At 73.1% G+C, this 54,326-nt stretch carries 59 protein-coding genes (2 of these 59 only partly in view); 29 read left to right on the forward strand and 30 right to left on the reverse strand.

Features of this window, described 5'->3' with window-relative positions:
* From ABD230_RS14550 to ABD230_RS14560, 3 genes are all read left to right on the forward strand, one after another.
* Positions 1-557, forward strand: partial view of an ROK family protein gene (locus tag ABD230_RS14550; RefSeq protein WP_344375900.1) — the end only. It extends 685 nt beyond the left edge of the window; the window shows 557 of its 1,242 coding nt (coding positions 686-1,242); the start codon falls outside the window, past its left edge; the stop codon is at positions 555-557.
* Positions 558-598: 41 nt separating this feature from the next.
* The gene (locus tag ABD230_RS14555) at positions 599-1,345 is read left to right on the forward strand and encodes a maleylpyruvate isomerase N-terminal domain-containing protein (protein ID WP_344375903.1); all 747 of its coding nucleotides are present in this window, start codon (positions 599-601) and stop codon (positions 1,343-1,345) included.
* Positions 1,346-1,447: 102 nt separating this feature from the next.
* Positions 1,448-2,719, forward strand: a complete 1,272-nt coding sequence (locus tag ABD230_RS14560; RefSeq protein WP_344375906.1) for an endonuclease/exonuclease/phosphatase family protein — start codon at positions 1,448-1,450, stop codon at positions 2,717-2,719.
* A 58-nt stretch (positions 2,720-2,777) separates the two neighbouring features.
* On the opposite strand, the gene ABD230_RS14565 is transcribed toward ABD230_RS14560, so the two are convergent.
* Entirely contained in the window at positions 2,778-3,395 is a 618-nt protein-coding gene (locus tag ABD230_RS14565) for a TetR/AcrR family transcriptional regulator (protein WP_344375908.1), read from the reverse strand.
* Between the two features lie 134 nt (positions 3,396-3,529).
* On the opposite strand from ABD230_RS14565, the gene ABD230_RS14570 reads away from it, so the two are divergent.
* Positions 3,530-4,369 (forward strand): alpha/beta hydrolase, encoded by an 840-nt coding sequence (locus tag ABD230_RS14570; protein WP_344375912.1) that lies wholly within the window; start codon positions 3,530-3,532, stop codon positions 4,367-4,369.
* 55 nt (positions 4,370-4,424) lie between these two features.
* On the opposite strand, the gene ABD230_RS14575 is transcribed toward ABD230_RS14570, so the two are convergent.
* The 6 genes from ABD230_RS14575 to ABD230_RS14600 form a co-directional block, all read right to left on the reverse strand.
* Positions 4,425-4,976 carry a hypothetical protein gene (locus tag ABD230_RS14575; RefSeq protein WP_344375915.1) on the reverse strand — a complete coding sequence of 184 codons (552 nt, stop codon included), beginning with the start codon at positions 4,974-4,976 and terminating at the stop codon, positions 4,425-4,427.
* Positions 4,977-5,090: 114 nt separating this feature from the next.
* Positions 5,091-5,714, reverse strand: a complete 624-nt coding sequence (locus ABD230_RS14580) for a histidine phosphatase family protein (RefSeq protein ID WP_344375918.1) — start codon at positions 5,712-5,714, stop codon at positions 5,091-5,093.
* Positions 5,715-5,803: 89 nt separating this feature from the next.
* Positions 5,804-7,570 carry a glycoside hydrolase family 35 protein gene (locus ABD230_RS14585; protein ID WP_344375921.1) on the reverse strand — a complete coding sequence of 589 codons (1,767 nt, stop codon included), beginning with the start codon at positions 7,568-7,570 and terminating at the stop codon, positions 5,804-5,806.
* Positions 7,571-7,670: 100 nt separating this feature from the next.
* A complete protein-coding gene (locus tag ABD230_RS14590; protein WP_344375923.1) occupies positions 7,671-9,008 on the reverse strand; it encodes an ABC transporter substrate-binding protein in 1,338 nt (445 codons plus the stop codon).
* A 95-nt stretch (positions 9,009-9,103) separates the two neighbouring features.
* Positions 9,104-10,039: a carbohydrate ABC transporter permease gene (locus ABD230_RS14595; RefSeq protein ID WP_425546245.1), complete on the reverse strand. Its 936-nt coding sequence runs from the start codon at positions 10,037-10,039 to the stop codon at positions 9,104-9,106.
* Positions 10,036-10,986 (reverse strand): carbohydrate ABC transporter permease, encoded by a 951-nt coding sequence (locus ABD230_RS14600; protein ID WP_344375925.1) that lies wholly within the window; start codon positions 10,984-10,986, stop codon positions 10,036-10,038. The genes ABD230_RS14595 and ABD230_RS14600 overlap by 4 nt, the downstream gene beginning before the upstream one ends.
* Positions 10,987-11,100: 114 nt before the next feature.
* On the opposite strand from ABD230_RS14600, the gene ABD230_RS14605 reads away from it, so the two are divergent.
* The gene (locus ABD230_RS14605; RefSeq protein ID WP_344375928.1) at positions 11,101-12,144 is read left to right on the forward strand and encodes a LacI family DNA-binding transcriptional regulator; all 1,044 of its coding nucleotides are present in this window, start codon (positions 11,101-11,103) and stop codon (positions 12,142-12,144) included.
* A gap of 55 nt (positions 12,145-12,199) precedes the next feature.
* Here ABD230_RS14605 and ABD230_RS14610 read toward each other — a convergent pair whose 3' ends face one another.
* The 5 genes from ABD230_RS14610 to ABD230_RS14630 all read right to left on the reverse strand — a co-directional run bounded on the left by ABD230_RS14610 (position 12,200) and on the right by ABD230_RS14630 (position 19,650).
* On the reverse strand, positions 12,200-15,847 hold the full coding sequence (locus ABD230_RS14610; RefSeq protein WP_344375931.1) for an RICIN domain-containing protein: 3,648 nt from the start codon (positions 15,845-15,847) through the stop codon (positions 12,200-12,202).
* Positions 15,848-16,250: 403 nt separating this feature from the next.
* Positions 16,251-16,679, reverse strand: coding sequence for a VOC family protein (locus ABD230_RS14615; protein ID WP_344375934.1), 429 nt, complete (start codon positions 16,677-16,679; stop codon positions 16,251-16,253).
* On the reverse strand, positions 16,676-18,220 hold the full coding sequence (locus ABD230_RS14620; protein WP_344375935.1) for an ATP-dependent DNA ligase: 1,545 nt from the start codon (positions 18,218-18,220) through the stop codon (positions 16,676-16,678). Before ABD230_RS14620 ends, ABD230_RS14615 begins: the two co-directional genes overlap by 4 nt.
* 91 nt (positions 18,221-18,311) lie before the next feature.
* On the reverse strand, positions 18,312-18,599 hold the full coding sequence (locus tag ABD230_RS14625) for a hypothetical protein (RefSeq protein ID WP_344375938.1): 288 nt from the start codon (positions 18,597-18,599) through the stop codon (positions 18,312-18,314).
* A gap of 112 nt (positions 18,600-18,711) precedes the next feature.
* On the reverse strand, positions 18,712-19,650 hold the full coding sequence (locus ABD230_RS14630; protein ID WP_344375940.1) for a dioxygenase family protein: 939 nt from the start codon (positions 19,648-19,650) through the stop codon (positions 18,712-18,714).
* A gap of 179 nt (positions 19,651-19,829) precedes the next feature.
* On the opposite strand from ABD230_RS14630, the gene ABD230_RS14635 reads away from it, so the two are divergent.
* From ABD230_RS14635 to ABD230_RS14670, 8 genes are all read left to right on the forward strand, one after another.
* Complete coding sequence (locus ABD230_RS14635; protein WP_344375942.1) at positions 19,830-20,309, forward strand: DUF3806 domain-containing protein; 480 nt, start codon at positions 19,830-19,832, stop codon at positions 20,307-20,309.
* A 129-nt stretch (positions 20,310-20,438) separates the two neighbouring features.
* Positions 20,439-21,461: a 1-aminocyclopropane-1-carboxylate deaminase gene (locus tag ABD230_RS14640; RefSeq protein ID WP_344375945.1), complete on the forward strand. Its 1,023-nt coding sequence runs from the start codon at positions 20,439-20,441 to the stop codon at positions 21,459-21,461.
* Between the two features lie 139 nt (positions 21,462-21,600).
* On the forward strand, positions 21,601-22,038 hold the full coding sequence (locus ABD230_RS14645) for a GNAT family N-acetyltransferase (RefSeq protein ID WP_344375947.1): 438 nt from the start codon (positions 21,601-21,603) through the stop codon (positions 22,036-22,038).
* Positions 22,035-22,175 (forward strand): hypothetical protein, encoded by a 141-nt coding sequence (locus ABD230_RS14650; protein WP_344375949.1) that lies wholly within the window; start codon positions 22,035-22,037, stop codon positions 22,173-22,175. The genes ABD230_RS14645 and ABD230_RS14650 overlap by 4 nt, the downstream gene beginning before the upstream one ends.
* Before the next feature lie 54 nt (positions 22,176-22,229).
* On the forward strand, positions 22,230-22,547 hold the full coding sequence (locus tag ABD230_RS14655; protein ID WP_344375952.1) for a hypothetical protein: 318 nt from the start codon (positions 22,230-22,232) through the stop codon (positions 22,545-22,547).
* A gap of 43 nt (positions 22,548-22,590) precedes the next feature.
* Entirely contained in the window at positions 22,591-23,511 is a 921-nt protein-coding gene (locus ABD230_RS14660) for a 3-methyladenine DNA glycosylase (RefSeq protein WP_344375954.1), read from the forward strand.
* Between the two features lie 107 nt (positions 23,512-23,618).
* Positions 23,619-24,401, forward strand: coding sequence for a VOC family protein (locus ABD230_RS14665; protein WP_344375957.1), 783 nt, complete (start codon positions 23,619-23,621; stop codon positions 24,399-24,401).
* Between the two features lie 6 nt (positions 24,402-24,407).
* Positions 24,408-25,361 carry an NAD(P)/FAD-dependent oxidoreductase gene (locus ABD230_RS14670; RefSeq protein ID WP_344375959.1) on the forward strand — a complete coding sequence of 318 codons (954 nt, stop codon included), beginning with the start codon at positions 24,408-24,410 and terminating at the stop codon, positions 25,359-25,361.
* Between the two features lie 39 nt (positions 25,362-25,400).
* Here the strand turns inward: ABD230_RS14670 and ABD230_RS14675 are convergent, their stop codons facing one another.
* The gene (locus ABD230_RS14675) at positions 25,401-26,171 is read right to left on the reverse strand and encodes an SDR family oxidoreductase (RefSeq protein ID WP_344375962.1); all 771 of its coding nucleotides are present in this window, start codon (positions 26,169-26,171) and stop codon (positions 25,401-25,403) included.
* Positions 26,168-26,629, reverse strand: a complete 462-nt coding sequence (locus ABD230_RS14680; RefSeq protein ID WP_344375964.1) for a hypothetical protein — start codon at positions 26,627-26,629, stop codon at positions 26,168-26,170. Before ABD230_RS14680 ends, ABD230_RS14675 begins: the two co-directional genes overlap by 4 nt.
* 131 nt (positions 26,630-26,760) lie before the next feature.
* On the opposite strand from ABD230_RS14680, the gene sigJ reads away from it, so the two are divergent.
* Positions 26,761-27,696 (forward strand): RNA polymerase sigma factor SigJ, encoded by a 936-nt coding sequence (gene sigJ / locus ABD230_RS14685; RefSeq protein ID WP_344375966.1) that lies wholly within the window; start codon positions 26,761-26,763, stop codon positions 27,694-27,696.
* 89 nt (positions 27,697-27,785) lie between these two features.
* On the forward strand, positions 27,786-28,757 hold the full coding sequence (locus ABD230_RS14690) for a Dyp-type peroxidase (RefSeq protein WP_344375969.1): 972 nt from the start codon (positions 27,786-27,788) through the stop codon (positions 28,755-28,757).
* A 12-nt stretch (positions 28,758-28,769) separates the two neighbouring features.
* On the opposite strand, the gene ABD230_RS14695 is transcribed toward ABD230_RS14690, so the two are convergent.
* Positions 28,770-28,940, reverse strand: coding sequence for a hypothetical protein (locus ABD230_RS14695; RefSeq protein WP_344375972.1), 171 nt, complete (start codon positions 28,938-28,940; stop codon positions 28,770-28,772).
* A gap of 159 nt (positions 28,941-29,099) precedes the next feature.
* On the opposite strand from ABD230_RS14695, the gene ABD230_RS14700 reads away from it, so the two are divergent.
* Positions 29,100-29,867: a DUF2306 domain-containing protein gene (locus ABD230_RS14700; protein ID WP_344375974.1), complete on the forward strand. Its 768-nt coding sequence runs from the start codon at positions 29,100-29,102 to the stop codon at positions 29,865-29,867.
* On the opposite strand, the gene ABD230_RS14705 is transcribed toward ABD230_RS14700, so the two are convergent.
* Positions 29,852-30,787: an aldo/keto reductase gene (locus ABD230_RS14705; protein ID WP_344375976.1), complete on the reverse strand. Its 936-nt coding sequence runs from the start codon at positions 30,785-30,787 to the stop codon at positions 29,852-29,854. The genes ABD230_RS14700 and ABD230_RS14705 overlap by 16 nt on opposite strands.
* A gap of 102 nt (positions 30,788-30,889) precedes the next feature.
* On the opposite strand from ABD230_RS14705, the gene ABD230_RS14710 reads away from it, so the two are divergent.
* Positions 30,890-31,774, forward strand: a complete 885-nt coding sequence (locus tag ABD230_RS14710; RefSeq protein ID WP_344375979.1) for a LysR family transcriptional regulator — start codon at positions 30,890-30,892, stop codon at positions 31,772-31,774.
* Between the two features lie 27 nt (positions 31,775-31,801).
* Here ABD230_RS14710 and ABD230_RS14715 read toward each other — a convergent pair whose 3' ends face one another.
* The 4 genes from ABD230_RS14715 to ABD230_RS14730 form a co-directional block, all read right to left on the reverse strand.
* Positions 31,802-32,593, reverse strand: coding sequence for a bestrophin-like domain (locus ABD230_RS14715; protein WP_344375981.1), 792 nt, complete (start codon positions 32,591-32,593; stop codon positions 31,802-31,804).
* A gap of 120 nt (positions 32,594-32,713) precedes the next feature.
* Positions 32,714-33,202 carry a GNAT family N-acetyltransferase gene (locus ABD230_RS14720; RefSeq protein WP_344375984.1) on the reverse strand — a complete coding sequence of 163 codons (489 nt, stop codon included), beginning with the start codon at positions 33,200-33,202 and terminating at the stop codon, positions 32,714-32,716.
* Positions 33,203-33,305: 103 nt separating this feature from the next.
* Positions 33,306-35,657 (reverse strand): hypothetical protein, encoded by a 2,352-nt coding sequence (locus ABD230_RS14725; RefSeq protein ID WP_344375986.1) that lies wholly within the window; start codon positions 35,655-35,657, stop codon positions 33,306-33,308.
* Between the two features lie 70 nt (positions 35,658-35,727).
* Positions 35,728-36,297, reverse strand: coding sequence for a TetR/AcrR family transcriptional regulator (locus tag ABD230_RS14730; RefSeq protein ID WP_344375989.1), 570 nt, complete (start codon positions 36,295-36,297; stop codon positions 35,728-35,730).
* Between the two features lie 116 nt (positions 36,298-36,413).
* On the opposite strand from ABD230_RS14730, the gene ABD230_RS14735 reads away from it, so the two are divergent.
* The 6 genes from ABD230_RS14735 to ABD230_RS14760 all read left to right on the forward strand — a co-directional run bounded on the left by ABD230_RS14735 (position 36,414) and on the right by ABD230_RS14760 (position 41,942).
* Positions 36,414-37,841, forward strand: a complete 1,428-nt coding sequence (locus ABD230_RS14735; RefSeq protein ID WP_344375991.1) for an MFS transporter — start codon at positions 36,414-36,416, stop codon at positions 37,839-37,841.
* 121 nt (positions 37,842-37,962) lie between these two features.
* The gene (locus tag ABD230_RS14740; protein WP_344375992.1) at positions 37,963-38,700 is read left to right on the forward strand and encodes a DUF2306 domain-containing protein; all 738 of its coding nucleotides are present in this window, start codon (positions 37,963-37,965) and stop codon (positions 38,698-38,700) included.
* A gap of 5 nt (positions 38,701-38,705) precedes the next feature.
* Complete coding sequence (locus tag ABD230_RS14745) at positions 38,706-39,836, forward strand: sensor histidine kinase (protein ID WP_344375994.1); 1,131 nt, start codon at positions 38,706-38,708, stop codon at positions 39,834-39,836.
* Positions 39,824-40,498 (forward strand): response regulator, encoded by a 675-nt coding sequence (locus ABD230_RS14750; protein WP_425546246.1) that lies wholly within the window; start codon positions 39,824-39,826, stop codon positions 40,496-40,498. Before ABD230_RS14745 ends, ABD230_RS14750 begins: the two co-directional genes overlap by 13 nt.
* Positions 40,499-40,537: 39 nt before the next feature.
* The gene (locus ABD230_RS14755; RefSeq protein ID WP_344375996.1) at positions 40,538-40,933 is read left to right on the forward strand and encodes a nuclear transport factor 2 family protein; all 396 of its coding nucleotides are present in this window, start codon (positions 40,538-40,540) and stop codon (positions 40,931-40,933) included.
* Positions 40,934-41,096: 163 nt separating this feature from the next.
* Positions 41,097-41,942, forward strand: a complete 846-nt coding sequence (locus ABD230_RS14760; RefSeq protein ID WP_344375998.1) for a DUF2188 domain-containing protein — start codon at positions 41,097-41,099, stop codon at positions 41,940-41,942.
* A gap of 7 nt (positions 41,943-41,949) precedes the next feature.
* Here the strand turns inward: ABD230_RS14760 and ABD230_RS14765 are convergent, their stop codons facing one another.
* Entirely contained in the window at positions 41,950-43,290 is a 1,341-nt protein-coding gene (locus ABD230_RS14765; RefSeq protein ID WP_344376001.1) for a serine hydrolase domain-containing protein, read from the reverse strand.
* Between the two features lie 217 nt (positions 43,291-43,507).
* On the opposite strand from ABD230_RS14765, the gene ABD230_RS14770 reads away from it, so the two are divergent.
* The 5 genes from ABD230_RS14770 to ABD230_RS14790 are packed head-to-tail and all read left to right on the forward strand — an operon-like array spanning position 43,508 to position 47,219.
* Positions 43,508-43,816: a hypothetical protein gene (locus ABD230_RS14770; RefSeq protein ID WP_344376003.1), complete on the forward strand. Its 309-nt coding sequence runs from the start codon at positions 43,508-43,510 to the stop codon at positions 43,814-43,816.
* 29 nt (positions 43,817-43,845) lie between these two features.
* Positions 43,846-46,407, forward strand: a complete 2,562-nt coding sequence (locus ABD230_RS14775) for a beta propeller repeat protein (RefSeq protein WP_344376006.1) — start codon at positions 43,846-43,848, stop codon at positions 46,405-46,407.
* Positions 46,408-46,425: 18 nt separating this feature from the next.
* Positions 46,426-46,680 (forward strand): hypothetical protein, encoded by a 255-nt coding sequence (locus tag ABD230_RS14780; RefSeq protein WP_344376008.1) that lies wholly within the window; start codon positions 46,426-46,428, stop codon positions 46,678-46,680.
* An 18-nt stretch (positions 46,681-46,698) separates the two neighbouring features.
* Positions 46,699-46,950: a hypothetical protein gene (locus ABD230_RS14785; protein ID WP_344376010.1), complete on the forward strand. Its 252-nt coding sequence runs from the start codon at positions 46,699-46,701 to the stop codon at positions 46,948-46,950.
* A complete protein-coding gene (locus ABD230_RS14790) occupies positions 46,950-47,219 on the forward strand; it encodes a hypothetical protein (protein ID WP_344376011.1) in 270 nt (89 codons plus the stop codon). Before ABD230_RS14785 ends, ABD230_RS14790 begins: the two co-directional genes overlap by 1 nt.
* Before the next feature lie 22 nt (positions 47,220-47,241).
* Here the strand turns inward: ABD230_RS14790 and ABD230_RS14795 are convergent, their stop codons facing one another.
* From ABD230_RS14795 to ABD230_RS14815, 5 genes are all read right to left on the reverse strand, one after another.
* Complete coding sequence (locus ABD230_RS14795; RefSeq protein ID WP_344376014.1) at positions 47,242-47,715, reverse strand: hypothetical protein; 474 nt, start codon at positions 47,713-47,715, stop codon at positions 47,242-47,244.
* A gap of 25 nt (positions 47,716-47,740) precedes the next feature.
* Positions 47,741-48,652 (reverse strand): hypothetical protein, encoded by a 912-nt coding sequence (locus ABD230_RS14800; protein ID WP_344376016.1) that lies wholly within the window; start codon positions 48,650-48,652, stop codon positions 47,741-47,743.
* 98 nt (positions 48,653-48,750) lie between these two features.
* The gene (locus ABD230_RS14805) at positions 48,751-49,644 is read right to left on the reverse strand and encodes a DNA-formamidopyrimidine glycosylase family protein (RefSeq protein ID WP_344376019.1); all 894 of its coding nucleotides are present in this window, start codon (positions 49,642-49,644) and stop codon (positions 48,751-48,753) included.
* A 137-nt stretch (positions 49,645-49,781) separates the two neighbouring features.
* Positions 49,782-50,417: a VOC family protein gene (locus ABD230_RS14810; protein ID WP_344376022.1), complete on the reverse strand. Its 636-nt coding sequence runs from the start codon at positions 50,415-50,417 to the stop codon at positions 49,782-49,784.
* A gap of 132 nt (positions 50,418-50,549) precedes the next feature.
* Positions 50,550-51,281: a hypothetical protein gene (locus ABD230_RS14815; RefSeq protein WP_344376025.1), complete on the reverse strand. Its 732-nt coding sequence runs from the start codon at positions 51,279-51,281 to the stop codon at positions 50,550-50,552.
* A 362-nt stretch (positions 51,282-51,643) separates the two neighbouring features.
* On the opposite strand from ABD230_RS14815, the gene ABD230_RS14820 reads away from it, so the two are divergent.
* Positions 51,644-51,901: a DUF4190 domain-containing protein gene (locus ABD230_RS14820; protein ID WP_344376027.1), complete on the forward strand. Its 258-nt coding sequence runs from the start codon at positions 51,644-51,646 to the stop codon at positions 51,899-51,901.
* On the opposite strand, the gene ABD230_RS14825 is transcribed toward ABD230_RS14820, so the two are convergent.
* The 4 genes from ABD230_RS14825 to ABD230_RS14840 form a co-directional block, all read right to left on the reverse strand.
* On the reverse strand, positions 51,898-52,488 hold the full coding sequence (locus ABD230_RS14825) for a dihydrofolate reductase family protein (RefSeq protein ID WP_344376029.1): 591 nt from the start codon (positions 52,486-52,488) through the stop codon (positions 51,898-51,900). The genes ABD230_RS14820 and ABD230_RS14825 overlap by 4 nt on opposite strands.
* A gap of 72 nt (positions 52,489-52,560) precedes the next feature.
* The gene (locus tag ABD230_RS14830; protein WP_344376032.1) at positions 52,561-53,052 is read right to left on the reverse strand and encodes a nuclear transport factor 2 family protein; all 492 of its coding nucleotides are present in this window, start codon (positions 53,050-53,052) and stop codon (positions 52,561-52,563) included.
* A complete protein-coding gene (locus ABD230_RS14835; protein ID WP_344376035.1) occupies positions 53,007-53,480 on the reverse strand; it encodes a sigma-70 family RNA polymerase sigma factor in 474 nt (157 codons plus the stop codon). Before ABD230_RS14835 ends, ABD230_RS14830 begins: the two co-directional genes overlap by 46 nt.
* Positions 53,481-53,605: 125 nt before the next feature.
* Positions 53,606-54,326 carry the end of an arylsulfatase gene (locus tag ABD230_RS14840; RefSeq protein ID WP_344376038.1) on the reverse strand. 1,646 nt of this gene lie beyond the right edge of the window, so only the last 721 of its 2,367 coding nucleotides appear in the window; the start codon falls outside the window, past its right edge; its stop codon occupies positions 53,606-53,608.

Raw genomic sequence — 54,326 nt, forward strand, 5'->3', positions numbered from 1 at the left:
CGCTGATGAGCGGCGAGGGCATGGGCGCGGGACTCATGATCGACGGGCGGCTGGTCCGCGGCCGTCGCGGCGCCGCCGGCGAGCTGCGGTTCCTCGACCACGTCCAGGGCGTCGGCTCGCCCGACGGCCTCGCGTTGCTCGCGCGACGGTGGGCCGTCGAGGCCATCGAGGCGGGCGCGGGCGACGGTCCGCTGGCGAGGCTCGACCCCGCGACGCTCGACCAGGCCGCGGTCGCCGACGCCGCGGCATCCGGCGACCCGACGGCCGTGGGCATCATCGACCGGCTCTCCGAGCGGCTCGCGCGCATCTGCCTCGTCCTCGGCGACCTGCTCGACGTCGACCGCGTCGTCGTCGGCGGTGCCGTCGCGGAGTCGCTTCCCGAGGTCGTCGAGCGGGCGGGCCGCATCCTCGAGGAGAGCGACGACCCCACCGCGCCGGAGCTGCGACGTTCCGCGCTCGGCGACGACAGCGTGACGATCGGCGCGATCGAGCACGCCCTCGCCGCGGTGCGGAGCCGCGCGCTCGACCTGACCCCGTCGGCACGCCCGGCGGCCTGATCCCGCGTGCGCGCGCGTCGCGCCCGCGGCAGGATGGGGGCATGACGTCCCTCAGCGACCTGCGGGCCGCCGCCTCGGCGTTCGGTGCCGCCGCCCGCCTCACCGATCCCGAGGCCCCGGTGCGATCGGCGATCTGGCCGACCGCCGGACGCCTCGTCGACCACCTCGGCAACATCCAGCACTGGGCCGCGGAGCAGGTCCGCACGGGCGAGGCCGCCGATCGCCGCGAGTTCCGCCGGCCGGCCGACGCCGAGCGCCTGACCTGGTTCGCCCAGGGCGCCGAGCAGCTCGTCCGCGTGCTCGAGTCCTCGGATCCGGAGCGCACCGTGCCGATCCTGTACGGGGCGCGCGGACCGGCGCGATTCTGGCGACGACGGATGGCGCACGAGGCGACCAAGCACCTGTGGGACCTCCGCACCGCGCTCGACGCCGACCCGCGCTTCCCCGCCGAGGTGGGAGCGGAGGGCGCGGCCGACGTGATCGACGAGTTCGGCGAGGTGTTCATGGCGGAGGCGCGGCGCCGGGGCATCGCACCGCTGCCGGGCACGGTGGCCCTCGTGGCGGCCGACACGGATGACGCGTGGCGCGTGACGCCCGGCTGGGTGCTCGAGCGGCTCACGGGCGGCGCCGACACCGCGGAGCCCGTGGGCGCGACGATCACGGGCGCGCTCGGCGACCTCGTGCTGCTCCTCTGGGAGCGCGCCCCGCTCGAGGCGCCCGGACGGTTCGACGTGGACGGGGACGCCGCGGCGGCGACCGCGCTCGCCACCACGCGCGTGCACCTCTGAGCAGGTTCCGGTCGGCCCCGCTCGTTCGCGCGGGGTTCTTCCGGCGGCCACCCGGACGTCCTACCGTGGGCCGCATACGGAACCGCCAGCAGAGGAGCTCGCATGTCCACGAGACGATCCGACCGTTCCCGATTCGCACGCCGCGCCCCGCTCGTCGCCGCCTCGGTCGCGGCCCTCGCGCTCGGGGCGGGCGCCGTGGCCGCGCCCGCGCAGGCCGCGCCGGGCGGCACGCCGGGGCGCGCCGACACCGTCCGCGTCGCGACGTACAACCTGTCGCTCAACCGCAGCTTCGAGGGCCAGCTCGTGGCCGACCTGTCGACGGGCGCGAACGCGCAGGCGAAGACCGTCGCCGAGATCATCCAGCGCGCGAACCCCGACATCGTGCTGCTCAACGAGTTCGACTACGTCGAGGGCGGCGTCGCCGTGGACCTGTTCCGCGACAACTACCTCGAGGTGTCGCAGGGCGGGGCCGACCCGGTCGAGTATCCGTACGCGTTCGTCGCGCCCTCGAACACCGGCGTGCCGAGTGGGTTCGACCTCAACAACGACGGCGTCATCGGCGGCGGCGACGACGCGTTCGGCTTCGGCTTCTTCCCCGGCCAGTACGGCATGGCCGTGCTCTCGAAGCATCCGATCGACGAAGGCGCCGTTCGAACGTTCCAGCACTTCCTGTGGAAGGACATGCCCGGGGCCCTGCTGCCGGACGACCCGAGCACGGAGGCACCGGCCGACTGGTACTCGCCCGAGGAGCTCGACGTCTTCCGCCTCTCGAGCAAGTCGCACTGGGATGTCCCGGTCATGATCGGCGGACGCACGGTGCACGTGCTGGTCTCGCACCCGACGCCGCCGACGTTCGACGGCGCCGAGGACCGCAACGGCACGCGCAACCACGACGAGATCCGCTTCTGGGCCGACTACGTGAGGCCGGGCGCGGCCTCGTCGTACATCTCCGACGACGCCGGCGCGACCGGCGGCCTGAAGCCCGGCTCGTCCTTCGTGATCCTCGGGGACGAGAACGCCGACCCGGTCGACGGCGACTCGACGGATGACGCGATCCAGCAGCTGCTCGAGCACCCGCGCATCACCGACCCGCTGCCCACGTCGGAGGGCGCGGTCGAGGCCTCCGCGCTCCAGGGCGGCGCGAACCTGACGCACGTGGGGGACCCGGCCTACGACACGGCCGACTTCAACGACAACCCGGCGCCCGGCAACCTGCGCGCCGACTACGTGCTGCCGTCGAAGGACCTCCGGGTCGCCGACGCGGGCGTCTTCTGGCCGGTCTCGTCCGATCCGCTCTCGGCGCTCACGGGCACGTTCCCGTTCCCGTCGAGCGACCACCGGCTCGTCTGGGTCGACCTGCACCTGCGCGGCTGACCTGCGACGACGAGAGCGGCCCGCCCCCGTCCGGGGGCGGGCCGCTCATCGATGCCGGTCAGTCCTGCACGTCGGACTCCCCCGCCGGGTCGTCGCCGATCGGCACCCCCGCAGCACGGTGGGCGGATGCCACGAACGCCGGCCGCACGCGCTCCCAGCCGTCGAGGTAGCCGCCGACCATCGCCGCGTCGCGGGCCAGCACGAGCTCGGCCGCGCCGAGCTCCGGGTCCGGTGCGCCGGCCGCCTCGAGGACGTGCCGCAGCTCCGAGCGGAACCACTCCCGATGCGCGCCGACGGCGCGGCGCACGCCGCTCGACGGGTCGGGGTACTCGGCGGCGGCGTTGATGAACGGGCAGCCTCGGGTGTGGTGGCGGGCGACGTCGTCGGCGAGGCCGTCGATCACGAGGCCGACGAGCTCGCGCGGCCCGGCTCCGCTCGCTTCGGCGGCCTCGAACGCGCCGCGGATGTTCGCGTCCTCGACACCGAGGTAGGCCTCGACCAGGTCCTCCTTGCTCGGGAAGTGCCGGTAGAAGGTCGCGCGGGTCACCCCGGCCGCGCCGACGATGCGGTCGACGCCGACCGAGTGGATGCCCTCGCGGTAGAACAGCTCGCTCGCGGTCGCGAGGAGTCGCTCGCGTGCGGCGGAGGCGCCGGTCGGGGTCGTCCTGGTGGCCATACCCAACATGATAGAACGATCTTTCTCTTTTTGCTTGACACTCGTGGGCGTGAACGCGTATCGTTCGGGAATACCAAGACAGAACGATCGTTCTACTTCTCATGGCACGACCGAAGACCGAAGGAGCAGGCACCATGAACGCGCAGGACACCGGCAAGCCCCCCATCGTCCTCATCCACGGACTCTGGATGACGCCGAAGAGCTGGGACACGTGGGCGGAGCGGTTCCGCTCGCTCGGCCACGACGTGATCGTCCCCGGCTGGCCCGGCATCGACGACCGCTCGGTCGCCGACATCCGATCGAACCCCGACGCCCTGAAGGGCATCGGCCTCACGCAGATCGCCGACCACTACGAGCGCCTCATCCGCGCGCTGCCGCGGAAGCCGATCATCATGGGCCACTCGTTCGGCGGCGTCATCACCCAGATGCTCGCCGACCGCGGGCTCGGGGTCGCCTACGTCGGCGTGACGCCCGGCCAGACCGCCGGCATCACGACCCTGCCCGCGTCGACCCTGCGCACCGGCTTCCCGATCCTCTCGAACCCGTTCGACCGCAACGGCGCGCGCCCGATCTCGAAGGGGCACTTCCACTTCACCTTCGGCAACGACCTCAGCCGCGAGGCATCCGACCGCATCTGGGAGGACTTCGCGGTCAACAGCTACAACCGCGTGTTCTTCGAGGGCGTCGCGTCGACCGTGAACGAGCGGGGCGGCGTCACGCACGTCGACTACGGCCGCGCCGACCGCGCGCCGCTGCTCGTCATCACCGGCGAGATCGACCACGTCGTGCCTCCGGCCATCGGTCGCGCGATCGTGCGCAAGTACCGCCGGACCGGCAGCCCTTCGGTGGTCGACTACCGCGAGTTCCCCGGGCGCACCCACCGCATCGTGAGCCAGGACGGCTGGCAGGAGGTCGCCGACTTCGCCCTCGACTGGGCGCTCGAGCACGCGGAGGCCCAGCCCGCGACGGCGTGACCCCTCAGGCTGCGCGCCGGTGCACTCCGAGGCTCCGCGAGCGCAGAGCGAGACGTCAGGCCGCTCCGGGCAGGCCGGGCCCGAATCGATCGGGCACGGCCTTCACCACGCCCGGCAGCCACTCCCGCACCTCGGGCCACGCCCGCGCGGTCGGCAGGCGGCGGATGAGGCCGGCCAGTGGCTGGTCGCCCGGCTCCCACGGCAGCACCCGGTTCGGCGACGCCGCGGCCACGACGCCCAGCCACCAGTGCATCCAGGTGCCGCGCAACGACTCGGGCTCGAGCACGACGTAGTAGTCGGGCACGCGCAGCTCGTGCCGCGCGACGGCGTCGACGACCTGGTCGATCTCGAGCTGCAGGACGCCGAGCGTCGACTGCTCGTCGTAGAACTCGACCCAGGCGGAGGCCACGTGCCCGAGCGGGTCGCGGTCGTGCACGACGAAGGGCGCGTGCGACGTCGACGACCACGTCACGACCTCGGCGTCGGTGGCATCCGTCATCTCGGCGAACGTCGCGCTCTCGACGTTCGCGAGCCCCGCGAGGGAGCCGATCGCGGCGATCGACTCGTCGCCGACGACGACCAGGGTGGTGCTGCCGGGTGCCTCCATTTCCGGATCATACGTCCGGCGGGAGCGGCCGAGGGAGGGGCGTCATCGGCCCGTCGCACGATCGTTCCGAGATCGCAACACGCGAGCGGATGCCGCGCCGCGAGGCCGCAGGCCTCAGGCGGTGCGGCCGAGCTCCGCGTCGGACGCGGGCGACGGCAGCAGCCACGGCAGCACCTCGTCGAACGGCGCACCGCCGACGGTGAGCACGCGCCACGCGGCATCCGCACGCTCCACGCGCGACACCGAGAGGTTGTCGAGCTTCGGGTAGCTGCGCGCCACGTGGCCGCTGACCTCGCCGAGCAGGTGCCGGATGAGGGTGCCGTGCGCGACGGCCAGCACGCGCGCACCGCCGTGCTCGTCCGCGATGCGGTCGAGGGCGCGCACGCCGCGCGGGCCGACCTCGTGCTCGGGCTCCTTGCCGGGGAACTCGCGCCCCGGCCAGCGCTCGTCGATCTGCGAGACGAGCGTGCCCTCGGCGGCGCCGAAGTCCTGCTCGACCAGGTCGTCGTACTCCCCCACGACTTGCAGGCCGAGTCCATCGGCGAGGATCGCCGCGGTCTCGCGCGCGCGACCGAGCGTCGAGCTGACGACGACGTCCCACTCGTTCGGATCGAACGCGCGGACCGCGTCGGCCGCCTGCGTGCGGCCGGTCGAGTTCAGCGGGATGTCGGTGCGGCCCTGCATGAGCCCGTCGAGGTTCCAGTCGGTCTGGCCATGGCGGATGAGGGCGAGCTGCATGGCGTCCAGCCTATGCGGCGGCGGCTGGACGGATGCCGGGGGCGGCGGCGCGTGCGCCGACCGCACCCGTCGACCGCGGCATCCGCCCGTCAGATCTCGGTGTGGCCGAGCCTCGGCCCGGAGACGAACCGCACCTCGGGCGCGGCCATCGCCTCGAACTCCAGGACGGCGACCTTGTTGCGCCCGCTGCGGACGACGGGCGACGGCACGATCAGGGTGCGCTGCGGTCCACGACGCCAGTACCGTCCGAGGAGGAACCCGTTGACCCAGACCAGCCCCTTGCCCCAGTGGAGGGTGTCGAGGAACAGGTCGACGGATGCTGCGGCCTCGAACTCGCCGTGGGCGAGCACCGGACCCGCGGCGAACTCGGACGGGCCCAGCCTCGCGAGCTCCGGCAGCCGTTCGAGCTCCAGCGGGCGCGCAGCCCAATCGGCGATCGGCGAGCCATCGAGTGCGACCCCGCCGATGAGGCCCTTGTGCTCGCCGATCCGCGGGCCGTAGTTGACCCGTCCCTGGTCCTCGACGACGATCACGAGTTCGCCCCGGGCGTCCGGCAGCGCGACCGCCCGTTCGTGGGCGTCGCGCGACATCACGCCGACGGGCGCCCCGTCGAGCAGCACCCACGCGCGGTCGCGCACCTCCTCGCCGACGGTGAGGACGCCCGGGCCGCCCCGGGTGAGCCGGGTCGCGAAGAGCACGACGCCTCGGTCCTGGCCGAGGTCGTCGAAGCTGGGAATCCGCTCGTGCCGCGACTCGTCGCCCAGCCGCGGCGCGACCTCGAGGAGCGAGGGCCCGACGGCGAGCGGTGCGGTGAGCTCCGGCGCGGGCGGCGCCGCCTCCGGCACTTCGTCGGGCACGGGCGCGTACCTCGCGATCACGTCCCGGAACGCCCAGTACTTCGCCGTCGGGTGACCGGCCTCGTCGAGCGGGGCGTCGTAGTCGTAGCTCGTCGTGATCGGCGCGTAGCGGCCCTTGTCGTTGGCGCCGCTCGTGAGCCCGAAGTTCGTGCCGCCGTGGAACATGTAGACGTTCACCGAGCCGCCCGCCGCGAGCAGGGCGTCGAGTTCGGCGGCGGAGGCCGCGGCATCCGTCGTGTGATGGTGGGAACCCCAGTCGTCGAACCAGCCGCACCAGAACTCCATGCACATCAGCGGGCCGGTCGGCTGGAACTCGCGCAGCGTCGCGAGGCGCTCGGTCGTGCGCGAGCCGAACGAGCCCGTGAGGTGCAGGCCGGGCAGGCTGCCGTCGGCGAGCATCTGCGGCGTCGGCTGGTCGATCGTCGTCAACGGCACCGTGATCCCCGCTTCGCGGGTGACCCGGACGAGCTCGGCGAGGTACTCCTTGTCGGAGCCGTAGGCGCCGTACTCGTTCTCGATCTGCACGAGGATGACGGACCCGCCCGCATCGACCTGTCGTGGTGCGACGATCTCGTACACGCGGCGGAGGAAGTCGGTGACAGCGGCCACGAACCGGGGCTCGGATCGGCGCACGCCCACCTCGGGGTCGCGGAAGAGCCACGCGGGCAGGCCGCCGTTGTCCCACTCGGCGCAGATGTACGGCCCGGGGCGCACGATCGAGTGCATGCCCTCCGCGGCGACCAGGTCGAGGAAGCGGCCGAGGTCGAGCCCGCCGTCCGCGCGCCACCGTCCCGGCGCGGTCTCGTGCTCGTTCCACGGCACGTACGTCTCGATCGCGTTCAGGCCCATGAGGCGCGCCTTCCGGATCCGGTCGGCCCACAGGTCCGGGTGGACGCGGAAGTAGTGCAGCGCCCCGGCCAGGATCCGGTGCGGACGGCCGTCCAGCTCGAAGTCGGTCTCGCCGATGGCGAAGCGGCTGGCGCTCGGACGGTCGGTCATGGGGATCCGTTCGTGGAGGGGGTGCGGGCGGGGGCGGAGGTCCGGTGGGAAGTGGCGCGGGGCCGGCCGGAGGCTCCGGCCGGCCCCGCGCCCCTCGTGGCTACTCGTCGACGGAGAAGCCCTGGTCGTTGCCGTACTGCACGAGCTGCTCCTGCCAAGCGGCGAGGCCCTCGTTCAGGTCGGTGCCGTTCGCGTAGGACTGGCCGACGGTGTCGCCGTAGATGCTGTTCGCGTACACCTGGTACGGCAGGTAGGACCAGCCGGACGAGACGTCCTTCGACGCCTGGGTGAGCACCTCGTTGATCTTCTGGCCGCCGAAGTACTCGGACTCGTAGCCCACGAACTCCGGGTCGTCGAGGTCCGCCGTGGTCGACGGGAAGCCGCCGCTCTGGAGGAAGACGTCGATCGACTCGGGGTCGCTGTTCAGCCAGCGCAGGAAGGCCGCCGCGAGCGCCGGATTCTGCGACTGCTTCGTCACGGACTGCCCGCCGCCGCCGTTCTCGGCCGCGACCGGCGTGCCGTCGTACGTGGGCATGGGGGCGACGCGCCAGTCGCCCGCGGCGTCCGGGACGCTCGACTCGAGCACGCCCGGCATCCAGGCGCCGATCACGAGCGACGCGATCGAGCCGTCGGCGAGGCCCTTGAACCACTCGTCCGACCAGCCGGGGGTCGTGGCGAGGAGATCCTCCTCGACGAGCTGGTTCCAGACGCCGGTCCACTGCTGGGTGCCCTCGTCGGCGAGGTCGATGGTGATGTCGGTCCCGTCGATGCCGAACGGGCGGCCGCCGGCCTGCCAGATCATGCTCGTCGTGAAGCCGGCGTCGCCGGTGTCGGACGTGATGTACTTCGACGGATCCGCAGCGTGGAGGTCGCGAGCGGCCTGCACGTAGTCGTCCCAGGTGGCGGGCACGTCGATGCCGTACTCGTCGAACACGGTCGCGTTGTAGAACAGCGCCATGGGGCCGGAATCCTGCGGGAGGCCGACCAGCTCGCCGTCGACGTTCACCGCGCCCCAGGTGGACGCCGAGTACTGGTCCTCGAGCCCGTCGAGGCCGTACTGCGAGAGGTCGACGAGCGCGTCGGAGAGCGCGAACTGCGGGATCGCGTAGTACTCGATCTGCACGACGTCGGGGGCGCCGGAGCCCGCCTTGATCGCGTTCTGGAGCTTGGTGTACTCCTCGGTGTTGGTGCCGGCGTTCACGAGCTCGACGTCCACGTTCGGGTACGCCTCCTCGAACGCCGCGACCTGCGCCTCGGCGCTCGGCGTCCAGCTCCAGTAGGTGATCTTGCCGCCCTGCTCGAGGGCGGCGTCGAGGTCGTCGGCCGAGCCGGCGGCGGCGTCGGAGCCGCCCGCCGAGCACGCCGCGAGCGAGCCGACGAGCGCCGCGGCGGCGACGACCGACAGGGTCCGCCGGGCGGCGGATCGGGTGATGCGCATGGGATGTGTCCCTTCACTTCGTTGTGCCATGTGTTCCGGGGCAGGACGCTCCGGTCGAGCGGGCTGGGGGTGGTCCGCCGCGCAGTGCCGCTCGGTCACTGCTTGACGCTTCCGGCGCTGAGCCCGGACTGCCAGAACCGCTGCAGGCCGAGGAACGCGACGACGATGGGGACGATCGTGAGCAGCGAGCCCGTGATCACCAGGTTGTAGATGGGCTGCGCGCCGACTCCGGTCGCCTGCGCGTTCCACTGGTTGAGGCCGACCGTGAGCGGGTACCACGTGGGGTCGCTCAGCATGATCAGCGGGAGGAAGTAGTTGTTCCACGTCGCGACGACGGTGAACAGCAGGACGGTCACGATGCCCGGCGAGAGCAACCGGATCGAGATCGTGAAGAACGTGCGGAGCTCGCCGGCGCCGTCGATGCGTGCGGCCTCGAGGAGCTCGGTCGGCACCGAGTCGACCGCGTACACCCAGATCAGGTAGAGCCCGAACGGGCTGATCAGCGACGGGATGATGATCGCCCACGGAGTGTTCGTCAGCCCGAGCTGGCTGAACATGAGGAACGTCGGCACGGCGAGCGCGGTGCCGGGCACCGCGATCGCGCCGAGCACCACCGCGAAGATCGCGCGCCGGCCGGTGAAGCGGAACTTGGCGAGCCCGTAGCCGGCGAGCGTGGCCAGCAACGTGGCGCCGCCGGCGCCGACGACGACGTAGAGCAGCGTGTTGCCGAACCAGCGCAGGAAGATCCCGTCGCGGTAGGTCAACGTCTCCCAGATGTTCTGGAACAGGACGAAGTCGTCGTCGAACCAGAGCCCGAAGCTGGAGAACAGGCCGGCCTGGGTCTTCGTCGCGTTGATCACGAGCCACAGCAGCGGCACGAGGCTGTAGACGACGAAGATGCCCATCATCAGCGTGAAGGCCACGGACTTGCGCGGCTGCAGCGGCGAGACGTGGCGCCGGCGGCGCGGCGCGGCATCCGTTCGACGGGTCGTCTCCACCACGGGGGCCTCGCGGACGGCGGTGGTGCTCATCGGTCCTCCTTGCGCGAGCCGCGCAGTTGCACGACGTAGGCGATGACGGCCGTGATGACGCCCATGACGATCGCGACGGTGGCCGAGTAGTTGTACTGCTGGCCGGCGAAGGAGAGGTTGTAGGCGTACATGTTCGGCGTGAAGTACGTGGTGATGATGTTCGGCGCGAGCGTGCGCAGGATGTTCGGCTCGTTGAACAGCTGGAAGCTGCCGATGATCGAGAAGATCGTCGCGATGACGATGGCCCCGCGGAGCGCGGGGAGCTTGATGCCCGTGACGACGCGGAACGGCCCGGCACCGTCGAGCTCCGCGGCCTCGTACAGGTCGGCCGGGATGACGCGGAGCGCCGAGTAGAAGATCAGCATGTTGTAGCCGACGAATTCCCAGGTCACGATGTTGCCGATCGAGACGAGGATCCACTCCCGCGCGAAGGGCCTGAGCACCGTCGAGCCGAGCCAGTCGTTGATGTTGGCGGCGAGGCCGAAGTTGTCGCCGTACATGAAGCCCCACATGAGCACCGCGACGACCGCGGGCACCGCGTAGGGCAGGAAGATCACGATGCGGAAGAAGCCCGAGGCGTGCAGTCGTGCACTGTCGATGGCGAGCGCGGCGACCAGGGCGAGGGCGAGCATGATCGGCACCTGGATCACGAGGAACAGGGCCACGCGGCCGAACGACTCCCAGAACTGCGGGTCCTGCAGGAGCGCGACGTAGTTGTCCAGGCCGACGAACGCGTTGCCGCCCACGAGCTGCTCGCGGAAGAGGCTGAGGGAGATCGAGTAGACGACCGGGGCGATGAAGACGAGGAGGAACACCACGAGGAACGGGGCCGTGAACGCCAGGCCCTTCCACTCGCTGCGGCTGCGCATGCGCCGGGTGCGCCGCGAGCCGCCCGGCGTCGTCGACGCCGCGGCGAGCGCCGGCGCGGCGGGGGACGTCGTTGTCATCGAATCTCCGATCAGTCGCCATGTTGACGTCAACATCGCGTGGGGAAACCGTAGCATGTTGACGTGAACATGCGCCAGTCTGGGCGTAGTAGTCGCATGACGAGGAGCCAACCGATGACGACCATGACCACCCCCGGCACCCCGCTCGGCGGGCGCCGACGAGGACCGTCGATGGCCGACGTCGCCCGCGAGGCCGGTGTCTCCGGGCAGACCGTCTCGCGCGTGGCCAACGGCCGCACGAACGTCGACGCCGAGACCCGCGCCCGCGTCCTCTCCGCGATGGAGAAGCTCGGGTACCGGCCGAACAGCGCGGCCCGCGCGCTGCGTACCGGCCGCTTCCGCAGCATCGGCGTGATCATGTTCACGCTCTCGAGCTTCGGCAACATGCGCACGCTCGACGCGATCGCCTCGGCCGCCGAGGAGGCCGGATACTCGCTCACCCTCATCCCCGTGCCGCACCCGACCCGCGGCGAGGTCTCCGTCGCGTTCGACCGCCTCGCCGACGCCGCCGTCGATGGCGTGATCATCATCATCGAGGCGCACCTGCTCGACGAGAGTGACGTCGACCTGCCGCCGGGCCTTCCCGTCGTCATCGTCGACTCGACGGGGCACGACCGGTTCTCGGGCGTCGACACGGACCAGGCGCACGGCGCGCGGCAGGCGACCGAGCACCTGCTCGGCCTCGGCCATGCCACGGTGTGGCACATCGCCGGGCCCGAGCGGTCCTACTCGGCGACCCGCCGCCGCCAGTCGTGGGAGGAGACCCTGCGCGCGCACGGCGCCGAGGTCCACGCCCCCCTCGTCGGCGACTGGTCGGCCGAGTCCGGCCACGAGCTCGGCCTGCGGCTGGCCGCCGACCCCGCCGTCACCGCGGTCTTCGCCGCCAACGACCAGATGGCGCTCGGCGTGCTGCGCGCCCTGCACGAGTCGGGCCGCGCGGTGCCCGCCGAGGTGAGCGTCGTCGGCTTCGACGACATGGAGGAGGCGGCGAGCTTCTGGCCGCCGCTGACGACCGTCCGGCAGTTCTTCCACGAGGTCGGGCGCCGCTCGGTGGAGTCGCTGCTGCACGAGGTCGAGTCGGGCGAGCGCCGCGAACCTTCCCTCGTCGACACCGAGCTCGTGGTGCGCGAGAGCACCGCGCCGCCGCCCGGCGCCTGACGACCGAGCGCCCGGCCCCCACGGGGACCGGGCGCTCGCGTCCTGCGCTGACGCGTCAGGGTTGGCGCGAATTCGCCGAGACGATGCGGCCGCCGTCCGCGTCGGCCGTCGCGGACTGCACGCCCTCCGCCTCGACGGTCACGCGCACGCTGAGCAGCTTGCCCGCGTCGCTCGTGACGGGCGTGTAGCTCTGCCCGGTCGCCCCGTCGATGGGCTCGCCGTTGCGGAACCACTGCCACGCGATCTCGCCGTCGCCCGGATCGGTGGTCGCGGTGGCGACCGCCGGCGTGCCGACGCGTGGGCGGTCGACGACCTGCAGGTCGGCGATCACCGCGTGCCGGCGGACGGTCACGGTCGTCACGGTCTGCGAGGCTCCGTCGGCGGCCGTGACCGTCACGGTCCCCACGCCTCCGTTCGCCGTCGTGGGCTGGGCGATGCGCACCGTCGCCGCCGAATCGATCGCGATCGCGTCGAGCACCGGCAGGCGCCCGCCGTCGACGTCGACGTCGTAGGCCGTGACCTCGGGGTCGAAGCCGTCGACACCCTCGCCGTCGAGGCGCAGCGCGGCGACGGCGCTGACCCCGGCCGGCCCGGGGACCGACTCGAAGAGCTGCACCTCGGAGACGATCAGGTGCGTGTTCGGGTAGGCGTTCATGACCACCCGCACCCCGGTCGCCGTGGTCGGCGCGAACTCGGCGGTCACGACCGGCGCTGTGCCGTCCGTCGGCGAGTCGACCGGCTGGAACTCCTCCCAGCCCGGCGCCGGCGCCCACGCGCCGCTCGCGTCGCGGAGCTGGACCTGCATCGTCTGCGCCCAGCTGCTGGTGCCGTCGCGCCAGAAGTGCACGGTGACCTGCTCGACCTCGTGCGCCGCGAACTCGTAGGTCAGCGTGCTCTGCGCAGGCTTGTCCGTCGGGACCCAGTTCGACCAGCCCTTGTCGCCGACCACGCCGTTGCGCGTGCGATCGACCGGGTAGCCCGACTCGGTCGAGCTCGCCGACGCCGTCACGCCCGCGTCGGGTGCGAAGTTGCGCAGCGTGCCCTCGGTGACGAACACCGAGAGCCGAGCGGGCAGTTCCTCGCCGTCGGCGGTCGCGATGCCGTCGACGCCGACGACGCCGACCTCGACGAACGCGTCGGCCGCCAGGTCGCTCCAGTCCCACGAGACCGGCACTTCGAACGCCTGCTCCGACGCGCCGACGTGCGCGGGGACGGCGTCGGGCGCCGCAGCCTGCACCCCGGCGAGGCTCGCCCCGCGCGCCACGGTCACCGACACGGGATCCGTCGCGGTGAGCCCGCCCACGTCGACCGCGGCCGTCACCCGGACCTCCTGCCCGAAGACGTCGGTCGCCGAGCCGGGCACGTCGACGCGGCCGCGCTCGGCCCAGGCCGAGGCATCCGGCATCGTCCACTCGACCGGCACGGCGACGCCGGCGCCCCACGCGTAGCGCGGCGCGACGGCCGCCGGCAGCACGGGCTCGACGCCGACCAGCGTGCGCGCCGCGACCGCCTGGTCCGCGCGCAGGGCGAGGTCGCGCGGTCGCCACGACTGGTTGCCGCCGCCATTGGAGCCGTAGACGCCGACGGTCGCGTTCTCGGCGGTCGACTGCCCGCCGACGTCGAGCGCGAGGCCGAGCGCCTCGTTGACGAGGGAGTAGGCGCGGCCGTCGGTCGTGTTGACGATCCAGCGCGTGGCCGCGTCGCCGGCCGCGGCATCCGCTCCGATCGCCCGCAGGTCGGTGCCCGACGCGGTGGCGCCGAGGATACGGCCGTCGGATGCCTCGAGCACGACCCGGCGGGTCGCCTCGCGCTCGCCCGGCGCGACCTCGTGCACCGTCCACGCCTGACGCGCCGCGAGCGACGGCTCGGTCGCGAGCGTCGTGATCGTCGTCGCGGGCGAGGCGCCGGCGGTGAGGGCCTTCGCGCTCTGCGATCCGACGAGCTGGACGAGGTGGCCGTCACGCAGGCCGGGCGCGTCGCCCGCCACGCCGGAGACGCCATCGATGACGAAGGTCGTGATCGACTTCGCCGGCACGGTGACGGCGGCGGTGCGCGACTCGCGGTCGATCGCCACCGCGTCGCCCGCGACGAGCGCCGAGGCGGTCGGGTTGTCGGCCGATGCCGCCTGCGTCGTCACGTAGGGCGTCACGGTGCCGCCCTCGGCGATCTCGCCGAACCGCGACAGGTCGAGGGTGACCTGGCGCTCCGACGCGCCCGTGTTGCGGTGCACGACGGTCGCGCCGGTGCCGTCGGCGCGCAGCGCCGCGGTGCTCGAGAGGTCGTCCACCGGGATCAGGCGGTCGCCCTCGTGGATGAACTTCGTGAAGTTGCGGATCGCGTTGAACTTCGAGTTCACCTCGACGCCGCAGGGCGCGACCGCAGACGAGTCGCCACCCGCGTCGGCCACGCGGCGAGCGGACTTCCACACCTCGGCGCCGCCTTCGTCGTAGGGGCGGCAGTCGAGGTCGATGAAGACCGAGCCCCAGTTCAGGTTCTCGCCCTGCGGCTGCATGTTGTACAGGTCCTCGACGGGCTGCCAGAGCACCCACGCCTTCGGCTCGAGCTCGCGCAGGTCATCGATGATGCGGCCGGCGATGCCCAGGCCGTTCTCGATGTTCAGCGGGTCGTATCCGCTGACCCAGCTGCCCTCGATCTCGCTCATCCAGAGGTCGGTGTCGGCCTGCTTCGCGAGGTCCCGTACCGTGAGCCGGCCGGACGTGCCGTACGTGTGCACGTTCATGCGCTCGAGCGCCTCGCGCGTCGCAGCCGGGTACGCCGCCCAGTTCCTCGCGAAGATGCCGGGGTTCGTCTCGTCCATGGCGGCGACGCCGGCATCCGTCGTGGTGCCCTCGGCGCCGAGCTGCGCGGCGAGCGCGTCGACGAGCTGCACCTGGCGCGCCGGGCCGACGTGCATGCCCTCCTGGCGTCCGCCGACCGGCACCCCGTCGCGCAGCTGCGTGCCCCAGTAGTTCGTGTTCGGCTCGTTGAGCGGGTCGATCGTGTCGACGTCGATGCCGTACTCGTCCTCGAGGTGCTCGGTGACGCGCACGAGGTACTCGGCGAAGTCGTCGATCGCGGCGGGCTTGAGCTGCTCGGCCGAGGAGTTGAAGCCGCCGGAGACGTAGCCGCTCTCGGTCATGAAGTACGGCGCCGAGTTCGCGAAGGTCTCCCAGTGCGTGATCCGACCGTCCTCGGCGAGGCGCTGCACCCACCAACGCTGGGTCGCGTCGGCGTCCCAGTCGTACGATGCAGGGTCTCCCGAGTCCCACGCTGCGAGCACGTCGTCGCGCTCGGCGTAGGTCGTGGCGGCGCCGCCGTGGGTGCCGGCCGAGCCGTCCGGGTCCGGAGCCCACCATCCCTGGACGGCGCCGCCGGCACGGAGGTAGTCGCTCACGTCGGAGGCGTTTCCGCCGCCGATGTTGTACCGCGCGATGTTGAGGTCGAGTCCGTCGTCGCCGAACACCTTCTGGTAGAGCTCCTCGCGGAGCGCCTCGGGGTATCCGCCGGTGGCGTTCGCGAACCAGACGAGGCTCGTGCCCCAGCCCTCGAACTCCTCCCCCGCGTACCAGGGGTTCGGCGTGACGGTCATCCCGTCCGCCGCCTGCGCCGGTGCGGCGCCGGCGATGGGGGCTGCGACCAGCGCCCCCGTCGTCAGCGCGGCGCTCGTGATGAGCGCCGCGAGTCGTCTGCCCTGCATCCTCATTGACGTCGTCCTCTTTCGCCTTCGAAACGGTCCGTGCAGCCGAGCATGTTTACGTCAACACACTCGAGTGCCGACTGTACATGTTCACGTCAACATGCAAAAGGGTCCGATGCGCGCATGCCGCGGGGCAGCCGGGTCGCCGGGGCCACCCGGGGGCCAGGCCGAATTCGCAGGATGAGCGGCGACATGGGGCCCGAGGGAGCGGTGAACGCCGTCTCGTCCTGCGAATTCGGATGAAGGATGCGGATGACGGATCACCTCACGGAATCGGGCGCCCCGATCGGCGAGGCGTGCGCCCGCGGGCGGGCAGCCGGCCGGCGCGAGCCGGCAGGCGCGAGTCGGGAGGCGCGAGCCGGCAGGCGCGAGCCGGCAGGCGCGAGCCGGGACGGCGACGTCTGCGCCGTCAGTCGAGTTCTTGGAACAGCGTCAGCTGCAGCCCCGCCGGCCCGCGCAGTCGCGCGTTGACCGACCGCCACGGCGTCTCGCGGGCCGACGCCTCGAGTTCCGCCCCCGCGTCCACCAGCTCGCCGGCGACGGCCGCGGTGTCGTCGACCTCGAGCGCGACCCGGATGCGATCGCTGCGGCCGCCGTCGGTCTCGACCCGGTCGATGAACCGCACCTGCGCGGGGTTCGACAGTTCGAGCGTGGCGCGGCCGGCGTCGAGGATGCGCACCTCGGCCCCGTCGTCGCCGCTGTACGACTCCTGCTCGGGCATGCCGAGCACGTCGCGGTAGAAGGTCAGCGCGGCCTCGAAGTCCGCCGCCTCGACGACGAGCCGGAGCTGCCGCACCCGCCCTCGGCCGTGCCCGGTCGTGTCCGCGGCATCCGTCATGTCGCTCCCCCTTCGTCGGCGCCGCGCAGCAGCGCGCGCAGCGACTGGATGGTATCGGCCTCGCCCGGCCCCTTGTCGTCGCGGTAGCCCTTGACCCGCGCGAAGCGCAGTGCGATGCCGCCCGGGTACCGGCTGGAGCGCTGCACGCCGTCGATCGCGATCTCGACCACGGTGATCGGCTCGACGAAGACCGCGTGCGCGGTGCGACGGGTCTCGATCTCGGGGAACCGCTCCGTCTGGAATCGCAGGAGGTCGTCGGTCAGGCCCTTGAACGTCTTGCCGACCATGACGAAGCCGCCCGGCTCGCCGAACTCGCCCTGCGGGTCGCGCGCACCGAGGTGCAGGTTCGACAGCCAGCCGGTCCTGCGACCGGACCCCCACTCCGCCGCGAGAACGACGAGGTCGAACGTGAGCACGGGCTTGACCTTGATCCAGCTCGCGCCCCGGCGGCCGGCGGCGTACGGCGCCTCGACGCCCTTCACCACGATGCCCTCGTGGCCCGCCGAGAGTGCGTCGCGGGCGACGCGCTCGGCGACCTCGGCGTCGGCGGTGACCCGGCCGGGGATGCGATGCACGCCCGCGACGCGTTCGAGCTCGGCGAGTCGGGCCGCGAGCGGCTCGTCGATGAGGTCGCGGCCGTCGACGTGCAGCACGTCGAAGAACCACGGATGCAGCACGACCTCGCGGGCGGCCTCGGCGCCGAAGCGCGACATCGTCTCCTGGAAGGGTCGGGGCGCCCCGCCCTCGTCGAGCGCGAGCGTCTCGCCGTCGAGGATGAGCTCGCGCGCGGGGAACCCGCGGACGACCTCGACCACCTCGGGCACGCGGTGCGTGATGTCGGCGAGGTTGCGCGTGAACACGCGCACCTCGTCGCCGGATCGGTGCACCTGGATCCGTGCGCCGTCGAGCTTGAACTCCACGGATGCCTCGCCGACCTGCCCGATCGCGGCCGTCGCGCTCGGCGCGGTGCCGGCGAGCATCGGCAGCACCGGCCGCCCCACGAGCAGGCCGACCGCCTCGAGGTCGCCCGGGGCTCCGGTCAGCGCGATGCGCGCCGTCTCGCCGAGGTCGCCCGAGAGCATCGCGGCCCGGCGCACGATGTCGCCCGGGCGGTCGGCCGCCCGCGCGATCGCGTCGGCCAGCACGCCCTCGAGTGCACCCGACCGCAGCTCGCCGAGGATCACGCGGGCGATGAAGTCCTGCTCGCGGTCGGTCGCCCGGGACCCGAGGTCGCGGAGCACCGACGTGCGCTCCGCGGCCGAGCCCGATCCGGCCGCGGCGGCGAGCCGGCCGAGCGCGTCGTCGACGTCGAGGACGGTGAGCGTCGGCGCCTCCGCGGGATCGCCCATGCCGCCCTGCAGCGTGCGCCAGCCCACGCCGACGCGGCCCTGGCGCGGCTTCGCGGTGAGGTAGCCGACCGCGGGCACGATCTCCGCCGGGGCGAGCGCGGAGAGCAGCTCGGCGAGCGCGTCGACCTTCGCGAGCCGCGACCGCGTGGAGGCGACCCGCCCGACCGTCGCCACGAGCTCGTCGAGCAGCACGCGACCATGGTCGCACCGCCCGCCGACATGCGGCGGGCGGTGCGGAGCCCACGACGCGTCCGCCACGCACCCGCGCAGCGGAGGGCTCGCGTCAGCAGTGCGTGGCGTCGTTGCCGTCGAGCGTGGCGAGCAGCGAACCGAGGCCTCCCGGACCGTCGACGCCGAACAGGCGCGCGACGTTCCCGATGCCGAGGCGCGGCTCGTCGAACGAGCTGGAGTGGGCGCCGAGTCCGCCATCGGACCGTGCGGCCTGCGCCGAGACGACGCCCCAGCAGTTGCTGCCGGCCGCCTGCTCCGCGGCGACGGCGGGCGTGGCGAGGGCGAGGGTGGCCGTGACGCCGAGGGCGGCCGCGGCGGCGGCGAGTGAGCGAGTACGCATGATGAACCTCCTGATCACGGCGGTCGGGTCGGCCGCCATGGGGGGTTCGCAGCGCAAGCGGAATCGGATTGCCGCCGGGCCGTCCGGCCCGCGGGCCGCCAGCCGCCGCCGGTCAGACCCCGATCGTGAGTGCCGCGGTGTAGCCCGAGGAGGCCGAGCCCGACATCGATGCGATCTGGTGGATGCCGCCGTCGTCGCCGAACACGTTGTCGCTCGCCAGGCTCACCCGGGCGAGGTTCTGCACGCTCTGCTCGTACCCGCTCGTCGCGTACACGGCCGTGTCGACCTCGGCGGGCAGGGCGATCTGCGACGTCTTCACGATCGGGCCGGAGGCGACGGCGTTGGCGACATCCGCGTACACCTCGAAGTGGATGTGCGGCCAGCGGCCCGCGTAGCACGCGGGGAAGATCGACGTGAAGCTCACGGTCCCCGAGTCGTCGGTCGCCTGGACGCCGCGGAGGTAGTTCACGTCCTCGAGCCCGGGGCTGTAGAGGGAGTACCTCCCCTCCCGATCGCAGTGCCAGAGGTACACGCCGGCGCCGACGACGGCGCTTCCGGTCGCCGCATCCCGGACCGTCAGGCGGATGGTGAGCGGCACGCCCTCGGCCACCGCGGACGACGAGCCGAACGCCGAGCGGATGTCGCTGCGCACGATGCCCGAGTCGTCGAGCACGTTGACGCCGTTGGAGCCGTCGCCCGGGTACGGGCCCGCGGTCTCGTCGGGCACCTCGTCGACCGGACCGGATGCCGCGGCGGTCGCGCTCGGCGAGGCGTCGGCGGTCGCGGACGGCGAGGCGCTCGCGGCCGACCCCGAGGACGCGCCGGCCCCGTCGGTCGCCTCGCTCACGCCGCACGCGGCGAGCAACGACGTGAGCCCGACGCCGCCGAAGATGCCGAGCGCGCGACGCCGGTCGATGAGCGTGCGGATGTCGTAGGTGAGCCCGCGGTGGTCCTCGTCGATGGGCTCGCCCTGCTCGTCGACCCATCGCGGGTCGATGGGTCGCGGCTCGACCCGGTCGGGGCCGGTCGTCCGGCTCGCGTCGTCCACCATCGCGGTCTCCTCGTCTCGTCGCGGGATGCTGGCGACCACGCTGGCGCGGGCGCCTGTGCGCGCGCCATGAGGTTCCGATGCGTCGGCGATGACCTGTGCCGGGCGGATGACCCCCACCGGACGGAGGACCTCCTCCGCCCCGGTTCGTCCAGGTCGCCGGCAGGGGGGAGAATCGTCGGGTGCCCCTCTTCTCCCGCCGGACGGCTCCGGTCGACGACGCCCCGCCGATGCCGCGGCTGGTCGAGATCGGCGAGCCGGAACGGGAGTGGATCGACGCGCACGTCGCACTGGTGGCGGATGCCGGCGCGGATCCGGAGGACGTCGAGCAGATGGCCGTGCTCTACGAGCGCTGGTCGGCCGGGTGGCGCCGCATCAACCCGCCCGAGCGCGACGATCCGAACATCATGCTGAACGCGCTGGGCACCGCCTTCGGCGAGTACGTCGCACGCCGCACGGGCCTCTCGTGGCGCCTCGCCGAGCACGCCACCGGCGTGGAGCTCGCGCTGTACCAAGCGCGCGGGCAGGTCCTCGTGCACCCGATCGGCATCGTCGCCGAGCAGTGGCGCGCCGAGGAGCCGTCGGGCACGTTCCTCGTCGAGGCCGCCGAGCGGCTGACGCAGGCGCGTCGTCTCGCCCACGGCGAAGGCCGGCACCACTGACCTGAGCGGTCGCGGCGGCCGTCGCTTGACGGATGCCGCGGCATCCGCTGCAATATATTGCATGCCGCCCGGCGGCGTGCACCACCTCGACGTCGAGGACCCCTCCCACATCAGCGAACAAGGAGCACCATGGCCCTCGCCGACTTCCCCCGCCACCAGCTGACGTTCGGGCCGAGCCCGATCCACCCCGTCGACCGCCTGAGCGCGCACCTCGGCGGTGCACGCGTCTGGATGAAGCGCGAGGACGTGAACTCGGGCCTCGCCTTCGGCGGCAACAAGACCCGCAAGCTCGAGTACCTCGTGCCTGACGCGCTCGCGAAGGGCGCCGACACGCTCGTCTCCATCGGCGGCGTGCAGTCGAACCACACGCGGCAGGTGGCCGCGGTCGCCGCGCACCTCGGCATGAAGGCCGTGCTCGTGCAGGAGCACTGGGTCGACTGGCCCGACTCGGTCAACGACCGGGTCGGCAACATCCTGCTGTCGCGCCTCATGGGCGCCGACGTCCGCCTCTCCCCCGCAGGCTTCAGCATCGGCTTCCGCGACTCGTGGAAGCAGGCGATCGAGGATGTCGAGGCCGCCGGAGGCACGCCGTACGCGATCCCCGCCGGCGCGTCCGACCACCCGCTCGGCGGCCTCGGCTTCGCCAACTGGGCGCACGAGGTGACGGCGCAGGAGGAGTCGCTCGGCGTCGTCTTCGACACGATCGTCGTCTGCTCGGTCACCGGGTCGACGCACGCGGGCATGATCGCCGGCTTCGCCGACCTCGAGCAGAACTTCGGCGGCCGGCCACGCCGGGTGATCGGCATCGACGCCTCGGCGAAGGTCGACGAGACCCGCGACCAGGTCGCGCGCATCGCGCGGAGCACCGCCTCGACGATCGGCCTCGGCCGCGACCTGCGCGACGACGAGATCACCGTGCTCGAGGGTTGGGCGGGCGAGTACTACGGCATCCCGGTCGAGTCGACCGACGAGGCGATGCGCCTGACGGGCAGCCTCGAGGGCGTCATCCTCGACCCCGTCTACGAGGGCAAGTCGATGGCCGGCCTCATCGAACTCGTCTCCTCGGGCGACATCCCGAAGGACTCGAACGTGCTCTACGCCCACCTCGGCGGCCAGCCCGCGATCAACGCCTACTCGGGCCGCTACCACTGACCCGCGCCCCCGCCCCGGCCCTCGCCCGCCCTCGCCCTCGCCCTCGCGACGTGACACGAATCGACGCCCACCGCGTCGCCGGCGAGCGGTTCGCGTCACCTCGCGGCGCCGCCGCCGACGGGTGCGGGAGGATGGGCGGATGGCAGACGGCATCCGGTACTCGAGCGACGCGCGCGACCTCGATCGGGCGCGCGTGCACGAGTGGATCTCGGAGCACGCCTACTGGGCGCTGGGCCGGCCGCGCGCGGTCCAGGACGCCGCCATCGACGCGTCATGGAACTACGGCGCGTACGACGCGGTGTCGGGCGAGCAGCTCGGCTACGCGCGCGTCATCACCGACGGCGTCACGTTCGCCTGGCTGTGCGACGTGATCGTCGCGCCGGAGGCGCGCGGGCGCGGCGTCGGCGCAGGCCTGGTCGGCTTCGTCGTCGGGCAGCTCGAGCCGCTGGGACTGAAGCGGATCGTGCTCGCCACGGGCGATGCGCATACCCTGTACGAACGATTCGGGTTCGAGCCGCTCGCGCGACCCGAGCAGTGGATGATCCGCGGAGGCAACGCCGTCGAGGGGGCGACATGACCGGACACGAGGACGCGCACCACGTCTCGCACGACCGCTACGAGCAGCTGAAGGCCGAGTACTGCCGTCGCTGCGGCGTCCACTTCGACGCGGCCTCGGCCCATCTGCACGAGGGTCACCACGACGACCACGCCTGATCCGGCGAGGTCGGCGGGCCCACGGATGTCGGCGGCCGGCGCTAGCGTCGGCGCATGGATGCACGTGCGCGCGGGCGCGAGCGCCTCGCCGAGGCGGCCGCCGACCTCATCTCCCGGCCCGACGTCTCCGTCGGGCGCATGTTCGGCTCGGAGGGGTACTCCGTCCGGGGCAAGCTGTTCGCGTTCGTCGAGCGCGGCGGCGACCTCGTCGTGAAGCTGCCCGAACCGCGGATCGCCGAGCTCGAGCTCGACCCGATGGTGATGCGCGGGCGTCCGATGCGCGAGTGGGCGGTCGTGCCGTTCGCGCGCGACGACGAGTGGTCCGCCATCGCGGGCGACGCCTTCGCGTTCGTCGACGAGCTCACGCCCTGACCGGGCTCGCCGCACGCTCAGGGGGGCCGCCTATCCTCGACGGGTGTCCTCGTCCACCGCACCCGTCGCCGCGCCCGCCCGCGTGCTCGACGCGGTCGACTGGCGCGAACGCGAACGGGCGCATGCCGAGCGGGCCGACGCCCTGACCGAGGGCCACCGCGACCGCCGGTCGCGCGGGGAGCGGCATCCGATCGAGGACTTCCTGTTCACGTACTACTCGTACTCGCCGTCGCTGCTCCGCCGCTGGCACCCCGGCGTCGGCGTCGAGCTCGCGGATGCCGCGGATGACGCGCGAGCGGGCTGGCGCTGGTACGTCGCCGGCGCAACGCCGCGCGGGCTGGTCGTCGACGCCGACGGCATGCTGGCCGAGAAGGGTCCGATGCTGCGGGCGGTCGAGCGGATGCTGCGGCTCACCGCCGCACGGCCCGCGCAGTTCGGCTGCTTCGGCCTCCACGAGTGGGCGATGGTCTACCGGCAGCGCGAGCACCGGCATCCGGTGCCGCTCCGCCTCGGGCAGGCGGCGACCGACGAGGTCGTCGAGGCGAACGACATCCGCTGCACGCACGTCGACGCGTTCCGCTTCTTCACGCCCGACGCGGTGCCGCGCAACCGGTTCTCCCCCACCCGGCAGGACCAGCCCGACGTGGAGCAGCCCGGCTGCCTGCACGCGAACATGGACGTCTACAAGTGGGCCGTCAAGCTCGGCCCGCTCGTTCCCGGCGAGCTGCTCCTCGACGCGTTCGAGCTCGCCCGCGACATCCGCCGGCTCGACATGCAGGCGTCGCCGTACGACATGGCGACGTGGGGCGGCGAGCCCGTCCGCATCGAGACGCCCGACGGCAAGGCCGAGTACGTTCGCCGGCAGCGCGGGTTCGCCGGGCGCGCGAACGCGCTCCGTGCCCGGATCCTCGACGCGTGGCCCGGCGACGGGACGGACGTCGCACCCGCCCGGTCCACTCGATGACGCCACGCACCGCCCGCTGTCGGTCGGTCGGCCGGCGGTGTTAGCATCCGGAGGCGCGCACCGCTTCCGGCGGTGGGCGCCGCTCGACGCCCCGACAGGAGGCCCGCATGCCAGGATCCGATGACCTCGTCGCCGGCGCGCCGGCGTGGGTCGACCTGACCACGACCGACCTCGACGGGGCGGTCGCCTTCTACACCGAGGTCTTCGGCTGGACGGCCGATCGCAGCGAGGACGAGCGGTACGGGGGCTACACGACCTTCCTGCTCGACGGGCAGCGCGTCGCGGGCGCCGGACCGCGCCAGGACGACGACCCGTCGCCGTCGCACTGGACGGTCTACCTGCTGACCTGGAACGCGGCCGCCACGAGCGAGCGCATCGCCGAGGCCGGCGGCACGGTCCTCTTCGAGCCGATGGACATCCCCGACCTGGGTGTCATGGGCCTCGCGATCGACGCGACCGGCGCCGTCGTCGGCTACTGGCAGCCCGGTGGGCTGCCCGGCTTCGACGTGTACGACGAGCCGGGTTCGGCGACGCGCTTCGAGCTCGCCGCGAGCGACTTCGACGCCGCCGAGCGCTTCTACGCGCACGCGTTCCACTGGGAGGTCGAGCACGGCGAGGGCGAACCGCGCTACGCCGTGTACCGGCACGCGGGCCGCACGTTCGCGAGGATCCTCGACGCGGCCGGGCTGCTCGGCGACGAGCTGCCGCCGAGCTGGCACGTCGGATTCGAGGTCGACGACGTCGAGGCGGCCGTCGCCCGCGCCGTCAGCGCCGGGGGCTCCCTCGTGGTGCCGCCGTGGGACGTGCCGGACGGCCGGCGGGCCGGGCTCACCGACCCGAGCGGCGCGTACTTCGTCGTCGCGTCGTCCGCGACCGAGCCGGCGGAGTAGGCGCGCGTGCAGGCCTGGGACGTCATCATCGTCGGCGGCGGCAGCGCCGGACTGAGCGCGGCGCTCATGCTCGGCCGCTCCCGGCGGCGCGTGCTCGTGGTCGACGCCGGCCGTCCGCGCAGCCGCACCGCGGCGCACATGCACGGGGTCCTGGGGCGCGACCACACGTCGCCGCTCGACCTGCTCGCCGCGGGTCGCGCCGAGCTGACCCGCTACGACGTCGTCGTCGAGTCCGGCGAGGTCGCGGGCGCCGTCCCACTCGACGCCGAGTCCGCGGGCGCCGACGGCCTCTCGTTCGAGCTCGAGCTCGAGTCGGGTGCCCGTCACGCGGCGCGGCGCGTGCTCGTCGCGACCGGCCTCGTCGACGAGCTCCCCGACATCCCGGGCCTCGCCGGCCAGTGGGGCCGGGGCGTGGTCCTGTGCCCGTACTGCGACGGCTGGGAGGTGCGCGACGAGCGGATCGCGGTGATCGCGTCGGGTGCGGCGAACGCCCATCAGGCCCAGCTGCTGCGCGAACTGTCGGACGACGTGACGTTCTTCACCGGCGGAGCGGCACTGCCGCCTGCGACGCGCGAGGGCCTCGAGGCCCGCGGCATCGCCATCGAGGAGCGCCCGGTGGCCGAGGTGCTCGAGGACGGCGACGGCCGGCTGCGCGCGGTCCGGCTCGACGACGGGACGGAACTCGGCGCCGACGTGGTCTTCGTCGCGCCCCGCGCGGTCGCGAACGACGGCGTGCTGCGCGAGCTCGGCGCGCGCTTCATGCGGCAGGGCGGGGCGCAGCAGGTGATCGTCGACGACGACGGTCGCACGAGCGTGCGCGGACTCTACGCCGCGGGCAACGTCATCGGACCCCGCTCCTCGGTGCCGTGGGCGATGGCCACCGGCAACCTCGCGGGAACGGCGATGAACGCCGACCTCGTCGAGGAGGACATCCGCCGGGCGGTGGAGCGGCGCGGCTGAGCCGTCCGCCCGCACGCGCCCGGCGTCGCCCCACGCCCTTCACCCTGTCGTCGCGGCCTCCGGCGCGGCGGCCTGCTCGCGGAGCCACTCGTCGAACGTCTGGCGGGCGATCGTCGCGCCGGGTCCGGGGAGCGTGTCGCCGCGACGCATCGCCGCGAATTGCCGCATCGGCAGCGCGACCGGGATCACCGGTCCGCGCACGCCGGTCGCCGCGGCGAGTCGGCGGATCATGTCGTCGAGTCGCTCCTCCTTCGGGCCCGCGAGGTCGGGCGCGTGGCCGGCGGGGCCGCCCTCGGCGAGCGCGACGAGGTGCTCCCCGACCTCGCGCGCCGCGACGGGCTGGGTGCGCACCTTCGGGGCGAGGTGGATGCCGGCGACGGTGAGACCGTGGAGCATCTGCCCGGCGAACTCGTGGAACTGCATGGCGCGCAGGATCGTCCAGGGCACCGTGCCGGATTCCACGACGCGCTCCTGGGCGAGCTTCGCGGCGTAGTAGCCGTACGGCGCGCGGTCGATGCCGACGATCGAGAGCGCGACGTGATGCCCGATGCCCGCCGCCGCCTCGGCGTCGAGGAGCCGCCGGGTCACCGTCGTGAAGAACTCGGTGGCGGCCTTCGCCGAGGTGGACGTCAGGTTCGCGGTGTCGACGACGACGTCCACGCCCGCCAGGGCGTCGACGAGGCCTTCGCCGGTCATCAGGTCGACGCCGTTCGAGCGGGTCAGCACGACCACGTCGTGGCCGCGCTCGCGCGCGACGTCGACGGCGTGTCGTCCGACCGTGCCGGTTCCTCCGGCGATCGCGATCTTCATCGGGGTGCCTCCTCCATGGTGACGGGTCGGGGTTCGGATGCCGCGCGATCGTGCCGCCGCGGTGGCAGGCAGAGCGGCGCGGCGAGCACGAGCGAGCTCGCGAGGGCGATGGGCTGGGCGACGGCGTCGAGCGGCGGCAGGCCGTCGAGGTGCCCGAGGTGGTAGGCGAGGTGCGGGATCGAGAAGACGACCCACGCGACCCCGACCGCGACCGATGCGTCGGCTCGTCGCATGAGCGCGGCGACGACGCCGGCCGCCACGAGCGCGAGGTAGAGCGCGCCGACGTCGCGGATGAGGTGTTCGTTGTAGGGCCCGTCGACGCCCACCCACGCTTCGAACAGCGCGGGGAACGGGAAGCCGTCGGCGAAGCTCCGGGGTGCGAGGAGCGCCCAGGCTCCGACGAAGGCCCCGAGCGCGTTGAGCGCCCAGAGGATGCTGCGTCTCCATGTCGTGTTCACGCTGTTCCGACGACGCAGCGTGCGGGAACGTGAGGTCGCGGCATCCGTCGGGCGTGTCGACCTCACATCCGGAGTCCCTGCGTCGTCGGAGGAACGGGACCGGATGCGGCATCCGGTGGGAAGGTGGAGCCATGACGACCGACGGCGACGACGCCCCGGCTCCCGAGGCGGGCTTCGACCCGGCCTCGCTGGATGCGGAGCGCGGGCTGCTCATGAGCCTCGCGTACCGGATGCTCGGCACCGTGGCCGATGCCGAGGACGCGGTGCAGGAGACCTACGCGCGCTGGGTGCGCCTCGCGCCTGCAGAGCGGGAGGCGATCGAGAACCCCGCCGCGTGGCTCACGCGCGTCGTCGGTCGCGTCTGCCTCGACCAGCTCGGCTCGGCGCGGGCCCGGCGTGAGGCGTACGTCGGCGAGTGGCTGCCGGAGCCGCTCCCCGGCGGAGCCGGGATGTTCGCCGCACCGCCCTCGACGGACCCACTCGACCGGGTCACGCTCGACGAGTCGGTGAGCACGGCACTGCTCATCGTGCTCGAGTCGCTGACGCCCGCCGAGCGGGTCGCGTTCGTGCTCCACGACGTGTTCGCGGTGCCCTATGCCGAGATCGGGGAGGTCGTCGGCCGCTCGCCCGAGGCGTGCCGCCAGCTCGCCTCGTCGGCCAGGCGACACGTCCGCGAGCGGCGATCGGGCACCGCGACCCGCGAGCGCCACGACGAGGTCGTGCGCGCGTTCATGGCCGCCGCCGGCACCGGCGACCTCGACGGCCTCCTCGCCGTGCTGGATCCGGAGGTGCGCCTCGTCTCCGACGGCGGCGGCGTCGCCTCGTCGGCGCGGCGGCCGGTGCTCGGCGCCGACCACGTCGCCAGGTTCGTGCTCGGGCTGAAGGAGAAGCGCGGCCCGGCGCTGCAGCTCTCGGTCGGCGAGACCGCCGACGGGCTCACGCTCGCGTTCGGCGAGGACGGTGCGATCGACACCGTGCTCGTCGCCGACGTGCGCGGCGACCGGATCGCGAGCATCTGGATCATGCGGAACCCGGCGAAGCTGCGCCTCTGGAATCCGACCGGATGAGGTCGCTCCCGCGTGCATTCGGAGTGCCGCCGGAGCATGATGACCGGGTGCGGTCCGTTCGGAGGGCCGCCGCGGACCAGGAGGTGGGGATGGCGCAGGGCGACCGCGTGCCGATCGACGCGCAGCAGGTGGACGCACCGCTCTCGACGTACGCCGTGTTCCTCGTCGTCGAGGTCGGCGACGACCCGGCGGCGCTCGCGACGGTGCGGGAGGTCGTGTCGGGCATCGACGACCTCGTGAAGACGGTCGGCTTCCGCGACCTCGGCGGCCGGCTGTCGTGCGTGGTCGGGATCGGCCGCACACTCTGGGATCGCCTCGCTCCCGGTCGCCGGCCGACCGAACTGCACGTGTTCGCCCCGATCTCCGGCGACGTGCACACCGCCCCCTCGACCCCGGGCGACCTGCTCTTCCACGTCCGGGCCGAGCGGCAGGACCTCTGCTTCGAGTTCGAGCGACTGCTGCTGGACGCACTCGGCGAGGCCGTGACCGTGGCCGACGAGACCTACGGCTTCCGCTACTTCGACGCCCGCGACCTGCTCGGATTCGTCGACGGCACGGCGAACCCGATCGGGGCGGAGCTCCCGTCGGCCTCGCTCATCGGCGACGAGGACGCGGACTTCGCGGGCGGCAGCTACGTCGTCGTCCAGAAGTACCTGCACGACCTCGCCGCGTGGAACGCGCTCACGACCGAGCAGCAGGAGGCCGTCATCGGGCGACGCAAGGCCGACGACGTCGAGCTCGACGACGCCGAGGGTCCGCAGCTCGCCCACAAGACGCTCGCCACGATCACGGGCGACGACGGCGAGGAGCTCGCGATCCTGCGCGACAACATGCCCTTCGGCCGCGTCGGGATCGGCGAGTTCGGCACCTACTTCATCGGCTACTCCCGGCGCCTCTGGGTGATCGAGCGGATGCTGCATCGCATGTTCGTCGGCCAACCGCCCGGGTACCACGACCGCATCCTCGACGTCTCGACGGCGGTGACGGGCACCACGTTCTTCGTGCCGTCGAATCCCGTGCTGCAGGCGCTCGCCGACGAGGAGCCGCGCCCGGGCGGGTGAGCCCGCCTCGGCTCAGAAGTCCTCGCGGGTCTCCCGGAGCTTCGCGAGCGCGTCCTCCGTGTCCTGCCAGCCCTGCAGCGCCGACACGAGCTGGCGCTCGAGCCACGAGGCATCCTTCTGGTCGACCGCCGTGGCCCGCAGCTGCGACATCCGTTCGGTGGCCGTTCCCGTGAGGTCGTCCATCGCTCACCCCTCCGCGCGGCGGACCGGGCGGCCGACGGCCGCGGACACGGGTCCGCACGCGTGCCATGATGCCACTCCACGCCCCGGGCGGGCAGCCCGTCGGCCGATCCGGGGGTTCACCGGATGCCCGCCGCCGGCGGCCGTCGATACCGTCGCCGCATGACCACCACGGAGACCACCCGCCCCGCCGCCGCGCCGACTCCTGAGCGTCGGCCCACGCCCGCGCGTCCGCCCCGCCGGATCGGCGCGCGCGTCGGCTGGACCTGGGTGCTGCTCTCATCGGTCGGCATCGCGGCGTTCGCGGTCGTGCCGTACCTGACGTCATCGCTGCCGGTGCTCGCGGCGTCGGGCGGAGGCGGGCTCGCCGAGCACTACGCCGCGCAGCCGACCGCGGTGCTCGTCGCGTTCTACGTCCACGTCGTCGCGGGCGGTCTGGCCCTCGTGACCGGGCCGCTCCAGTTCTGGCGCGGCCTGCGCGACCGGGCGCCGCGCGTGCATCGCTGGATCGGTCGCGTCTCGCTCATCGCGATCGGGCTCGCCGGCGTCGCCGGCCTCGTGCTGGCGCCGGTGAGCGCAGCCGGCCTGGTGGGCACGTTCGGCTTCGGCGCCCTGGCCGCACTGTGGCTGCTCACCGCGTGGCGCGGCTACCGCGCCATCCGCCACGGCGACGTCCCGGCGCACCGCGCCTGGATGATGCGGGCCTTCGCCCTGACCTACGCCGCCGTGACGCTGCGGCTGTGGCTGCCGCTGCTCATGTTCGCGCAGGTGCCGTTCGCAGGCCCGGCCGGCTTCGACGCGGATGCCGCCTTCGCGAACGCGTACGCGGCGGTGCCGTTCCTCTGCTGGCTGCCGAACCTGCTCGTCGCGGAGTGGCTGATCCGGCGGCGCGGGCTGCCGTCGTACCGGCTCGCTCAGGGCACGCGGTAGCCCGCGGCGCGGACGAGCTCGTACCACTCGGCGCGCGTCAGCGGCACGTCGGAGCCCTGCGCGGCACCGGCGACGCGCTCGGGCGTCGTCGTGCCGAGGACGACCTGCATGTCGGCCGGGTGCCGCGTGATCCAGGCCGTCGCGATCGCGATCGGGGGCACGTCGTAGGCCGCCGCGAGGCGGTCGATCACGGCGTTCAGCTCGGGGTACTCGGGCGAGCCGAGGAATACCCCCGTGAAGAAACCGGCCTGGAAGGGCGACCACGCCTGGATCGTGATGTCGTGGAGGCGGCAGTAGTCGACGATGCCGCCGCCGTCGAGGTTGAGTGACTGCTCGACGCCCTGCATGTTGGCCGCGAGGCCCTGCGCCACGATCGGCGAGTGCGTGATCGAGAGCTGCAACTGGTTCGCGACGATGGGCTGGGTGACCGATCGCTTCAACAGGTCGATCTGCGCCGGGGTGTGGTTCGAGACGCCGAAGCGGAGGACCTTGCCGGAGGCCTCGAGCTCGTCGAACGCGCGGGCGACCTCGTCGGGCTCGACGAGGGCGTCGGGCCGGTGGAGCAGGAGGACGTCGATGCGGTCGGTGTCGAGCGCCCGCAGCGATCCGTCGACCGCCTCGATGAGGTGCTCGTACGAGAAGTCGAAGTACGGGCCGTCCTTCACGATGCCGGCCTTGGTCTGGATGGTGAACTCGTCGCGCTGCGACGGGGTGAGCTGCATCGCTTCGGCGAACCGGCGCTCGCAGGCGTGCAGCTCGTCGCCGTAGATGTCGGCGTGGTCGACGAAGTCGATCCCGGCATCGCGGGCGGTGCGGACGAGCTCGCGCACGGCGTCGTCGCCCATCTGCTCGATGCGCATCATGCCGAGGACGACGTTCGGGGCGGCGAGGTCTCCGCCGCCCAGCTGGATGGTCTTCATCGAATTCGACTCCTGTCGTGGTGGGTGCGGATTCACGATAGGCAGTCCCGATTCAGAAGTCCAACAACTTCTGATCATGGAATTCAGAAGTAGACTGCATAGATGGATCTCCGGCAGATGGAATACCTCGTCACGCTCGCCGACGAGCAGCAGTTCACGCGTGCCGCCGCGGTCTGCGGAGTCTCGCAGTCCGGGCTCTCGGCCGCGATCCGCAGCCTCGAGGACGAGCTCGGCACGCCGCTGTTCGACCGGACGACGCGGCGAGTGGAGCCGACCGACGCCGGCCGCGCGCTCCTCCCCCACGCCCGCACGATGCTCGCGCAGGCGGGCGCGGCGCGCGATGCCGTGCTGCGCGCCGCGCACGAGCTCACCGGCAGCCTCCGCATCGGCGCCGAGCAGTGTCTCGGATTCGTCGACGTCGGCACGCTCCTCGAGCGCATCCGTCGCCGGCACCCGTTCGTCGACCTCGACTTCACGCAGGCGGGATCGCGCGACCTCGTCGCTCGCGTGCGCGACGGGGACGTCGACCTGGCGTTCGTCGCCGGCACCGACGTGCCCGCGCGGATGTCGCGGACCGAGCTCGGACGCCGGCCGCTCGTGCTCCTGCTGCCGCCCGGCCATCCGCTCGCCGGCGCGTCGCCGGTCGACTGGACGGACCTGCGCGACCTCGACTTCGTCGACTTCCAGGAGTCGTGGGCGGTGCGGGCCGTGAACGACGCCGCCTGCGCCGAGCGCGGCGTGGCGCGCCGCGTCCGCTGCACCGTCAACGACGTGCACACCCTGCTCGACCTCGTGCATCGCGACCTCGGCGTCGCACTCGTGCCGCAGCACATCGCGGCGAAGCCGCAGGCGGCGGGCCTCGTCGTGCGCCCGCTGCCCGCCTCCGCGCCGCAGTGGGTCGTGTCGCTGGTCGCTGGCGACGCGTCCGCGGCATCCGCGTCGCTCGTCCTCGAGCTGCTCGACGCGGACCTCGCGCTCAGCGCCTGAACCCGCCGGTGCGCCCGAGCCCGCCGGTCACCCCCGCGGCCCGAACACCTGCTCGTACAGCCGTTCGTAGGCGCCGGCGTTCACCGAGACGTTCCCGGCGTACGGGCGATCCATGTCGGCGGTCGTGAAGATGACGAGGCCGATGAACACGGCGAGCAGGCCCGCCAGCAGCAGGTGCAGGCGGAGGCTCCGGACGCTGATGAACGCGATGAGGATCGCGTTCACCGCGGCGCCCACCCAGATGACGACCCAGATCAGCGACGGAAGCGCGAGGGCCGTCGCGTCGATGCGATCGCGACGCGCGTCGAAGAACGCCTCGAACGCCTCGAGGGCCTGCTTGTACTCGGCCTGCTCCGAGCCCGTCACCGCCTCGACGCCATGCAGGATCTCCTCGATGGCGTCGACCTGCGCCCGGCTGCCGTCGGGCAGCACGCCCTCGCGCTGCTCGACGAAGTCCCCCTCGATCACGGTGATCAGGTAGGCCTGCAGCTCGTCGCGGATCGGGCTGCCGATCTCGTCGGGCAGCGCGGTGGAGGCCCGGACGAGCGCCCCGACCTCGCCCGCCTCGGTCACGGTGACCGCGCGGGTCGCGGCGTAGTTCTCGTAGACCGACACCGTGACCAGCGCCAGCAGGATGCCGAAGAAGAGGCCGAACGTGCCGATCACGTGCGCGAGCGTGCGGTCCCATTCGTCGCGGTCGCGGACGAGTCGTCGCACGACCGGCTTCATCGCCCACACGACCAGGCACGACGCGACCACGAAGCCGCCCACGAACAGGGGCATCGTGATCCAGACGGGCGTGTCGTAGAACCAGCTCACGCCGCCTCCCCCGCGCATCGTGCGACGCGCCCGGTCGGGCGGATCGCGGACCGACGCGCCCAGCCTACGAACGTCGCGGCGGTCGACGCGGCAACGCGCCGGGTGCCGCGTCTTCCGCCGCTACGCGACCGGCAGCTCGAGGGTCATGAAGACGCTGTTCGGGTCGAGCGCGTAGTCGGCGAAGGGCGGGCACTCCGCGAACCCGTACCTCGCGTACAGGCGCCGAGCCGGGAGGAAGAACTCCTCCGATCCGGTCTCGAGGCTGATGCGGCGGTAGCCGCGGCGGCCGGCCTCGCCGAGGACGTGCTCGAGCAGGCGTGCGCCGAGGCCGCGGCCGCGGGCGGCGGCATCCGTGCGCATCGACTTGAGCTCGCCGTGCTCGGGGTCGAGCTCCTTGAGGGCCACGCAGCCGAGGAGCGCCTCGCCCTCTCCGATCGTCCAGAACAAGACCTCGGGCACCGAGAGCCCCGAGACGTCGAGTGCGTGCACGCTCTCGGCGGGCGAGGTCGCGTACATGTCGGCGAGGTGGTCCTCGAGCAGGCGGATGACGCGGGGGTCCGCGAGGTCGGCGAGGCGGATGCCGAGGGCGGGGGCCGGGGTGGAGCTCACCGGCCCATTCTCCCCCGCACGTGTTTCGCCCTCGTGACGACGGTCGATCCGGATCCGTGCGGCGACGCACCCGCATCGACCGTCCGGACGGGTCGCAGGCGCGTCAGCTCACGAGGCGGATCGACGGCTCCGGCGCCGGCGGCTCGGGCTCCTGGGTCTCCGCGTCGAGGCGCGCGAGGAGCCCCACCAGGAATCGCGCGACGTCCTCGAGTTCGTCGGGCGTCGGCACCCAGTGCACCGCGCTCGCCACCGACCGCGCGAGCAGGTCGAACTCCTCCGCGAAGGTGCCGGTCAGCGCCGGAACGGAGTAGGCCGCGGCGTCGATCAGGTGCCGCACGGCCCGCAGCCGCTCGTCGGGCGTGAGCCCGCCCTCCTCGGTGGCGAGCCCGGCCCGCAGGATCCGGGCCTGGTCGACGAGCAGCGCGAACTCGTCGTGCGCGAGGCCGAGCTCCTCGCGCAGCGCCTCGGGGGCGGGATCGAGCTCGATGCGCGACGGGTCGAGGATGCCGTGGCGCTCCAGTCGAGGACGCAGTGCGCCGAACCGCGCGATCTGCCACGACGAGCTGATCGGCGGGAGCACGAGTGCGCGCATCTGCGGTTCGTGGCCGAGGAGCATGAGCTCCGGGTCGCGGGTCGCCTCGCGCTGGTAGTAGTCGACGTGCCGGGCGTACTTGACCCCGCGGATCGCCTCCTCGATGAGGGCGTGCCGCTCCGCCTGCGCCTCGATCGCGCGCGCCCGGCGCGCCGTGAAGCACGCGTACGAGTAGCGGATCTCGATCTCGAGCGACGACCCCGCCTCGCGGAGCCATCGTCGTGCCGCCGCCGCCTCGCGCGAGGTCCCGGCGGTCCCGGCCCGGCGCGTGCCGTCCTCCTCGCCCCAGTCCTCCGCGACCTCCGGATTGAAGATCATGTAGCAGAGCGCGGCGCGAGACCGCATGCGCGACCGGACCCGGCCCGGATCGCGGCGCGGCGTGGCACTCTCCTGTTCGAGCAGGTCGATGAAGCGGTCGAGGGCGACGCGGATCCGCTCGCGGCGCGATCCACCGCCGGCGCCGGCCGCGCCGAGCGGGGCATCGGGATCGTCGCCGACGGATCCGTCGAGGTCGGCGTACGCCGCCCAGTTCCGCGCCGCCATCATGTAGAGCGTGAGCGTCCGCAGGAGCATCGCCCGTGGCTCCGGTGCCGGCGGACGCGACTTGCGCCGCTCGTCGAGGCGGGCCTGGATCGGACGGACGCCCGGACGCAGGTCGGCCGGATCGAGCCGCGCCGGCCCGAGCTCGGCCGCGACGCGGACGTAGTCGTGCCACACCTTCCCGGTGGCGTCGGGGAAGACCGCGGGTTCGGCGCACAGCCACGCCGCCTGGTTGACGATGGGCTCGAGCCGGTCGAGGAACGCCTCGAGCGACGCACGGTCCTCGATGGCCCGGTAGCGGTCGAAGATGCGGTCGTACTCGGCGAGGATGCTGGTCGGGTCCTCCTCGATCGCGCGGCTGAGGTAGTGGCGGCGCTCGTCGCCCCGCGTCATCCGCGCGAGGCCGAGGAACCCGACGGACTTCCAGCTCGTCGCACGGTAGAACCCGCGGACGTCGGGATAGCGCTCGGCCATCGTCATCGCCGTGAAGCCGGCGGCGAGCGCGAGCAGCTTGCGGTGCTGGTCGACCTCGATCGAGTCCCACTCGAGCTGCAGCTCGACCTCGTCGAGGGGGTGCCCGTTGCGCCGGAGCGTGGCGATGGCCGACCCCGAGTCGAGGATCGTGACCTGCAGCAGCCAGGGGGCGGAGTTGAAGAGCACCTGGAAGAGCCAGGCGATCGCGGATGCCACGCCGCTGCCGCTCCGGTCGGCGATCGCGATGAACTCGCCGAGGTCCGGCGAGCTCGGCCGCTCGACGCGTTCGCGGGGGTCGTCGAGGTTCGCGTTGCGGACCTGCATGAGCGCGTCGATCGACCACGCGGTGTTCGTCGAGCCGTCGGGCCCGATCACCTTGGCGTCCAGGCGCGACCTGGTCGCGAGGCCGGGCCCCAGGACGCCGACCGTGATGAGCGCCAGCGGCAGCGTGACGACCAGCCAGGCCACGACGCCGTCGTCGGCGTAGGCGGTCGCCACGATGATCGCGACCGGCACGAGCACGACGAGCGTCCAGCCGACGACGCGCAGGACGGCGCCGGTGCGCCGCGTGGCCTTGAGGTCGCGTACGCCGGGAAGCAGCGCGACCAGGCGCGCGCCGACCGCGAGCACGAGCCACGCGACCAGCACCGCCAGCAGCGCGTCGCCGAGCGGTGCGAGCACGCCCGCGACGAACGTGTCCCAGCGTGCGCCGATCGCCGCGGTCCACGCACTCAGCGACGGCGTCTCGCCGAGACTGGCGGTGCATCCCGTGAGCGCCAGCGCAGCGCCGATCGCGAGCGCCGCCCCCGGTGCTCGGACCTTCCGTGCCGGTGTGCTCGTCCCCCGCATGATCCGCGCCTGCCTGGCGCGAGTCTAGTGACCCTCAGGTCTGCGGGGACAGTACGCGCACTGATTCGCGCTACCGGGCGCGCAGGCCGTCGAGCGCCAGGTCGACGACGCGCTCGCGCTGCTCCTCGCTCGGGAACGCGACGCCCGCGACGCCCGCGACCAGGCGGATGGCGTCGTCGATGGCGACGTCGGAGCGCACGGCGCCGGCCGCCTGGGCGCGCTCGAGCAGCGGCTCGCCGGACCGGTACATCAGCGTGCGGCAGGTCTGCAGGAGTTCGGAGTCGCGGTTGAGCCCGTCGAGCAGCACCTTCTTGCGGCTGGCGTAGTCGGCGAACCGACGCAGCCATGCCGCGAGCGCCTCGAACGGCTCGCGCGCCTCGAGTTCGTCGCCGAAGGATGCGACGGCCGCGACCTCGTCCAGGTAGACGGCCTCGACGAGGGCGTCGCGCGTCGGGAAGTTGCGGTAGAGCGTGCCGATGCCCACACCGGCGCGGCGCGCGATGTCCTCGAGCGAGGCGTCGACCCCGTGCTCGGCGAACGCCTCCTTGCCGGCGACGACGAGTGCGTCGAAGTTGCGTCGCGCGTCGGCGCGGGTCGGTCGGCGGGCGTCGAGCAGCGCGCTGAGCGCCTGGTCGGTCATGGGAGTACACCTCGGGTTTGCGAAGTGGAGGCTACCTCCGCTAATGTAAGCGGAGGCGGCCTCCGATCGGAGACTCCCTCCAGTATATTCCCTTCGCCTGGACGAAAGGCGTTCGCATGCCATCGACACGACTCACCTTCATCGCGGTCGCCACGAGCTTCACCGCGGTCGCCAGCCTGCAGTCCCTCCTCATCCCCGTGCTCTCGACCATCGGCACCGACCTCGGCGCCGACGCGGTCGGCCAGACCTGGATGCTCACCTCATGGCTCATCGCCGCCGCCGTCGCCACGCCCCTCCTCGGCCGCGCCGGCGACCTCGTCGGCCGCCGGCGCATGTATTTCCTCGCGCTCGGCGCCGTCGCACTCGGCTCCGTACTGGCGGCGTTCGCGCCGAACCTGGCCGTGATGCTCGTCGCCCGCGTGCTGCAGGGCCTCGGCGGCGCGGTCTTCCCGCTCGGCTTCGGCCTCGTCCGCGACGCCTTCCCGCAGGCCCGGCTCGCCGGCGCGATCGGGGCCCTGTCGGCCGTCATGGCCGTCGGCAGCGGTCTCGGCACCGTCATCGCGGGTCCCGCGGCGGAGCTCATCGGATGGCGCGGCCTGTTCGCGCTGCCCCTCGTGCTCGCCGCCGTCGGGCTCACGGTCGGGTTCCTCGGCCTCGAGCGCTCGACCACGCGGGCCACGGGTCGCATCAACGTCCTCGCGGCCGCGCTCCTCTCCGGGTGGCTCGTCGCGCTCCTGCTGCCGCTCAGCGCGGGCAACCAGTGGGGCTGGGCCTCTCCCCTCGTGATCGGCCTGTTCTCGCTCGCGGCGCTCCTCGCCACCGCCTGGATCGCGGTCGAGCTCCGTTCGCGCACCCCGCTCGTGGACATGCGCGTGATGCGCCTGCCCGCGGTCTGGACCACGAACGTCACCGCCCTCCTCACGGGCGCTGCGATGTTCGGCGTCTGGGCCTACCTGCCGCGTCTCGCCGAGACGCCGAACGCGAGCGGCTACGGCCTCGGCGTCGACGCCGGCACGGCAGGGCTGATCATGCTGCCGATGCTCGTCGCCATGGCATCCGTCGGCTTCGTCGCCGGCCCGCTCAGCCGGATCCTCCCGTTCGCGGCGCAACTGACGATCGGCGCGTTCCTCTCGGGTGCGGCATCCCTGTCCATCGCCGTGCTGCACGGGAACGCCGTGGTGCTCGCCGTCGCGGCCGGCGTGCTCGGACTCGGAACCGGGCTCGTGACCTCCTCGACGCCGAACCTCATCGTCCGCAGCGTGCCCGCCGACCAGGTCGGCATCGCGACCGGCATGAACGCGAACATCCGCACGATCGGCGGCGCGATCGGCACGACGGTGTTCGCCGCGGCCATCGGCGCCACGCTCGGCGCGAGCGGCCTGCCCGCGGAGTCCGGGTACGTGACGGCGTTCGTGATCGGTGCGATCCTCGCGGCCGTCGGCGGGCTGGTGCCGTTCCTCGGGCGCACCCGGCCGTCCCGCCCGAACGTGCGCGCGATCCCGATCGCGGAATCGCCGCTCGTGGAGGCGGCCGAAGCCGCCTGACCGACCCGTCCGCGCCTCGACGCCGCCGGCACGCCCTCGGGGACCGCCTCGTCCGATCGGACGAGGCGGTCCGTCCCGTCGGCCGAGGCGGCGGCACAGCCCCGTCGCGAGCATCGGAGCCATGACCGAGACCTCCGCGCCGCGCCGTCGCCGCAGCACCGTCAGCCCCCGCCCCGCGCCTCGACCCCGTCGTCGCCCCGAGTGGCTCGTGCCGACGGGCCTCATCCTGCTCGCCGTCGTCCCGATGATCGCGGGCACGCGGCGCCTGACCGAGCTCTCGACGGGCGCCGCGGTGACGCCCGAGAACGCCCGGTTCTTCGACTCGCCGGTCCCCGTGGTCGTGCACATCGTGGCATCCGTCGTGTTCCTCGTCGTCGGCGCGCTCCAGTTCGTGCCGTCGCTGCGGCGGCGCCGCTGGCACCGGATCTCCGGTCGCGTGCTCGCGCCGGCCGGCCTGGCCGCCGCGCTGTCCGGCATGTGGATGGCGGTCTTCTACGACCTCCCAGACAGCAACGGTCCCGCCCTGCTCGCGATGCGGCTCGTGTTCGGCACCGTGATGGCCGTCGCGATCGTCGTCGCGTTCCTGGCGATCCGGCGCGGCGACGTCGTCACGCACAGCGCCTGGATGACGCGCGCGTACGCGATCGGCCTCGGCGCCGGCACGCAGGTGTTCACGTTCCTGCCCTGGACGCTCGTCCTCGGCGAGCCCGGGCCGACGGCGACCGCGCTGCTCATGGGTGCGGGCTGGGTGCTGAACCTCGCCGTCGCCGAGGTCGTGATCCGGCGGCGGGCACGGCGGATGCCGCGGCGATCCCGTCCGAACGGCCGATCCGCGGCGACCGGCGCGCTCCTATCATGAGGGGCATGACGAGCCCGGTCCGCGCCCTGTGGGACGCGCCGGCCGCCGTGCCGCCGCCGCCGCGGCGGGTGTGGCGCGACTGGGTGCTCGTGGGCGTGCTGCCGCCCCTCATCGTCGTCGAGGCGCTCGCCCGGCCCGATGTCCCGTGGGGATGGCTCTGGGCCGGCGTGCTCATCGCGCTCGTGCCGACGCTGCTGTGGCGCCGTACCCGGCCCTTCACCATGATCGCGATCGCGTTCGCGAGCGGATGGCTCGTCTCGCTCGCCACGCGGACCGAACCGGAGTTCGTCGGCACGGCCTACTTCCTCGTCCTCCTCTACGCCGTCATGCGCTGGGGGTCGGGCCGGGCGATGCTCGGCGGCGGGGCGCTGGTGCTCGTCGGCCTGATCGCACCCGCCCTCGTGGCGCCGACGTCGTTCGCCGACCTCGTCGGCGGGCTCGCCGTCGTCGTCGCGACGACGACGCTGGGCATCGCGTTCCGCTGGCGCGCGGGCGCGCGGGCCCGCGAACTCGAGCGCACGCGGCTGCTCGAGCGCGAGCGCCTCGCCCGCGACCTGCACGACACCGTCGCCCACCACGTCTCCGCGATCGCGATCCAGGCGCAGGCGGGCACCGCGGTCGCCGCGGCCGACCCCGACGCCGCGGCGTCGGCGCTCCGCGTGATCGAGGGCGAGGCGACGCGCACCCTCGACGAGCTCCGCGCGATCGTCCGGGTCCTCCGCGTCGAGGACGACCCGGAGCTCGCCCCGACCCCCGGCATCGCCGACGTGCGCCGCCTCGCGAGCACGGATGCCGCGGGCCTCCCCGTCGACGTCCGCGTCGAGGGCGACGCCGATGGCGTCCCGCCGGCGGTGGCGGCCGCCGCGTTCCGCATCGCGCAGGAAGCGGTGACGAACGCGCGGCGTCACGCGCACGGCGCCACGGGCGTCGACGTGCGCCTGCGCGTGGACGACGGCGGCGTGCGGCTCGACGTGCGCGACGACGGCGCGACCGCGGCATCCGCCTCGCCCGGATTCGGCCTCGCGGGCATGCGCGAGCGGGCCGCGCTGCTGGGCGGCACGGTCGACGCCGGTCCGGCGGCCGGCGGCGGATGGACGGTGACCGCGGTGCTGCCGAGGTCGGGATGGCGCACGTGAGCGTGCGGGTGCTGATCGCCGACGACCAGGAGCTGGTCCGCACCGGCCTGCGCACGATCCTCGACGCCCAGCCCGACCTCGAGGTGGTGGGCGAGGCCGCCGACGGCGACGAGGCGGTGCGGCTCGCACGCGAGCTGCGGCCCGACGTGTGCCTCGTCGACATCCGGATGCCGGTGGCCGACGGCCTCGAGGCCACCCGGCGGCTCGCCGGGCCCGACGTCGCCGACCCCATCCCGGTCGTGGTCATCACGACGTTCGACCTCGACGAGTACGTGTACGGGGCGCTGCGGGCGGGCGCCCGCGGGTTCCTCCTCAAGAACGCGGGGCCGACGCTGCTCGCCGAGGCGGTGCACGCCGCGGCCCGAGGCGACGCGCTCATCGACCCCAACGTGACCGTCCGCCTGATCGAGGCGTTCGCGGGATCCGCGCCGACCCCGCCGCGCGCCCCGTCGTCACCGCTCACCGAGCGCGAGGAGGACGTGCTCGCCGCCGTCGCGCGCGGCCTCGGCAACGAGGAGATCGCGCGCGAGCTCTACGTCTCGCTGAGCACCGTGAAGACGCACCTCGGCAGCCTCATGGCCAAGCTCGGCGCCCGGAACCGCGTCGAGCTCGCGATCTGGGCGCACGAGCGCGGACGCGGCGGTCGCACGCCACGCCGCTGAACGATTGTGGCGAGCGCGCGGTCGGAGGATCCTGAACCCATGAGTGACCGTGAGGAGTTCCTGTCCTGGGTGCGATCCGAGCTCGTGGCGGCCGAACGCGCGCAGTTCGACGGCGACGACGGACCGCGACGGGCGATCTGGACGACCGAGCCGCCGCTGAGCGTGCTCGGCGCGTTCCGCAACGCCGTGTCGCGCGGCGAGCTCGTCGAGGCGTTCGAGTCGCTCGCCGCGAGCTTCTCGGACTGCACCGCCTACGCGCTCGACCTCATCTCGTACGACGTCGACGGCGACATGGCGTACACCGTGGGCTACGAGCGCATCTCGGCGTCGCTCGACGGCTCGCCGCGCACCTTCACGCTCCGGTCGACGCAGGTCTACCGGCGCGAGGTCGACGGATGGCGCGTGGTGCACCGCCACGCCGACGCGATCACGTAGCGCGGGGCCGCTCCGTCGACCCTCGTGCGGTCGGTCCCCGCGGGTGCGACGGACTCCGCACCAGCAACGACCGGCCTGACGGGCAGGATCTGCACCCGAACAGGGGATGGTCGATGCTCGGCGTCGGGTGGATCATGCTTCCACCATCCGATCGGAGCCGACCATGACCGTCACCGGAACGAGAATCGTCGAGCGCGCAACCGGAGGAAACTGGGTCGTCCGCGCCGCGGCCGGAGCCCCGGACCTCGCGACGCTGCCGACCCAGGCAGCGGCGATCGAGGCCGCCCGGGGCCAGCTCGTCGCGAACGGCGGCGGGCAGGTCATCGTGCACGGCATCGACGGCGGGGTCCGTCGCCGCATCTCCGTCGCTGCGACGACGGCGGCGGCGGACGCAGGCGAACCGCTGACGCCCCAAGACCTCGCCGATGCGGCGGGAGCCGCGGTCGCCCGCGTCCGCGGCGGCTCCTTCGACGCCGACGGCGACGGCGAGCCCGACGGGGACGATGTCCTGAACCGCGTCGTGGCGGCAGGCCCCGAGGGAGAGGCCAAGGATGCGATCCGCTCCGCCCAGCGCGTCCTGAAGTGGCTCGCGGCGGGTCTCGCCGTCTTCCCGGTCGTGCCGGCATGGGTGATCAGTTCCGACCTCGGCGGCGGGTTCGCCGGGATCTTCCTCGGCACGCTCGCGTGGTCGCTCGGGGTCGCCGTCATCGCCTTCGCCCTGATCGCGCACCCGACCGCCGTATCGACCGCCGGGCTGTCGCTGCTCGGCCTCGCGGCGTTCTGGCTGTCCAACGCCGTCGCGGGCGCGCTCGGCGGGACGGTCCTCAATGCGGCCGATCCGCTGCCCTCGGGCCCCGGTCCGACCGGGATCTTCGTCTGGATCGGCGATCTTCTCGGCGCAGCGATCGAGAACTACGGCGTGCTCGGCGCAGTGATCGCGACGGCACTCGGGGTGCTCGTCGGATGGCGCGGCGCCGAGTTGTACCGCCTCGTCGCGGCCCGCAACTGACGTCCGCTCAGCCGAGCGCGGCGATGACGTCGCCGACCAGGCGCACCTCGGACGCCGTGTGGTCGGCCTCGGGCGTGAAGCCCATGCGGACGACGACGAGCTGCTCCGACGGCACGACGACGACCTTCTGGCCGTCGTGGCCGCTGGCGTAGAACGTGTCCTCCGGCAGCGACGGCCACCGGAGCGAGCCGTCGGGCAGCACGTTGGTGCGCCAGCTCATCGCGAGCCCCGGGTCGTCGGTCTCGTCCACCTCCGTGGGCGTGAGGGCCTCGGCCATCCACCCGTCCGGCAGCAGCTGCGCGCCGTTCCAGTCGCCGCCCTGCAGCGCGAACTGCCCGATCGCCGCCCAGTCGCGCGGCGTCGCCCACATGTACGACGAGCACACCGGCGTGCCGGAGGCATCCGGTTCGACGACCGCGGAGGACAGCCCGAGCGGGCCGAGGAGGGTGCGACGCGGCAGGTCGGCGCCGAGGCCGGTGCGCTCGGCGAGGATGTCGCACAGCAGGGTGGTGTTGCCGCTCGAGTACTGCTGGACGGTGCCGGGCTCGTGCGCGAGCGGCAGCCCGGCGACGTACCCGCCCATGTCGGGCTCGAGGTAGAGCATCCGCGTGATCGGCGTGCCGAGGTCGTAGGTCTCGTCCCACTCGAGCCCGCTCGTCTGGCGGAGCAGCTGCTCGATGGTGATGTCGGCGCGCGCGTCGGTCCACTCCGGCACGAGGTGGTCGTCGTCGAGCGCGACGACGCCCCGCTTCACCAGCACGCCCGTGATGAGGTCGGTGACGCTCTTGCTCATCGACCAGCCGAGCTGCGGGGTCGACGCGTCGAACCCGTCGGCGTACCGCTCGCCGACGAGCTCGCCGTGCTTGACGACGACGATTGCGCGGGTGCCGAGCGCGCCGCGGTCGGCCTCGTCCAGGTCGTCGCCGAACGCGCGCGCGATCGCCTCGTCCATGACGGGATCCGGTTCGGGCGCGGCGGCATCGGTGAACGGATTCGCGCTCGCGGCGATGGGCGTCGCCGAGCCGAGCTCGGGGCGCTCGCGCGACAGCGTGCAGCCGAAGCCCTCGGTGAACCACGCGCGCTGCCGCGAGAGGGCGCCGAGGAGCGACGCGGTGGTCGGGTCGCCGGCGCCCGTCACCTCGAGGTAGGGCACGAGCGGGTTCTCGGGCAGGTCGGTCGCGGGCTCGTCGCGGCCGGCGACCTGCGTGACGGCGCACGCGTTGTGGGCGGCGTATCCGGTTCCGGTCAGCAGGATGGGCTGCTGCCAGCGGTACACGCCGGCGAACACGCCGATGACGACGAGGGCCAGGAGGGCGACGACGCTGATCGCCCGGCGGAGGAGACGCACGACGAAGGATCGTAACAGTCCGGAGGGCGTTGTCCGGACCGGCCCGAACGCCGCGGTCGCCGCGGTCCCCTCGGCGCCCCGGAGCCAGCGGGACGCCCGGCGGTCGCGAACCCCCCGAACGGGGGTCGTCGACCCTCGACGACCGGAGTAGCTTGTGGCGCGTTCCGGCCCGCCCGACCGGACGCCCTGACCGTGATCGAGAAGCCGGATGGCGCAGATGACGCGGATTCCGAACACCACTCCCGGGCCCGACGACGAACGCGACGGACCCGGCGGCCACGCCGGCGAACGGCTGCGCCAGTTCGAGCAGGCGCGCGGACTCGACGACCTTCCGTTCGAGGAGACGGCCGGCCCCGACGACGAGCCCGACGAGGCCGACGCCGACGTCGACGCCGACGTCGACGTCGACGTCGACGAGAACGTCTCCGAGGGAACCGTCGACGAGGCCGCCGAGGACGAGCGCACCGACGGGACGGACGACGACCAGGGCGAGAACGAGGAGGGCGCACCGGAACACACGTCCTGAGGCTGCAGCACGCGATTGGGGGAAGAGCGATGCGATCAGCGATCGATGAACGGGACTTCGGGGAGACCGCCGACGAGACGACGGAACTCCGTCGGGAGGCGCGCCAGGGGGGTTCGCCACCGCCGGGCCCGCCGGGCGGCAAGGCGTTCGAGCGCCTGCACGCGTTCGAGCAGGAGCGCGGGCTGCTCGAGTTCGACCCCACCGGGGAGTCGGCGCCCGCCGGGGTGACCGAGGCCGTCCGGGAGATGGCGGAGGACCCGATGCAGACGCGGTCGGACCTCACCGCCGAGTGGGCCGAGGAGATCGCGTCGATGGCCGACGCCGGTGAGGGCGCGCCGCGCGGCGGCGCCGTGTGGCATCCGCTCGGCCCGACCGTCATGCGCAACGGGCAGACGTACGGGTCGGGCAGCGGTTCACGCGTCGACGTGTCGGGCCGCGTGGCCGCGATCGCGGTCGACCCGGCCGACTCCGATCACCTGCTCGTCGGCGCCGCCGGCGGCGGCGTGTGGGAGAGCCGCGACCGCGGCGCGCACTGGACGCCGCGCGGCGACCGGCTCCCGACGCTCACGGTGGGCGCCATCGCGTTCGATCCCGAGGAGCCCGGACTGGCGTACCTCGGCAGCGGCGAGGGCGACTTCTACGCCGGCCTCGGCCAGGGCGTGTTCCGCTCGACGAACGGCGGCGCGTCGTGGACGCAACTCGCCGGCAGTCCGTTCATCGGCGCGGGCTTCTACGCGCTCGTGGTCGACCCGTCCGACCATCGCACGCTCTACGCCGCCACGACCATCGGGCTGTACACGTCGTCCGACGCCGGCGCCACGTGGACGCGACGACGCACCGGTCGGACCTGGAGCGTGTCGGTCCACCCGGGCGGCGGCGACCGCGAGGTCCTCGCGACCTCCCCGGGCGGGCTCGTCCGCTCGACGAACCGCGGCGCGAACTGGTCGTCGGTGAACCTGACCGGCGTGCCGAACCCGGCGAACTACGCCCGGCTCGCGGTCAGCCACGCGCCCTCGAACGGTGCCGTGGCGTGGGCGTGGGCCGCGTCGGATCCGCCCATGGCGATCGGCGAGAACACCCAGCCGACGCCGCGGCTGTGGCGTCGCGCCAGCGCGAACGGCGCGTTCACCTCGATCGCGACCGACCCGGGCGTCCGCACGGGCCAGGCCTGGTACGACTGGTACGTCCGCGGCGATCCGACCTCGGACCGGTCGGTGTACGTCGGCGAGATCAACGCGTGGCGCGTCGAGCGCGACGGCCGCACCTGGCAGTGGACGAACCTGTCGAGCAAGGTGAACGGCAGCAGCATCCACCCGGACCAGCACTGCCTCACCGCGGACCCGCGCGACGGCCAGGTCGTCTACGCCGGATGCGACGGCGGCATCTACCGCTCGCCCGACCGCGGGACGACGTGGGCGGACCTGAACGACGGGCTCGCGATCACCGAGATCGAGTACCTCGCGCAGGACGTCGGTTCGGCGCGGTGGCTGCTCGGCGGCACGCAGGACAACGGCAGCATCCGCTGGCGCGCGAACCCGGTCTGGGACCACGTCGCCGACGGTGACGGCGGCGACTGCGGGGCGAGCACGACGGACGCGGACCGCGTCTACCACTCGTTCTTCCGCATGGGGCTCGAGCGGTCGACCGACAAGGGCGACACGTGGACGTGGGTTCCGACCGCGAACCGCGACCCGTCCGTGTACGGCCAGCTGTTCTACCCGCCGCTCGAGGCGAACGGGTCGACCGTCGCCCAGGCGGGCGAGAGCGTGATCGTGTCGCGCGACGGCGGCATGTCGTTCTCGTCGGTGGCGCTGCCGGGTCGTCCGGTGGCGTCGGCGATGGACATGCCGACGCCCGACCTGATCCTCGTCGGGACGACGAACGGCCGGGTGTTCCGGATCACGTGGTCGGGCTCGTCGTGGTCCGCGCCGGCGGAGCTGACCTCGCCCAGACCCGGCGCGTGGATCAGCGACCTGTGGGCGGAGCGGGGCGACCCGAGCCGGATCTGGGCGACGTCGTCGCAGCTCGGCGGCGGTCGGGCGTTCCGATCGCAGGACGGCGGGTCGACCTGGACGGACCGCTCGGCGGGGCTGCCGGCCCTGCCGGTCAACGCGGTCACCGTCCACTCCGGCAATCGCAACCGGGTCTGGGTCGCCGCCGACCGCGGCGTCTTCCAGTCCCTCGACGCGGGCGCCACCTGGTCGCCCATGTCGGCCGGACTCCCGAACTGCATCATCGCCGACCTCCTCTACCACCCGGACGCGCACGTGCTCCGTGCGGGCACCCGCAACCGGGGCGTCTGGGAGATCGAGGCCGACGGGCTCAGCGCCCCGATCTGCGGCGTGCAGTTCCGCGGTCGGCTCGAGGCCGGCAGGTCCGGTCGATGGTTCACGTTCCGCTGGCCGGCCACCTGGCACGTGCTGTGGACCGTCATGCCCACCACCGTGATCAACGGGGCACCCGAGATCTCGTTCGACGTCCAGATCGAGCGGGCCGACGCCCGGTACGTCACGTACTGGATCTCCGTGAAGAACCTGACGGGGCGACCCGTCGAATTCGAGGGCCGCTACGCGATCCTCAGCTATCGATGACCGAGGGAGATGTTCGCCGTGTTCACCGGAACGCAGTTCACCGGGACGCTCGCGCCCGGGCAGACCAAGCGCTGGTTCACCTTCAACTGGCCGGCCGACCGTCACATCGTCTGGTACGTGGTGCCGACGACGCCGAAGAACGGTGCGCCCGAGCTGGATTGGGACACCGAGGTGGAGCGCGCCTCGTCGACGCACTGCACCTACTGGATCACCGTCAAGAACCTGACGAGCGTCACCGTGACGTTCGAGGGTCGCTACGCGGTCCTCAACTGAGCGGGAGGAGGAGCAGCAATGCGTATCACGATCGAGATCGACGACGGCACGGCGCGCACGAGCGTCACCGTGCCCGACCTCGCCGGAGCGCCCGCCGGTGACACGACCGGCGCGATGTCGGCCGCGACGACGGCAGATGCGGACCGCGCGATCGACGCCGGGCCGGCGCCCGCCCTGACCGGATCCGGTGGGGATGCGGACGTCGCGCCCACCGCGTCCGGGGACGGCGATGCCGAGTCCGCCGGCGCTGCACCCGAGGAGCTGGGCTGATGCGCAGGGTGCGGCCGGTGTTCTGGTGGGAGGTGGTCGGCGCCGTCCTCGCAACGGCGCTGCTCGTGCTCACCATCGTCATGCCCACGTGGATCGAGGCGGTCTTCGGCGTCGACCCGGATGCCGGGAGCGGGCAGTTGGAGCGCTGGATCGTCGTGGGACTCGGCGTGCTCGTGCTGGTGTCGCTGGCGTTCGCTGGCAGGGAGTGGTGGCGCGCACCCCGGCGTGCGGTGCCGGGCGCGACCGCGCCCGAGACCCGGGCGCCCTGAGCGCGATCCGGATCGAGGAGGGTCAGCGACCGAGCAGGTCGTTGACCCACCCCGGTCCGGCCACCCGCGCGTCCCGGGGAAGCCGGGCACGCAGCCCGCGGTCGGCGGTGACGACGAGGAGCCGCTCGCCGGCCGAGGCGAGCCCGGCCGCGACGTCCACGATCGCGGCGTCGCCATCCGCCGGCGCGCGCACGACCTCGATGCCGGCGGGCTCAGCCGCGGCCTTCGCCTGACCCTCCAGCACGGCGACGACGCGCGCGATCGTCAGCGCGCCGTCGGCCGGCTCGTCGGCATGCCCGCCGGCGGACCCGTCGGTGCGCCCGTCGGCCGCCTCGCGGGCCGGCCCGACGACCGTGCGGCCGACGAGCCGCGGCATCCGCTCGAGCAGTCGGGTCGCGGCACCCGCCCGGTCGCGCCACCAGCCGTCGGGGCGCGACCCCATGACGTTGGCGACGTCGACGACCACGACGACCGGCGGAGCGGATGCCTCGGACATGCGGCGATCCTGCCATGCCCGGTGGTCACCCGCACACGAGGATGTTCCCGCCCGACTCCCAGTCCCACGTCTCCGGATCCCAATCGTCCGGGACGTGGCAGGTGATGCCCGAGTAGTGGTACGTGATCTCCGGCTCGGCCGCGGCCTCCGCCTCGGCCGCCGCCCGACGCGCCGCCTCCTCGGCCGCGGCGCGTTCCTCCGCATCGACGGCCTCCCGCTGCGAACGCTCCAGGGCCCCGGCGGCCGCGAGCCACCGGTCGACCTCCGCGGCGGCATCCGCCCGCTCGAGGTCGATGTCGAGGGCCGCGCCGCGGGCGGCGCGGAGCTCCGCGACGACGGCGGCCTCCGCCTTCGGGTTGGCCGAGATCAGGGTGGCCGTGGTGGCGTCGAGGGCCGCCATCGCGCGGTCCACCGTGCGCGTCGCCGACCGGCAGACCGCGTCTCGTTCCAGTGCGTGGAGCCGAGCGTCGAGCTCACGGGCACCTGCCTCGGCCCGGACGGGCTCGAGTTCGACGACCGCTCGGGCCAGCTCATCGCGCGAGCCGTCCACGTCCTCGGCGAGCATCAGCACCGTCGCACCGGCCGTCTCCCGCGCGCCGGACGTCGCGGCGAGGATCGCCGACGTTCCGGCACGCACGATCGAGTCGTCGAACCGGTCCACGGCCGCGACGACCGGACGCAACGTCGCCGCGCCCCGATCGATGCAGGCCTGGGCGCTATCGGCGAGCGCCGTGGCGGCGAGCGCACGCCGATCGGCCGCGTCGATCTCCGAGGCGATGCGCATCGCCTCGCCGCGAAGCTCGACGCGGGCACGGGCATCGAGATCGGCGGCGCGGGCTCCGACGGCGGCACCGGCGAACACGATCGCCGCCACGAGCGCGACCGCGAGTCCTGCGGGTCGCTCCAACCGCCGACGGAGCAGTCCGCCTCGTCGCATGCGTCGCCTCTCCCGTCGTTGCACAGCCCGGCCAGCGTATCCGGCCCGAGCGGCCGTTCCGGTCACGAAGCGGACACGATGCTCCGCTCGCGCGCCTCTCACTCCCCCTTGAGCGGCAGCACCTCGCCGCCGGTCTGGCAGGTCGGGCAGTACTGCGCCGTCGTGCTCGCGAACGAGAAGTCGAGGATGGTGTCGCCGCAGCGCGGGCAGTCCTCGCCCGCGCGGCCGTGCACGCGCATCGCGGCGACCTTCGCCGCCTTGAGCTCGTGGATCGGGACGCCGCGGCGCGCGTCGATCGCCGACCGGATCACGCCGACCGTCGCGTCATGCAGACGGCCGACCTCGTCGTCGTCGAGCGTCGCCCCGTGCACGACGGGCGAGAGCTTCGCGACGTGGAGGATCTCGTCGGAGTACGCGTTGCCGATGCCGGCGATCGACTCCTGCTCCTGCAGGATCGCCTTGAGCTGCTTGCGACGGTCCTTCACGACCGCCTCGAAGTCGCCGCGGCCGAACCCCGGGTCGGCGGGGTCGCTCGCGAGCTTCGCGATGGCGGGCACCTCGGCGGCGTCGTCGACGACCCAGCAGCCGAGGGACACCCAGCCGCCGGCGTCGGTCAGCTCGAGCGCCGGTCCGTCGTCGAACTCGAGCGCGACGAGCGCGGGCGGGGGCGGCTCGGCGGCGCCGCCGTCGGCACTCGTCGCGTCGGCGGCATCCGTCGCGCCCGCGGCATCCGTCGGCTCCTCGACGCGCCAGCGCGCCCAGCCGTGTCGCCCGAGCGAGACCACCAGGTGCTCGGAGCCGTCGAGGTCGAGGTCGAGCAGCTTGCCGTGACGCGTGACGCCGACCACCCGCTCGCCGACGAGCGTCGTCAGCGGGCGCGCGCGGGTCTTCGTGACGCGGAACTCGAGCACGTCGACATCCGCGATCATGCGCCCGGCGAGGCGCGAATCGAGCTCCTCGGCGAGGGCCTGGACCTCCGGCGATTCCGGCATGCCGCCAGCCTCGCACAGACGCACGACGGCGTCACCCGTCCGTCCGGTGTCGACGCCGGTTCCCCCACCGGACGGCTCGAGTGGACGGCTGCTGCGGGTGCGCGACGCACCGCACCCGCAACGACCGTCCGGACGACTCAGGCGCCGGCCGGCGCCCAGGCGAAGCCGTCGGGGTCGGTGAGCGCACCGCCGTCGCCGTGGATCACGAGCCGGCGCGAGCCCGTGCCGTCGGCCGGAACGCCCGCGTCCTTGGCGAGCGCGCGCCGCTTGTACAGCCCGAACCCGATCGAGCCGTCGGGCATCGCGAAGTCGACGTAGCTGCCGAAGCTCTTGCCGACGGTGAGGCCCCGATCGGCGTAGAAGCGCTTGCTGGCGGTCACGTCCTCGGCGCCGACCAGGAGCACGAGCCGCTCGATCGCGCGCGTCGCGGGCCCGGAGTCCTTCTTGGCCGAGGTCGCGACCTTCCAGATCGAGCCGTCGGGCGCCTGCAGCGATCCGCCCACGCCCCAGAGGGACTTCTGGACGGGCTTCAGCACGCTCGCGCCGGCGGCGACGGCGTCGTCGAAGAGGGCGCGCACGTCGGCCGGCTGGGCGACGATGAGCGACAGCGTGTAGCCGCGGAAGCCGCTCGTCGCGGCATCCGTCGCCCGCACGCGCACGCGGCCCTCGAGGCCGAAGGCGTCGCGCACGAAGCGCTCGGCGGCCGCGGGATCGGACGACTCGAGGGTGATGGCGTCGAGGGAGCGGATGGTGGTGGTGTCGGTGGTGTCCATGCCGTCGACGCTACGGACGCGCGGCCGCCGGCACTTCTCGATTCCTGCTCGATCACCGCGCACCTTGCCGCCGCGCCACGGCAGGCATGCGGACGGGCCGACGACGGATGCCGCCGGCCCGTCCGTGTCAGGTCAGTGCGTGTTCGCCCAGCTCGTCAGCGTCGAGAGGCTGATGCCCGAACGGGAGTCCTTCTTGCTCAGGCGCAGGGCCTTCGCGATCTGGGTCGCCGAGCAGCCGCCGGTGTCGACGACGGTGAGGCCGGACGACTTGCCCGTGCCGTCGACGAACGTGCCGCCCGAGTTGGCGTAGTACTTGCCGGCCGTCGGGCGCGAGATGTTGTCGGGCAGCGTCGTCGACGGGCACGCGTCGGCGCTGTCGGCGACGCGATCGCGATCGGCGTCGGACGTGGTGGTGCCGCCGCCGGAGCCGCCGGAGCCCGTGCACGTGAACGACCACGTCAGGTCGCTGGGGATCGTGCCGGAGGTGTCGAGCGACCAGCCGAGGCCGTAGGTCGTGGAGTACGGAGCGGTGAACGTCATCCCGGTGGTCGCGGGGGCCTCGTTGAAGAAGATCGAGGTCCCGGCCGAGCCGCTCAGGATGATCAGGTCGCCGGAGCGCGCCGGCGACACGGAGATGCCGATCTTGTCGCCCGCGGCGAGGGTGATCGTCTTGCTCACGGTCTTGGCCGTGACCTTCAGCCCGTCGAGGGAGCTGCAGCCGGACGAGACGGCCGTCGTCGTCGTTCCGCCACCTCGGACGGGCTTGGCGGCGGAGGCGGGTGCGGCCACCGCCGTCAGGGCCAGCGCGATGCCGGCGGTCGCCGCCAGCGCGGACATGGTCAGGGTACGTGCTCGTGCTCGCATGGATCGCTCCTCTGGGTGCTCGGATCGCGATGTCTCCATCGACATCGTGCCCGTCATGCGGGCGCGATACATGCCCTTGCATACCAGACCCGTCTGGGATACGCCACCGAACAGGCGTCTCCGACCAGACGTCAGGGCCGGTCAGGGGCGATTTCCGCCATGCCGCATCGGGCACGTCTCCGCCCGCCGATCGGACGCGATCCGGCGGGTGCCTGCCTCCACGGGCGCCGCATTCCGTCCGATCGGCGCACGCCGTCGCGAGGTCGCGCCGCGCACCTGCCGCGGGCGTACCGCACGGTGCTGCCGCACGTCGGGCCCTTCGGCCCGTGCCGCGCCGCCGCGACTCGCGCTAGCCTCCGGCCATGAGTGCACCCGCCACCCCGCAGACCGACCGCTGGAACGTCTTCGCGATCATCGGATTCGTGACCGTCTGGTTCACCGTCATCCTCGGCCTCATCTTCGGCCACATCGCCCTGTCGCAGATCAAGAAGACGGGCGAGAAGGGCCGGGGGCTCGCCCTCGCCGCCGTGATCATCGGCTGGATCGCGGTCGCGCTCGGCGCGCTGACCGCGATGTTCATCCTGATCTTCGGCGGCCTCGCGATCTCCGCCAACTCCTAGGCGCGTCCGAGCGCTCCGGCCGCGGACCCGGCGTCCGCGGCCAGCACGGTGAGCGTCGCCGGTCCGGCGGCGTCGACCCAGACGAGACGCAGCGCAGCGGATGCCTCGAAGAGCCGCGTCGCGTGCGCGTCGCCGATCACCGTGGGGAAGGTCAGTAGCCGGTACTCGCCGATCCGGCCGGAATCCTGCAGCGCGCGCACGATGCTCGTGCTCCCGATCACGACGACGTCGCGTTCGGCGGCGAGCCGGTCGACGCCGTCGAGGAGGTCGCCCTTCAGGAGCTCGGAATTCGCCCACGCGCCGAGGTCGGGCGCGCCGCGCGACGCGACGACCTTGCGCGCGCCGTTCATGGCGTCGGGGAAGGGGCCCGTGCGTGCCGGCCACAGTCGCGAGAAGTGCTCCCACGTGCGGCGGCCGAAGCACAGCACGCCGGTGTCGAGCGTCGACCCGAGCCGGAACGTGTCGCCCGCGATCGCCTCGGGGCCGAAGCGGAACGCCCAGCCGCCGTAGTCGGCGCCCCACCGACCGTCGGGATCGTCGACGACCCCGTCGAGCGTGACGAACTGGATGACGATGACGGTGCCCATGGCGACTCCTCGCAAGCGGTGGACCGGCAGGGCGCCAGCCTCACCCGTACGTACCGACCGGCGACGCCGGATTCATCGCGGATCGGCGACGAGTCCGAAGAGCTCGAACACCTCGGCGGATTGGAACACGGTCGTCCGGGCGACCCGGCCCTGCGTGACGGTGAGCAGCTGCACGGTGTGCAGCCGGCCGTCGACGTAGGCCGCGAAGCCCGCCTCGCCGTTCGCCCAGAGCGGCTCGGTGCGCCATCCGGTGCCGCGGAGGCGGTACACGCGGCGCATGAAGCCGGCGTAGTCGTCGCGCCCGGCGTACCAGTTGGCCATCGGCGGCATCTCGAGCACGACGTCGTCCGCGAGCATCGCGGTGATGGCCGCGACATCCGCCGACTCGAACGCGCGCACGTACCGGTCGACGACCGCGCGCTGCTCGGCGGGCGGCTCCGCCGCACCTTCGGGGTCGACGCCGGCCTCGGCGATCCGGGCCCGCGCGCGCTGGAGGGCGCTGTTGACGGCGGCGGTCGTCATGTCGAGCGCGGCCGCGACCTCGGCCGCGGGCACGTCGAGCACCTCGCGCAGGATGAGCGCCGCGCGCTGCCGCGCGGGCAGCAGCTGGAGCGCGGCGACGAGGGGAGCCGAAGGCGGCTGCGCTCGACCGCCGCGGCCTCGGGGTCGGCGGGCAGCGGCGTCAGCCACGGCACGTCGAGCGCGGGCGTGAGCGGGGCGTCGGGATCGTCGAACGCCGGACCGACGCTCGACGGCAGCGGCCGCGACGCGCGGGACTCGAGGGCGTTCAGGCACGCGTTCGTGGCGATGCGGTACAGCCAGGTGCGCAGCGACGCACGCGACGGGTCGTACCGGTCGTACGCGCGCCACGCGCGAAGCAGCGTCTCCTGCAGCACGTCCTCCGCGTCGTGCGCCGAGCCGAGCATGCGGTAGCAGTGCACGAGCAGCTCGCGCCGGTGCGGCTCGACGGATGCCTCGAATCCTGCGCGCACGGCGCCATCCTGTCACCCGGCACCCACATCCGCGCCGGTCGGACGGAATTCGGCGGCACCAGGCCCAGCCGGCCGCCGAAACGCGTCCAACGGAGGCCGCCGTGCCGCGCGCCGGCGCGACCTGCCTACTGCCGCGCGAGCGCGGCCCGCAGCTCCGCCTCGTGGTCGACGATGTGCTCGCCCGACACGTCGAACATCACCCGGTGGATCGTGCCGGTGAACGGGAACGGCGCGGGGTAGGCATCCGTCAGCGGCGCCCCGGCGTCGAGCCCGACCGAGACGCCCGAGGCGAGCCCGAGCATGATCGGGATCGTGACCGGCAGGTCGCCGCCGCCGATCTCGTGCCCGTCGACGAACAACGTGATGCCGGCCGGCGTGCCCTTGCCCTCGCGGATGCTCGGCTGGCCCGTCGGCGCGAACTCCATGCTGAGCACGTGCCGCCCCGTCGGCACGTCGGCGTCGCTCGTGACGTGGAAGTACTCGGCGGCCACGTAGTTGTACGTGTAGACCAGCCGGCCGTCCTTGAGGTACAGGCTGTAGCCGCCGTCGACGCCGCCCTGGCTGACGATCACGCCCTCGGCGCCGCCGTCCGGGATCTCGACGAGCGCGTTGATCGTGTGCGGGCGGTTCACGAGCCGCGGTGCGGCGCTGCCCGCCACCTCGGACGTGTGCGGGAAGTAGACGTAGCGTGAGCGGTCCTTCGCGATCACCGGGCGCTGCTCGGCGAAGCGCTGCTGCCCCCGGCCGTCGACCGGCAGCACGTGGTACTTGCCGGCCTCGACGTACCAGAGCGAGATGAGCTCGACGAGCTTGTCGGGGTACTGCGCGGCGAGGTCGTGGTTCTCG

It is taken from the genome of Agromyces tropicus (assembly GCF_039531345.1).
Lineage (GTDB): Bacteria > Actinomycetota > Actinomycetes > Actinomycetales > Microbacteriaceae > Agromyces > Agromyces tropicus.

Bases quoted from the DNA above. Each gene is read 5' to 3' on its own strand.
- ABD230_RS14810 (WP_344376022.1), bottom strand. From the start codon at position 50,417: ATGGACACCACCGACACCACCACCATCCGCTCCCTCGACGCCATCACC.
- ABD230_RS14565 (WP_344375908.1), bottom strand. From the start codon at position 3,395: ATGGCCACCAGGACGACCCCGACCGGCGCCTCCGCCGCACGCGAGCGA.
- ABD230_RS14770 (WP_344376003.1), top strand. From the start codon at position 43,508: ATGACGCGGATTCCGAACACCACTCCCGGGCCCGACGACGAACGCGAC.
- ABD230_RS14820 (WP_344376027.1), top strand. From the start codon at position 51,644: ATGAGTGCACCCGCCACCCCGCAGACCGACCGCTGGAACGTCTTCGCG.
- ABD230_RS14725 (WP_344375986.1), bottom strand. From the start codon at position 35,657: ATGCGGGGGACGAGCACACCGGCACGGAAGGTCCGAGCACCGGGGGCG.
- ABD230_RS14625 (WP_344375938.1), bottom strand. From the start codon at position 18,599: ATGCGTACTCGCTCACTCGCCGCCGCCGCGGCCGCCCTCGGCGTCACG.
- ABD230_RS14790 (WP_344376011.1), top strand. From the start codon at position 46,950: ATGCGCAGGGTGCGGCCGGTGTTCTGGTGGGAGGTGGTCGGCGCCGTC.
- ABD230_RS14630 (WP_344375940.1), bottom strand. From the start codon at position 19,650: ATGGTGGACGACGCGAGCCGGACGACCGGCCCCGACCGGGTCGAGCCG.
- ABD230_RS14575 (WP_344375915.1), bottom strand. From the start codon at position 4,976: ATGGAGGCACCCGGCAGCACCACCCTGGTCGTCGTCGGCGACGAGTCG.
- ABD230_RS14580 (WP_344375918.1), bottom strand. From the start codon at position 5,714: ATGCAGCTCGCCCTCATCCGCCATGGCCAGACCGACTGGAACCTCGAC.
- ABD230_RS14745 (WP_344375994.1), top strand. From the start codon at position 38,706: ATGACGAGCCCGGTCCGCGCCCTGTGGGACGCGCCGGCCGCCGTGCCG.
- ABD230_RS14700 (WP_344375974.1), top strand. From the start codon at position 29,100: ATGACCACCACGGAGACCACCCGCCCCGCCGCCGCGCCGACTCCTGAG.
- ABD230_RS14675 (WP_344375962.1), bottom strand. From the start codon at position 26,171: ATGAAGATCGCGATCGCCGGAGGAACCGGCACGGTCGGACGACACGCC.
- ABD230_RS14610 (WP_344375931.1), bottom strand. From the start codon at position 15,847: ATGAGGATGCAGGGCAGACGACTCGCGGCGCTCATCACGAGCGCCGCG.
- ABD230_RS14710 (WP_344375979.1), top strand. From the start codon at position 30,890: ATGGATCTCCGGCAGATGGAATACCTCGTCACGCTCGCCGACGAGCAG.
- ABD230_RS14695 (WP_344375972.1), bottom strand. From the start codon at position 28,940: ATGGACGACCTCACGGGAACGGCCACCGAACGGATGTCGCAGCTGCGG.
- ABD230_RS14645 (WP_344375947.1), top strand. From the start codon at position 21,601: ATGGCAGACGGCATCCGGTACTCGAGCGACGCGCGCGACCTCGATCGG.
- ABD230_RS14805 (WP_344376019.1), bottom strand. From the start codon at position 49,644: ATGCCGGAATCGCCGGAGGTCCAGGCCCTCGCCGAGGAGCTCGATTCG.
- ABD230_RS14570 (WP_344375912.1), top strand. From the start codon at position 3,530: ATGAACGCGCAGGACACCGGCAAGCCCCCCATCGTCCTCATCCACGGA.
- ABD230_RS14585 (WP_344375921.1), bottom strand. From the start codon at position 7,570: ATGACCGACCGTCCGAGCGCCAGCCGCTTCGCCATCGGCGAGACCGAC.
- ABD230_RS14650 (WP_344375949.1), top strand. From the start codon at position 22,035: ATGACCGGACACGAGGACGCGCACCACGTCTCGCACGACCGCTACGAG.
- ABD230_RS14560 (WP_344375906.1), top strand. From the start codon at position 1,448: ATGTCCACGAGACGATCCGACCGTTCCCGATTCGCACGCCGCGCCCCG.
- ABD230_RS14740 (WP_344375992.1), top strand. From the start codon at position 37,963: ATGACCGAGACCTCCGCGCCGCGCCGTCGCCGCAGCACCGTCAGCCCC.
- ABD230_RS14655 (WP_344375952.1), top strand. From the start codon at position 22,230: ATGGATGCACGTGCGCGCGGGCGCGAGCGCCTCGCCGAGGCGGCCGCC.
- ABD230_RS14795 (WP_344376014.1), bottom strand. From the start codon at position 47,715: ATGTCCGAGGCATCCGCTCCGCCGGTCGTCGTGGTCGTCGACGTCGCC.
- ABD230_RS14665 (WP_344375957.1), top strand. From the start codon at position 23,619: ATGCCAGGATCCGATGACCTCGTCGCCGGCGCGCCGGCGTGGGTCGAC.
- ABD230_RS14800 (WP_344376016.1), bottom strand. From the start codon at position 48,652: ATGCGACGAGGCGGACTGCTCCGTCGGCGGTTGGAGCGACCCGCAGGA.
- ABD230_RS14775 (WP_344376006.1), top strand. From the start codon at position 43,846: ATGCGATCAGCGATCGATGAACGGGACTTCGGGGAGACCGCCGACGAG.
- ABD230_RS14595 (WP_425546245.1), bottom strand. From the start codon at position 10,039: ATGAGCACCACCGCCGTCCGCGAGGCCCCCGTGGTGGAGACGACCCGT.
- ABD230_RS14605 (WP_344375928.1), top strand. From the start codon at position 11,101: ATGACGACCATGACCACCCCCGGCACCCCGCTCGGCGGGCGCCGACGA.
- ABD230_RS14590 (WP_344375923.1), bottom strand. From the start codon at position 9,008: ATGCGCATCACCCGATCCGCCGCCCGGCGGACCCTGTCGGTCGTCGCC.
- ABD230_RS14815 (WP_344376025.1), bottom strand. From the start codon at position 51,281: ATGCGAGCACGAGCACGTACCCTGACCATGTCCGCGCTGGCGGCGACC.
- ABD230_RS14705 (WP_344375976.1), bottom strand. From the start codon at position 30,787: ATGAAGACCATCCAGCTGGGCGGCGGAGACCTCGCCGCCCCGAACGTC.
- ABD230_RS14735 (WP_344375991.1), top strand. From the start codon at position 36,414: ATGCCATCGACACGACTCACCTTCATCGCGGTCGCCACGAGCTTCACC.
- ABD230_RS14615 (WP_344375934.1), bottom strand. From the start codon at position 16,679: ATGACGGATGCCGCGGACACGACCGGGCACGGCCGAGGGCGGGTGCGG.
- ABD230_RS14730 (WP_344375989.1), bottom strand. From the start codon at position 36,297: ATGACCGACCAGGCGCTCAGCGCGCTGCTCGACGCCCGCCGACCGACC.
- ABD230_RS14755 (WP_344375996.1), top strand. From the start codon at position 40,538: ATGAGTGACCGTGAGGAGTTCCTGTCCTGGGTGCGATCCGAGCTCGTG.
- ABD230_RS14785 (WP_344376010.1), top strand. From the start codon at position 46,699: ATGCGTATCACGATCGAGATCGACGACGGCACGGCGCGCACGAGCGTC.
- ABD230_RS14555 (WP_344375903.1), top strand. From the start codon at position 599: ATGACGTCCCTCAGCGACCTGCGGGCCGCCGCCTCGGCGTTCGGTGCC.
- sigJ (WP_344375966.1), top strand. From the start codon at position 26,761: ATGACGACCGACGGCGACGACGCCCCGGCTCCCGAGGCGGGCTTCGAC.
- ABD230_RS14690 (WP_344375969.1), top strand. From the start codon at position 27,786: ATGGCGCAGGGCGACCGCGTGCCGATCGACGCGCAGCAGGTGGACGCA.
- ABD230_RS14760 (WP_344375998.1), top strand. From the start codon at position 41,097: ATGACCGTCACCGGAACGAGAATCGTCGAGCGCGCAACCGGAGGAAAC.
- ABD230_RS14750 (WP_425546246.1), top strand. From the start codon at position 39,824: ATGGCGCACGTGAGCGTGCGGGTGCTGATCGCCGACGACCAGGAGCTG.
- ABD230_RS14640 (WP_344375945.1), top strand. From the start codon at position 20,439: ATGGCCCTCGCCGACTTCCCCCGCCACCAGCTGACGTTCGGGCCGAGC.
- ABD230_RS14600 (WP_344375925.1), bottom strand. From the start codon at position 10,986: ATGACAACGACGTCCCCCGCCGCGCCGGCGCTCGCCGCGGCGTCGACG.
- ABD230_RS14825 (WP_344376029.1), bottom strand. From the start codon at position 52,488: ATGGGCACCGTCATCGTCATCCAGTTCGTCACGCTCGACGGGGTCGTC.